A 57,671-nucleotide genomic window follows, 5' to 3' on the forward strand; every position below is an offset into this window, starting at 1 on the left:
GCCTTGTCTTTGAATGCGGTGATAACCCCATCGCTCTCCTTTGACTTTTTACAATATTTACACCTGCTTCCCACACAATTATGGCAGATGTTGGGAAGTATTGCCTATCTCCTGGCCCCGGAACAGGGAGCCGATCCAATCCGCAATACCTTTTGTCGAATCTTTGGGGTCAGTATTGTTACCAATGCCCCTTAGCCTCTCTGAGAATCCTTTTATGATATAGTCCAGAGGTATTCTATGGACTCCTCCATTCATTGTATTGCATTTAATAAAAAGTAAAAGAAAAGATGACGAATAAAAAAGGAATAATAGGCCTGAGCATAGTCCTGGCCATTATCAGCATTTATTATCTCTCGTTCACATTTGTGTCCAGAAATATTAAAAGCAAAGCGCAAGCCTATGCAACGGCAGCAGATGGCACGGTAGACATTACCAAAAAACAACAGTATATAGACTCGCTTTGGCGCCAGGAGGTATATCTGGGGCAGACTTTGCAAGAAGTAATGGAACGCGAGCTTACCCTAGGTCTCGACCTTCAGGGTGGGATGCATGTAGTGCTTGAAGTATCACCGGTAGATATTCTAAAAGGACTTGCAGGAGGAAATGCTCGCTCAGCGGCTTTCCAGAAGGCCTTAAGCGATGCCAGCCAAGCTCAGAAAACAAGCACTAGTTCATTTGTTGATCTCTTTGTTAAAGCTTATAAGTCGGCTTCACCTAATACCAGCCTTGCCTCAGTATTTGCTACTAGTGCTAACCGGGAGAAAATAAATAGCAGTTCTTCGGAGTCAGAAGTAGTTAAAATGCTGAATGTGGAAGTCGATGGGGCTATTGACCGAGCCTTCCAGATTACCCAAGCCCGTATCGATAAATTTGGAGTTACTAACCCCAATATTCAGCGTTTGCCTAATACCAACCGCATTTTGGTAGAACTTCCTGGAGTAGAGAATCCGGAGCGTGTACGTCGTTTGCTTTCCGGGGCTGCTAAATTAGAATTTTGTGAAGTTTATCTCACCAACGAAATTATGCCGGCCTTAGAAGGCTTAGGTGCCTACCTGGAGCGTGAAGAAGCGAAAGAGAAATCTACAGCTCCTCAAACCAGCAGCCAAGCCGACACCAGCAAAAAATCTGATGCTACGGGTCTGGCAGCTCAGTTGGCTCAGAAAGCCGACTCTACACAGTCGGACAGCGCCCAAGCCGCTGCTCAAAGCAGTGCATTGACTAGCTTATTCGTACCCATGCCTCAAGGGTTGGGCGTATATCTGAAGGATACTGCCCGGGCCAACCGAATCTTAAAAAGTCCGGAAGTACGTTCCCTTTTCCCTGCTGACCTGGTATTTATGTGGGACAGAAAGGGTATGGACGCCAATGATGGTCAATTGATATTGCCCTTATATTTTATTAAAAAACAAGGTGGCCAACCAGCAATGGAAGGTGATGTGATTGTGGATGCCACTCATGATTACGATGATCGTGGACGTCCTGAGGTGACAATGCGAATGAATGGCGAAGGCGCTCGTAAGTGGAAGTCGCTGACAGGCCGCAGTGTAGGCCGTCCGGTGGCGATTATTATCGATGATCTGGTGTATACGGCTCCTACCGTTCAAGGGGAAATTCCAAATGGTAATTCAAGCATTACCGGGAACTTCACCATAGAAGAGACCAAGGATATGTCCAATGTCCTGAAGGCTGGTAAGCTTCCCGCTCCTACTAATATTGTGGAAGAAGCAGTAGTAGGTTCTACACTGGGGGCAGAGGCTATTCGCGATGGTGTAATTTCTTCACTGGTAGGTCTGGTGATTGTATTGGTGTTCATGTTTGCCTACTACTCTCGTGCAGGCTGGATCGCTGATATGGCACTTCTGATCAACTTATTCTTCTTATTAGGAGTAATGGCTTCTCTGGGAGCTGTACTAACCCTATCGGGTATTGCTGGTATTGTACTGACCATCGGTATGGCTGTCGATGCCAACGTACTGATTTATGAAGGTATTAAGGCCGAATTACAGGAAGGCAAACCCTTTAAGCAGGCGGTGAACGATGGTTTTAAGAATTCTATGTCGGCTATTCTTGACTCCAATGTTACGACTTTGCTGACTGGTATCATTCTTTATACCTTCGGTACGGGACTTGTCCTGGGTTTTGCAACTACCCTGGTAATTGGTCTGGTAACCTCTCTATTCACCGCAATTTTTATTACCAGACTTTTCCTGGAAGCTCAGATAGAAAAGGGAAAAACCTTCTCTTTCTATTCCGGACTTACTAAAAACTGGTTTAAGGATAATCATTTCGATTTTATCTCCCAACGCCGTCGCTTCTATATGATATCTTCGATTATCATCGCTATCGGGATTGGGTCGTTTATCTTCAAAGGTTTTGGTCTAGGCATCGATTTCAAAGGCGGACGCTCTTATGTGGTTCGATTCGAAAAATCTGTAGAGACGGACAAGCTTCGTGAGGCACTTAGTGAGAGCCTGGAGGGTACCCCGGAGGTAAAAACCTTTGGAGGTAATGATCAGGTTAAAATCACAACTGCTTATTTGATCGACGACGTGTCGCCTGATGCCGATCAGAAAGCCGAAGCCAAAGTGATGGAAGGAGCTTCGAAAATGACTGGTAATAAGGCTGAAATCGTAAGTTATAACAAGGTTGGACCTACCATGGCCTACGATACCATGATTTCGGCCATTTATGCGATTCTACTGGCACTAGCTGCCAACTTTGCCTATATCTTTATTCGATTCAAAAGACTGGCCTTTAGTTATGGTGCGCTGCTATCTCTTTTCCATGATGTGATTATTATTCTGGCTATTTATTCATTATTCAATGGAATACTTCCTTTCTCATTAGACATTGACCAAGCGTTTATCGGGGCAATCCTGACGATGATCGGTTATTCTATGAATGATACGGTCGTGATTTATGACCGCATCAGGGACTATATGAGCCATGATCGTGCCAAAAGTGAAAGCTTGCCTACCGTTATTAACAATGCCTTGAACAGTACCCTGAGCCGGACCGCTGTGACGGGTATTTCGGTAATTCTGGTACTTCTGGTGTTGATTATATTCGGAGGAGAAGTCATTCGTGGATTTACTTTCTGTATGTTGCTAGGAGTTGTAGTGGGTACTTATTCTTCACTTTTCGTGGCCGCACCAGTAGTAGTTGATTTACTTCAGCGTGAGAGAAACAAGGAGTTGACTCCAGCTACAGTTGAGGCTAGCGCCAAAAACGCAAAGGTCTAGTTTATTATTTATCAAGAGAGGGAAGGCGTTTACGCTTTCCCTTTTTTTGATTCTTACTGAAAATCAGTAGCTAATCGAAAATTATACTTTATTCAATATAGAAACAGACTATAACTAAACGAGAAAATATGGCAAGTCAACTCTGGTTTAAAAAACCCATTGAAAAATTATTACAAGAGTCCACAGGGGAGGAGAACCAACTCAAACGTTCTCTTTCATCCCTGAGCCTGGTAGCACTGGGTATTGGTGCCATCATCGGGGCGGGTCTTTTTTCCCTTACTGGTATTGCCGCTGCCGAGCACTCCGGGCCAGCGGTAACGATCTCCTTTATTGTGGCGGCCGTAGGCTGTGGTTTTGCCGGACTTTGTTATGCTGAATTCGCTTCTATGATTCCTATTGCTGGAAGTGCCTATACCTATTCTTATGCGACAATGGGAGAATTTGTAGCCTGGATTATAGGTTGGGATTTGGTATTGGAATACGCACTGGGCGCTGCAACCGTCTCCGTTAGCTGGTCACGGTACTTATTGGAATTTTTAAGTAAGTTTGATATTCATCTTCCCACTCAGCTGGTTTCATCACCCTTTGAGGTGTTAACCCTCAGTGATGGAACTATTATCGACAATGGTATTATTAACCTGCCTGCTATCCTTATTGTATGGATGCTTTCATTACTGTTGATTCGTGGTACCGAGGGGTCTGCTTATCTGAACAACTTTCTGGTAATATTGAAAGTGGCGGTTGTGCTGATATTTATTGGCCTGGGCTGGAGTCATATCAATCCTGAAAACTATGTGCCTTATATTCCTGAGAATACTGGGAATTACGAAAATTTCGGCTGGAGTGGTATTGCTACTGGTGCTGCCGTAGTATTCTTTGCCTTTATAGGCTTTGACGCGGTTTCTACCGCTGCCCAAGAGGCTAAAAACCCTCAAAAGGGCATGCCTATTGGTATATTAGGTTCGTTAATCGTTTGCACCATCTTGTATGTTCTTTTTGCCCATGTAATGACGGGGTTGGTTAACTACAAGGAATTTGCCAACGATGCCAAACCTGCTGCCACCGCATTTGCTGCTACAGGATATGATAGCCTGCAAACAGGGCTGATTGTCGCAATTTTAGCCGGTTATACCTCCGTGATGCTGGTGATGCTTCTTGGACAAAGTAGAGTGTTTTACTCGATGTCTAAGGATGGCTTGCTTCCGAAATTCTTTAGTGAAATACATCCTAAGTTCAGCACTCCCTGGAAAACCAATATCTTCTTTATGCTGTTTGTAAGCATCTTCGCTGGTTTTGTTCCTGTGAGTGACCTGGGGCATATGGTGAGCATAGGAACTCTGTTTGCTTTTAGCCTAGTCTGCGTAGGGGTATGGATGCTTCGGGTGAAACGCCCTGATCTGCCCAGGTCTTTCCGCACACCCTTGGTTCCTTTTGTTCCGCTAATGGGCATTATTGTCTGTGTCTATCTCATGTATTCCCTTCCCATTGAAAGCTGGTACCGTCTGGCAATCTGGTTGGCTCTGGGCTTAGCCATCTATTTCTTTTATGGTAAAAAGAATAGTAAGTTAGGCAAAGAGCAATAGAAGATAATTATAATATTACAATGAAAATGGCCTCCCTACACCAGGGAGGCCATTTTCATTGTAAATCCTTCAGAAATGTGATGGATAAACTACTACCCTCATAGGGTAGAAAGTACTTTCTGGATTTGTGCTAGAGTCTTCGGAGTACGTGCTCGGAGACTGTCTGACCTATGGAAAGCGAAGAGGTAGCGGCCGGAGAAGGGGCATTGCAGACATTGATAGAGCCCTTATTTTCCAAAATGGAAAAATCGTCAAGCAAGCCACCATCGTAGTCACAGGCCTGTGCACGTACTCCCGCGCCTCCCGGAATCAGATCATCCTGCTCTATAGAAGGGATCAGGGCCTGAAGGGCTTTGGTAAAGGCGGCTTTGGAAAAAGAGCGGTAATACTCACCCATGCCCGTGCGCCAATATTTCAGGGCTACCTTCCGAAAGCCAGGCCAGGCTAAGGATTCCATAAGTTCGCCTACATTGATATCGGTACGGGTATATCCTTCCCGCTTAAATGCAAAGACGGCGTTAGGGCCTGCTTCTATACCTCCTTCTATCATTCGGGTGAAGTGAACGCCTAAAAAGGGGAAGTTAGGATCGGGAACCGGGTAAATTAAGTTTTTGACCAGATAATGTTTTTCCGGTTTAATCTTATAGTATTCTCCACGGAAAGGAATGATTCTGACCTTAACTTGCTCAGGTTGGGTAAGCTGTGCGACTTTGTCCGAATAAAGCCCGGCGCAATTGACGATCAGTTTAGTCTGGATTACTTCAGCTCCCGATATAATTACCTCTGAGCTGCGGCCCTGACTTTTGATGTCTACAACCTTTTGGTTAAAGCGAATCTCTCCGCCAATGTTTTGAAAGCAAAGGGCATATTTTTCTGCTACCGTTTTATAGTCTATAATCCCGGTATAGGGTACCCAGATTCCTTCCAAACCATTCACATAGGGCTCTCTTTCTTTAATTTCTGAGGCGCCTATCATACGGTTTTCGGTAAGCCCATTTTCCAGTCCCCTTTCGAAAAGATTTTTAAGAAGTGGGATTTCTTCAGGACGAGTAGCCACCACAATCTTACCGCAGAGGTCATAAGGGATTTCCTCTTTATTACAAAAGTCTAAGAGCATTTTGTATCCCCTGATGCAGTTGCTGGCCTTGAGGCTTCCTGGTTTATAGTAGAGACCCGAGTGAATCACCCCGCTGTTATGGCCTGTCTGATGCCGGGCTACGCCCCCTTCCTTTTCCAGAAGGAGTATTTTTAAGGCTGGTTTTTGCTCTTTAAGTCGAAGTGCAGTAGCGAGTCCTACTATTCCGCCGCCAATAATGGTGATGTCGTACATATGCTTTTTTATGCAGTTGAGGGATCGATCCCTCGGCTAATGATTTGGGTTATATACTTGAGATCAGGCAGGAAATGATATTTTCCCCATGGTGACCCGGGGGACACCTTCTCTGAATCCAAAATGTTCTCCGTCTCCAGCCACCGCTTCGTTGGCCAGAACAGCGAATAATGCCGCTTCTTTGGCATCTCCGGTAACGCCTAGTACTTCCAGATTGAGCACGGGGTAGTTGGGCAGCTGTGCTTGTATAGCTGCCATAAGTACTGGATTATGAACGCCGCCTCCACTTCCATAGATGGTATAGGGTTGGGTTGGGTCGATGGCCTTTTTTATGGCATCTACAATCGTATCAGCACTGAACTGGGTAAGGGTAGCGATTATATCATTTCGGGACAGGGTAGTAAGCCTGGCCTGCTGGATAGCTGATTCTACAAAATCAAAATTAAAAACCTCAGGCCCGGTTGTTTTTGGAAAGGGTTTATCAAAAAAGGGTGCCTTCTTTATAATGTTCAATAGAGTCGCATTAATGACTCCCTTTGAGGCGGCGGCACCATTGTCATCGTAAGGTAGTCGGAATAGTCGACGCATATAAGCATCTATCAGGGTGTTGCCCGGTCCGGTGTCGGTCGTAAATATCCCTTCTGCTTCCAGGCTGCCGGGAAGTACGGTAAAGTTTGCGATCCCCCCCATATTCAGAAGAATCCTGTTATGACCCTTTTCTGCAAATAAATAATAATCTCCATAAACGGCCAATGGTGCTCCCTCGCCCCCCACAGCGATATGCTTTTGCCTAAAGTCGCTAAGGGTAATGATCCCTGTGGTCACTGCCAAATGATCCCCATCGCCAATCTGTAAGGTTGCATTGGCATAGCCTTCAATTTGATGTTGCTTTTTAGGTGCGTGGTAAACGGTTTGACCATGGCTGGCTATCAGGTCGATTTGATGAGGTTGTAGTCCCCATTCCGACAGGCATTGGTTGATCATCTGACCATGTAACACACCAATATAGGGATGTAGTAGACAGAGTTCCTGTTGGTCAATTTGTCTTTTGGCAAAAATCTTCCGGATCGAATCCTTAATGATATCGTCATAAGGAACCGTATGGAAATGGGTGACTTTCAAAGTGGTTTGAGCACCGCTACCACTCACCTGGCAGCATACCACATCGAGCCCATCCAGAGAGGTCCCAGACATGAGTCCAATGATGGTACGTTCCGCCTTATTGGCGATTTGGTATAGTTTTTCTATCTGATTTTTCACTGGATAGTAGGATAGGATGTCAAAAACGGCCCACAAATATGAGATCTGTGAGCCGCTGAATTAACTTTTCTTGGACTGAGTGGCAGCAGGGGTATTAGGTTGCTGCCTGTTTCCATTTCTTTGCCGGTTCGACCTGCTTTTTCTTCTTTTCTTCTTTTTTTGTTCGTCGCTGTATTTCTTATCGAGATTTTCCAAGTCACTATTAAGTTTCAATCCCCCTTTCTCTTGTATGCGGGTGACTTCCGGGGTTAAAATTTCCAGTGACTCCGGGATAATATTCTTTTTGTTAAGCTCAATAATCTCCAGAACCTTCTCTATGGCCACCGGATACCAGTTGGTCTCCTTGTCGAACCCGAACCACATTATTTTTTTGAAGATATCCGTTTTTTGTAGTGTTGCTACACCCTTTTTGGTTTTCAAGGGAGCGTCAATACTAGGAATGTCCTTCAGAGCATCGATATAGGTCTCCAGCTCGTAGTTTAAGCAACACTTAAGTCTGCCACATTGCCCCGACAATTTAGCGGGATTTAGAGATAGATTTTGATAGCGGGCCGCAGCCGTAGAGATATTCTTGAAGTCGGTAAGCCAGGTGGAGCAGCATAGCTCCCTTCCACAGGAACCTAGCCCACCCAAGCGAGAGGCCTCCTGTCTTAAGCTAATCTGTCGCATCTCGATACGCACCTTAAACTCAGAAGCCAGGAGCTTAATCAGTTCACGGAAATCTACCCGTTCTTCCGAAGAGTAATAAAAGGTGGTTTTGGAATTATCAGACTGGAACTCCACGTCTGATAATTTCATATTTAACTTCAGCTCCCGGATTATCTCTCTGGTGCGGTACAGGGTAGGCATCTCCCGGGCCATGGCCTGGGTATGTTTGTCCAAATCTTTTTCTGTTGCCAACCGGTATATGACATGTAAATCGTCATTGATGGCGACATTCTTACGTTTCATTTGTAACCGTACCAGCTCTCCCTGCAGAGAAACAGTGCCCACATGCTGGCCTGAGGCCATTTCGCAGACTACATAATCACCCGTTATAAACGTTAGCTGATTTATATTTCTGAAATATTCCTTTCGACCTCCTTTAAATTTTACCTCTACTACATCAAAACGCTGACTGGCTGGGATGTCCATATGGCTCAACCAGTCGTAAACATTCATTTTATTACATCCACCTGTTCCACAGGTTCCATTACTTCCACATCCGGAAACGGCGCCACCATTGGTCCCGCAGCCTCCAGATGAACATGATCCACATCCCATATCTTGTTCCTCTTCATCAATCGTTATAACGAATTAAATCCATTCCGATGTCGCGACGAAAATATTTGCCTTCAAATTGCACCGTCTGAGCGGCATGTTGCGATTTACGAACGGCATTTTCCAGGGAGTTGGCAACGCCCGTTAAGGCCATGACACGCCCCCCATTGGTCACGACTTCAGTATTGGCATTAAAGGTGGTACCAGCATGATACAGATACACATCTTCTATTTTCTGGCTACCAGTTATTACCTTTCCTTTTTCGTAGTCGCCGGGGTAGCCGCCTGCCACTACAACTGTTGTCACAGCCACTTGCGGAGAGATCACTAATTCGTATTCATTCAGGATTCCCTTGGCCGTAGCTGCCATCAACATCGCGAAGTCCGACTGAATCCGGGGTAAAACCACCTCCGTTTCCGGGTCGCCCATTCGCACGTTATATTCTATAACGAAAGGTTCGCCTTTTACATTCATCAGCCCTATAAAAATAAAGCCTACGTATTTTATTCCATCGGCCTTCAGTCCCGATAAGGTGGGCTTAACAACCTTTTCTTCTACTTTTTTTAAGAAGTTGGCATCAGCAAACAGTACTGGAGAAACTGCTCCCATACCCCCCGTATTGAGGCCGGTATCGTTTTCTCCAATGCGCTTATAGTCCTTGGCTTCTGGTAATATTTTATAGTTTTCACCATCGGTCAGTACAAAAACGGATAATTCTATGCCTTTGAGAAACTGCTCGATCACCACTTTATTTCCCGCTCCACCAAACTTGCCGTCCAGGAGCATTTCTTTTAAAGCCTGGTTGGCATCTTCCTGCTTCTCGGCTATAATTACCCCTTTTCCGGCGGCAAGGCCGTCCGCCTTCAGTACTACGGGTAAGCTGTGCTGCGCAATATATGCCAGGCCTTCCTCATATTGGTCGGCAGTGAAAGTCCGCGAAGCTGCGGTAGGAATTCCATGTTTTTCCATGAAATTTTTAGAAAAATCCTTACTTCCTTCCAGCTGTGCTCCTGCCTGGTTAGGGCCAATCAATTTGATATGCTGCAATTCTGAATCCGCTTCAAAAAAATCGACAACACCATTGACCAGAGGTTCCTCAGGGCCTACGATCACCAGTTCGACCTTATGTTCCAGCACGGCATTGCGCAAGGAGGCAAAATCGTTATAAGAAAAGGGTAGGTTGGTAGCCACGGCAGCAGTACCTGCATTGCCGGGAGCTACAAATAACTGGTCGCATAATGGACTCTGACTAATTTTCCAGGCAAATGCGTGTTCCCTTCCTCCCGATCCTAATATAAGTATATTCATTGTTTGTAATCAGCTTGGATAGCTTGTCTTCTGTTTTAAAAATTCTAATGATTAATTGCCCAATTCGGACAAGAATTTAATACGCATGAGTCTTAATTCTTCTTCACTCACCTCTTCGTCAGAAAATTCATCAGCTGCCGCAGCAATATTGTCTGACTCGGCGGTCATGAAATAGTCGAAAATGTCGTGTTGGCGGTCCTTATCTATAACTTGATTGATATAGTAATCCAGATTTAATTTTGTTCCGGAATAGCAAATATGCTCAATTTCCTCGATTACATCGGCAAGAGCAAGGTCTTTTGCGTCCGCTATTTCGTCTAGACTTACTTTACGGTCGACCTGCTGGATAATGTATATTTTGATCTTCGACTTATTGACCGTGGATTTAATGACCACGTCTTGTGCCGTCTCTATTTCATTTTCCTCAACATAATTTTTGATCAGCTCGATAAACTGCTTTCCAAATTTTTGGACTTTACCCATTCCTACCCCGTTGATCTGGGCCATCTCCTGCTGGGTAGTGGGATAGGTCGTAGCCATTTCTTCCATGGAAGGGTCCTGGAAGATGACAAAGGGAGGTAGATTTTTCTCCTTAGCTACTTTCTTTCTTAATGCCTTTAAAAGGCCTAATAAGGCCTCGTCATAAGCATGAGCGCTTCCATTGGCCCCTTCTTTTTCTTCTTCGTCGGTTTTGATTTCCTCGTGTTCGAAGTCGTGATCCTTTTGAATGGTAATGGGGTAGGGGTCGCTAAGGTATTTCTTCCCTTTGTCGCTTAGTCGAATTACTCCATAATTTTCAATATCTTTTTCCAGATAATTAAAAATAACGAGTTGGCGGATGGCCGATACCCAAAACTCTCTGGAGTCCTGAAGCTCTGACCCTTTGCCAAATACATCCAGTTTGTCATGTTCGTAACTCCTGATATACTGATTCTCCTTCCCAGTTAGTAAGTCGGCCAAATGTTCTCCATCAAAGCGTTGCTCGGTCTTTTCTACGGCCTTCAGCACGAGCATGGCTTCTTGTTGGATTTTTGTTTTTTCTGTCGATTTCAGACAGTTGTCACAAAAACCACAATCGTTCTCGAAATACTCGCCGAAATAGCTTAGCAACTGACGACGTCGACAAACACCCAGTGTAGAGTAGGCCACCATCTCGTTCAATAGATGGCGGGCATTGTCCCGCTCCGTTACCGTTTTATCTTTATTGAATTTTTCCAGCTTTAATATATCATCATAGCTATAGAACATCAGGCAATTTCCTTCTAGACCGTCGCGACCAGCCCTTCCGGTTTCCTGGTAATAACCTTCAAGCGACTTGGGGACATCGTAATGGATTACAAAACGCACGTCGGGCTTATCGATACCCATACCGAAAGCAATGGTAGCGACAATTACCTCACAGTCTTCATTGAGGAAGGCGTCCTGGTTAGCCATCCGGGTATTGCTGTCTAGGCCTGCATGGTAGGGCCGGGCACGCACATCGTTCACCTTTAGCAGCTCGGCGACCTCTTCTACCGTTTTACGGCTCAAGCAATAGATTATACCAGATTTGCCTTTGTTATTACGTACATACCGAATCAATTGTTTCTTTACATCCTTCTTAGGTCTGATCTCGTAGTAGAGATTTTTGCGGTTAAAAGATGATTTGAAAGTCTCCGCTTCTTCCATCTGCAGATTCTTGCGGATGTCCTGTTGCACCTTGGGTGTTGCAGTGGCTGTGAGGGCGATAATGGGAAGCTTACCTATATTTTCGATAATCCCATATATACGTCGATATTCGGGACGGAAATCGTGGCCCCACTCCGAAATACAGTGTGCCTCATCTATGGCCACAAAAGAAATCTTGGTTTTTTTGAGAAAGTCAAGGTTGTCTTCTTTTGTCAGCGACTCGGGGGCGATATAAAGTAATTTTAAGCTTCCGTTCAGGGCATCAGTTTTCACCCGATTCATCTCCGATTTCGAAAGTGTCGAGTTCAGAAACTGGGCGTTGATTCCAAAGGCCGTGAGCTGATCTACCTGATTTTTCATCAGGGCTATAAGTGGGGAAATAACGATGGCCATTCCATCACTTACGAGGGCTGGTAACTGATAACACAAGGACTTGCCGGCTCCAGTGGGCATAATCACAAAGGTATTTTTTCCGAGCAGGATATTCTGGATGATCACCTCCTGGTCCCCTCGGAATTGGCTGTACCCGAATATTTCTTTCAGCCGCTCCTTCAATGTGTCTAAAACGATTTTATCAACCTTATTTACCATACTACGTTAACGAAAGGGTTATCCCAAAGTTCTTTATCTTTGTGTTTAAATTAAATACTAAAAACCAAATCTCTACCAAACGCTATTCCAAAATTGAAATTAATAAAAAATATTCAGTCGATAGCAAAAGAAGTGATAGTACAAGAGGCACAAGCCCTACAAAATTTGGCTACTCTGATTGATAACGAATTCGAAAACTGCGTACAAACTATCCTGGATGCGGGAGGAAGAGTTGTCGTTTCAGGGATTGGGAAAAGCGCCATAGTAGGGCAGAAGATAGTTGCTACCCTTAATTCAACCGGTACTCCCGCCTTATTTATGCACGCGGCCGACGCTATTCATGGCGACCTGGGCATGATTCAGGCCAACGATGTCGTCATTGTCATTTCTAAAAGTGGGAATACTCCGGAAATAAAAGTTTTGATCCCACTTTTGAAACGTACTGCTGTCAAGATCATCGCGATGGTCAGCAATAAGGACTCCTATTTGGGGCAGCATGCCCATGCCATTTTGCATGCCCATGCTCCTCTGGAGGCCGATCCATTAAACCTCGCTCCAACGACTAGTACTACGGTTACCATGGCCTTAGGCGATGCCTTAGCCATTTGCCTGCTGCAGGCCAGGGGGTTTACTCACGACGATTTTGCGAAATTTCATCCGGGAGGATCTTTGGGGAAACGTCTTTATCTGAAAGTGAGCGATATCTGTGCGCATAATCTTATTCCCACGGTAGGCGAAACGGCCAGTTTAGAAGCGGTCATTCTCGAGATCACTTCCAAAAGATTAGGCGCCACCGCTGTGGTCTGTGCTGAAGGGAAGTTGGTCGGAATTATAACTGATGGTGATTTGAGGCGGATGCTCCGGCAGCATGGTATTAGCAATTTGTTGTCGCTGACTGCATCCGACATTATGACCCGGAATCCTATATCAGCACTCCCCGACGACTATGCCGTGGATGTACTGGAACGGATGCAAGCCAAGAGTATTACCCAGGTGGTGGTAGCTCAGCAGGGTGAAATTATAGGCTTTGTCCATCTGCACGACCTTCTGAAAGAGGGTTTAATCTAATGCCCAGGAGAGGTACATAAAAAAGGAGCAGGACCACTTGAATGATCCTGCTCCTTTTTATGAGTTGGCCCGTAGTAGGTCTATCGCAGACGGCTAGATTGTTGTACGATCTTCTCGTCGCGACGAATAAATCGATTGGCGAATACGTTAGAGAGCATTGAAGCCACCAAGCCGTAGAAGCCCATGTCGTACTGACCCGGAAGTGTTTCGTCAAATAATTTGGCAGTGGAATAATAAGTGAAGTAAATAACCAATCCGATAATGATGGTCATCAAAATTGAGTTTACCGCACATAATGCCGATTGCAAAACCCTGTTTTTATACTGAAAAATGGCATATCCTGCCACGGCGGCCACCAATATAGCCAGAATTAGCAAATAGTATACAGGTTGAATGTTGGTGCGTACGGCGTCCATCTGATGGGTAAGCTTCATAGCCGTAAGAGTGGCTTGTTGTTCTCCATCTGTTGAGACCTTAAACCAAATCGGGAAAGACAGAAAAACACCCATGCCAATCATAACAAGGGCAAGGAAGATGGTCTGGATTCGCTGTAACATAGTTTTATTAAATTGGATGTTAATATAGAAAACTGTTTTTTACTGAATAGTTGATACCAGATCGCCGTAAAGATCAAATTCTTCAGCAGAAGTAATTTTTACCTGAGCATAATCTCCTAAGCGCACGTACTGACTGGCCGGGATAAGCACTTCATTGTCTACTTCGGGAGAGTCAAACTCTGTACGACCAATAAAATGAGCTCCTTCCTTACGATCGAAGAGTACTTTGAGGGTTTGTCCCACTTTTTGTTGGTTAAGTTCCCAGGAAATGCCTTGTTGGAGTTCCATAATGGCATCGGCACGTTCCTGTTTTACCTCTGCTTCAATATCGTCCGCAAGGGAATAAGAATGGGTCTGGTCTTCGTGTGAGTACTGAAATGCACCCAGTCTGTCGAAACGCATTTTTTCTACGAACTCATAGGTTTCGTCGAATGCCGCCTCGGTCTCTCCTGGGTGACCTACAATTAAAGTGGTTCTCAGGGCAATACCCGGAACCTTGTCCCGAATACTGTGGATAAGGTCCTCTGTCTTTTCCCGTGTAATACCGCGTCGCATGGTTTTCAATATCTCCGTGGAGCCTGATTGCAAGGGCATGTCCAGATATTTACAAATATTGCTGCGCTCGTTCATCACATCCAGGATATCCATAGGGAAACCTGCGGGGTAGGCATATTGCAGCCTGATCCATTCAATTCCTTCTACGTCGGACAGCCTGGCCATTAGTTCCGAGAGATTACGTTTCTTGTATATATCTAGGCCATAATAGGTCAGATCCTGAGCTATTAGGATCAGTTCCTTCGTGCCCCGACGGGCCAGGGATTGGGTTTCTTTTACCAGGTCATCTATAGAGCGTGACACATGACCACCTCTCATAATGGGAATTGCACAGAAGCTACAGGGACGGTCACAGCCTTCGGCGATCTTCAGATAGGCATAATGCGCTGGAGTGGTTAAAAGGCGCTCTCCCACCAATTCATGCTTATAATCTGCCTTTAGGGTTTTGAGTAAGCGAGGAAGTTCGTTGGTTCCAAACCAAGCGTCTACGGTAGGTATCTCCAGGGCTAATTCATCCTTATAACGATGCGAAAGGCAGCCTGTTACATATACTTTATCGACCATGCCTGCTGCCTTGGCATCGGCATAGCGTAATATCGTATTAACAGATTCTTCTTTGGCGTTATCGATAAAACCACAGGTGTTGATCACCACGATCTGAGCGTCGTCCTTCTTGGACTCATGGTCAACGTTAAATCCATTGCCCTTAAGCTGAGTGAATAAGACTTCGGAATCCACCAGATTTTTAGAGCAACCCAGGGTTACTATATTGACCTTATTCTTTACTATTCCTTTTGTTTTCATGGTAGGTTAGCCCTTAGCAAGTCGCTATTAGCTAGTTAAATATGATTTTCTAATCATAGGGACATGCATGCAAGTCCACGTTTTGAAATGGGGTGCAAAGATCGGGAAAAATTGATTAACAAAGGCTATAATCTTTCGTGAAATCGGCTTTCCGGTAGGGATTCTAGCAGCACTTACAGGCATATGTTGGTATCCTGTCCAATAAATGCAGGGTTCTTCTACGAAAATGGATCTCCTAAGGATGGTCTGAACTGAAATATATCTGTTTTAATGGCTATTGCCCCAGGCAGGCCTAAGTAGGCGCTCGCCGGCCTTATCCCAAGTGAAATAAAGGGGAGCAGCATGCGATTAGACGAGGGTGGAGCCAAAAGCTTTGGATATCCTCAGTAAATCTAAGGATGAGGTCATCAGTAAGATGTTTACCATATCCAGGTCTGACTAATTAACTACTTAAATGGGTCTCTGGGGGGAATTAGTAGTGAAGCGATTAGGAAACCACGGAAAACACTGGATGCGGGCTCCCGGAGCATAAAACAAAGTAAGCTCAGGCATTCCATGGGCTTACTTGCTTTTGATTGTCGAGGATTTCAGACCTTTAGGTAATTTCTTAGCCAATTTTTTTGAAAAGAGAATCGACAAACTCAGCTCTGTCGAACACCTGAAGATCGTCCATCTTTTCACCTACTCCTATGTATTTGACAGGTATTTTAAATTCGTCAGATATGCCAATTACTACGCCCCCTTTGGCGGTGCCGTCCAGCTTGGTAACGGCCAGGGCCGTAATCTCGGTTACCTTTGTGAATTCTCGTGCCTGGATAACGGCATTTTGGCCGGTAGAGCCATCGAGAACTAAAAGCACTTCGTGGGGAGCGTCTGGGATAATTTTCTGCATGACCCGTTTAATCTTAGAAAGTTCATTCATCAGATTAACCTTGGTGTGCAGTCTCCCGGCTGTGTCGATGATTACCACATCCGCACCCGTTTCCTTGCCTTTTTTAAGGGCATCATAGGCCACTGCCGACGGGTCAGTATTCATGCCATGATCGATCACCGGTACATTTACACGGGTGCCCCAGAGTTTAAGCTGGTCCACAGCTGCTGCTCTGAATGTATCAGCTGCCCCGAGAACCACCTTATGTCCCCGTTGGTGAAACTGATGGGCAAGCTTACCGATGGTGGTAGTTTTCCCTACTCCATTTACACCCACCACCATGATAATATAAGGTTTGGGTAGGTGCTCGGTTTCAAAACTGTCGACAAGATCCACCGACTTATTTTCGGTCAGTAGCTCTGCTATTTCTTCACGAAGTATCCGGTCCAACTCTGCCGTAGTGGCATATTTGTCTTTGGCTACCCTTTCCTCAATACGCTTTATAATTTTGAGCGTTGTTTCAACACCAACGTCCGAACTTACCAGAATGTCTTCCAGCTCATCCAGTACCGCTTCGTCAATGGTTGTTTTTCCGACAATGGCCTTAGATAGCTTACCAAAAAAACTATCTTTGGTTTTCTCTAAGCCCTTGTCTAATGTTTCTTTTTTTTCTTTTGAAAAAAAACCGAATATGCTCATAATCAAGTAAAATAATGGTAATGGGAAAGGTGTCAGGACATCGTTGGGCCAAAAGCCCAATTGGACTTCACCTTATGCTTGCCAAAATTATAACAAAAAAAGTCCCAATAAGGGACTTTTTCAAAATCAAAAGCAAAAACTTTTAAAATAAGGTTGGCTAAAACCCTAGTTTTTTAAAGCTCCTTGTACGCCTTCCAGGGGTACGATCTCTTCTTTGAAGGTATAAGCTCCAGTTTTTGGAGATTTAACGGCCTTAATCACTTTGGCAAATGATTTACCGCCTTCTTTTTTCAGGGTAGCAACTACTTTCTTTGCCATAACTGTATATTTTTAATATGTTTAGTTAATTCGATTATCCGTTATTTTTCCGTGCTCTACACCGTTGGGATAGAAACATCTTAACGGCTAACACTTCTAACGTATTATTTAATCTCTTTGTGTAAGGTGTATTTTCTCAGGAATGAGTTGAATTTCTTCAATTCCATTCTTCCTGGAGTGTTCTTACGATTCTTAGTCGTGATGTAACGAGACATTCCTGGTACACCCGTTTCTTTTTGTTCAGTACATTCTAATATAACTTGAACTCTGTTACCTTTCTTAGCCATTGCTTTTCTTCGTTTTTACAAATAGGACTGCAAAGGTAATAACTTTCGGATTATAAGCAAATTATGGATTTAAATATTATGGGAAAATTTGTCAGAAAATTATAAATGAATAAAATTTATTGGTTTCGTATCGTCGAAATATTAATATAACTGCTTGTATATAAAAGGTTTGTGAGAGTAGGGCTCCGATATCTGCTGCTTAAAATTTGCCTTGAGGCAAGGAAATGTAAGACAAACTTGCTTTCTTCGTACATTGAATCACGACTATTGAGCATAGCTGGCGAAAATCTTTAAATTTTTATTTCTAATGACATTCAAAAAAAGTACCTCTTTGGCTATTATCGCCTTGTTAGCCTCGGTGTGGATCGGTTGTTCTTCAAAAGAAGACCGCGAAAAGTATGACGCTTATTATGGTAAAGGGAAGCAGGCCCGTGAAGAGGCAGCCCTGGTAGCCATAAAAAATCAGGAAAAAATAGCGGTTCCCGCAGCCGCACCGGTGTCTACGGCACCCGCTGCTGATACTACTGCAGCGGCAGCAGATAGCGAGGAGTCTGCAACAACTACAAATCCTGCTGCAGCCACTGAAGTAGGAGCCGCATCGACAGCAGAAGCAGCTCCAAAGAAGAAAGCGGTGCCCGCAGAGGTTTCGGCCTTGCTTAGCAAACATGCCTGCCTTGCCTGCCACCAGCCTTACGAGAAGGTTATTGGTCCGGCCTATGCTGATGTTGCAAAAAAGAAATACTCGGCTGAGAAGATTGTGGAACTTGTTCATAGTCCTAAGCCTGAAAACTGGCCTGGATACCCTCCCATGGCGCCTATGGCCCATGTACCGAAGGGGGATATTGTCATTATTGCCAATTGGATTAACTCACTGTAATCCCCCGATTAGAGTGAAAGAAATACGGGTCGTCCATCCAATGGTCGACCCGTATTTGTATCTTTGTGTTTGTATTTGTGAAGATTATGATAGAAAAAGCACCCCAACCCATCGAACTTACTGACGATATTATTCAATCATACGAAGCGGTTATAGGCCTTGAAGTACACTGCCAGCTGCAGACTAACTCCAAGTTATTTACCCAGGACCTGAACCAGTTTGGTACGGACCCGAATACCAATGTAGGGCCCATAACCATCGCATTGCCAGGTACACTACCCAAGGTGAATAAAACGGCTGTAGAATACGCCATACGCTTAGGTCTGGCTTGCGGTAGCTCTATTAATCAATATTCAATTTTTGACCGTAAGAATTATTTTTATCCCGACCTGCCAAAAGGATACCAGATTTCTCAGGACAAACATCCCATATGCCTGCAAGGAGGAGTGGCCATTACTGCCAAAGGAGCCGATGGTAAGGTTGCTGATCGCTTTATTCGCTTTCACCATATTCATTTGGAAGAGGACGCCGGTAAGTCGGTACATGAAGGTAGTGATGAAAATACCTTTCTAGATTACAATCGTGCGGGTACTCCACTGGTAGAAATGGTATCGGAGCCAGATTTGCGTTCAGCGGAGGAAACCGGGGCGTTCGTAACTGAAATCAGGAGGATAGTCCGATATTTGGGGATTAGCGACGGAAATATGGAGGAGGGATCCCTACGGGCCGATGTGAATGTGTCAGTGCGTAAGAAGGGGGAACAGGCCCTAGGGACGAAGGTCGAGATCAAAAATATGAACTCGATTCGCAATATGATGAAGGCGATTCATTTTGAAACGCAAAGGCAGATAGAGGCCCTGGAATCGGGCCAGGCTCTTATTCAGGAGACCCGAATGTTTAATGTCGAAACGGGCGAGACTTATGGTATGAGGGTTAAGGAGACTATGAACGATTACCGTTACTTCCCTGATCCTGATCTTACGCCATTGGTGGTCTCAGACGCTTGGTTGGCAGAAATAAAACAAGCTATGCCGGCCCTCCCTCATGAACTTAGGGAAAAGTTTGTAACTCAATACGGTATACCCGCTTACGATGCAGCGGTCCTTACCGATAGCAAGGAGCTGGCCGCCTATTTTGAGGAAGTCTGCACACAAACAACCGCCTATAAAACAGTGTCCAATTGGCTGATGGGGCCTGTCAAGTCATTCTTGAATGAACATGAAGGGGATATCGCTCAGTTTCCCTTGTCTGCAACTAAATTAGCCGAATTGATTGCCCTCAGTGAGGCCGATTTGGTTAGTCACTCTACCGCTGCTCAAAAAATTTACCCTTTACTTCTTGATGACCCTACCTTGGATCCCAAAGAAATTGCACAGTCCAATAACTGGCTGCAGAATAGCAATACGGGAGAGCTGGAAACGTTGATTAAAGAAGTAATGGAAGCCATGCCTGACAAGGTAAGTGCCTACCGCAAGGGGAAAAAGGGACTTATGGGGCTATTTGTAGGGGAAGTAATGAAGAAATCTAAAGGGTCGGCTGATCCTAAAAAGGTGAATCAATTGCTATCTGAAATGCTTTAGGTCGATTGTGGCTGTAATCTGAAAAATTAAAATTAGATGAAGAGAATTAAATTATTACTTGTAATAACCCAGCTGCTAGCGTTTGGGTTAATTCACGCCCAGGAAACGATAAAGCCCAAGCCCTTTACTGTATCTGGAAATGTGGCGGGGGGCGCCGCAGGAGATAAGGTAATATTAGGCCAATCGCTCGCAACAGGGGGTATGGCTAAAATTGATTCAACTGTTCTGAATGCCCAGGGGCAGTTTAATCTTACGGCTCAGGAATCTGATGGTGGTAGTTTTTATACGCTGGGCTTTGCCAACGGACAAAAGGCTGTATTATTAGTTGAAGGGGGAGAGGAGTTCAAAGTTGAGGTAACGGAGGCTGGCGCTAACGTTACTGGTTCTCAGAATATGGCTTATTATGCTAAAATAGATTCACTTATGCAGGGATTTTCGGCTAAAGTCGCCCAATGGAATGAAGCATATGCGAAGGCCGAGGAAAAGAAGGATACTAAGAAAATTGCGGAAATTCAGAAGGCCTATACTCAGGCCGATGCCGAGCGTATTGCTGTCATTCGTAAACTGGTACCAGAAATGGGTACTTCATTAGTAGCGTTATTTGCAGCAAACAATTTCCTAAATCCTGATACCGATTTGGAAATACTCAGTAAACTAGCCAATGACTACGAACAGATAAAACCAACACCCACATTGGCTCAGGGGTTTATTGGTCAAATTAAGCGGATGAAAGGGCTTTCTATTGGAGAAGTTGCCCCGGATTTCACGCTGGCCAGCCCGGACGGGGAGGAAGTTGCTCTTTCATCACTGAGAGGACAATATGTGCTAATTGATTTTTGGGCCTCCTGGTGTGGCCCCTGTCGTCAGGAAAATCCGAATGTGGTGAGAATGTATAAAAAGTTCAAACCCAAAGGCTTCGATATTTATGGGGTCTCTCTCGATAAAGAAGCTTCGGCATGGAAAAAGGCTATCGAGAAGGATAATCTGACCTGGGTACATGGTTCCGACCTCAAGTTCTGGAACTCGACTGTGGCGCAGACCTATGGGGTAAGTGCGATCCCGGCCACATTTTTGCTGGATAAAGAAGGTAAAATAATTGCCAAAAATCTAAGGGGGGCTGCTCTGGAAGCAAAACTTACTGAACTTATGGGCAACTAAGCTAGTAGTTGATATTGGCAGAAAAAAGCCTGGATTCTACACAAGGATCCAGGCTTTTTTAGTTGACTTAGTATGAATTTTATTGCTCAATAACGCTTGTCGAATCCAATGGAGACTCCTTAGGCCCCTTGTCCTTCTTGCCAAAGATAGACAGGTGGACATAACGTTTGGGTTCTTCCCGGAGGTTAGTCATTAATTTATTAAGGCTCACTATAGTCAAGTTCAGGTTGTTATAAAGGGTCTCATCGGTGATCAACTTTCCGGCGGTTCCCTTTCCTGCTTGGACACCCCCTAAGATTTTCTGTAAGTTGGCAATACTTTGGTTCGCCGAATTAAGGGTTTCTCCAATGCGTAATGCATTTAGCGAGTCGGCAAGGGTATTTGTTTTAGTCAGTAATGGTTTCAGTTGCTTTTCTGTTTCTATCAGAGAGTTCGATAGCTGGTTCAGGTTATGGAGCGTGCCAGCCAGGGCCTGACGATTGTCGCCCAGTAAGCCGTTGAGATTGGCTGCGGTCTGGTCATAATTTTTTAAGACTTGGTTGAGTATTTGCCCAGTTTCTTTGAAGCCGGTCACAACAATATTTAGATTGCGAACCAGGGAATCCGCATGGGTTACTACGGGGAGAGCCTTTTCCTGAAGCAGGGAAGATATACCTGCTTCAGTGCTTCCAATAAGGGTATCTTTGTCGGTTAGCACGTTAGGTAAATTGCCCATGGATAGACGAATAACCTTACCTCCCAGCAGCCCTCCGTCGGCCAAAAGAGCTGCACTGCCATCTTTTAAGGCTATTCCTTTGCGGATATCCAGGGTGACCAGTAAGTGGTTATTTCGTTCGGGAAGTAACCTGATGGCCTGAACACGGCCAACGTTGAGGCCATTCAGCAGCACAGGATTAGACACTGTTAGCCCATCAATATTGTCATAGATAACATAATATTTATGAGTCTTGGAAAATATGTCCGACCCTTTGAGAAGATGAAAACCGAAATATAACATTCCGATTGCCACCAGGCCCATTATTCCTACTTTGGTTTCTTTACTGATTTTCATGGACTATGTTGACAGCGCCTTATGAGTCGAGCAACGATTATGATTAACAATGAATGTATGGGACCTTAACGGTCCATTTCTTTTTTGTAATTCTTGAATGCCTGGAAAATCACTTCTGCCACCTCGTTCTGGCCATCTCTGGATCTCAGATACTGCTCTTCTTTCGAGGAAGATAAAAACCCCGTCTCGATTAATACGCTTGGCATAGACGCACGCCATAATACTAGAAACCCTGCTTGTTTTACACCTCTGCTGTCTCGGTCGGCTAAGGTTTTAAAATTACGTTCTACATGATCTGCAAAGCGTACACTGCTGGAAATGAATGCACTCTGATAATTGGCAAGCATAATATGGGCTAAGGGCGAATTAGGATCGAAGCCTTTATATTTTTCCTTGTAATTGGTTTCCTTCAAAATTACAGAATTTTCTCGTTTTGCAACTTCCAAGTTACCTTCAGTTTTATGAAGTCCCATTACATAGGTCTCAGTTCCCTGTACCGAGCTCGCTCTTGGCGTGGCATTACAATGCACGGATATGAATAGGTCGGCTCGATTTCTGTTCGCAAAGGCTGAGCGTTCGGTTAGCTCCACGAAGACATCTGTAGAGCGGGTATAGAGTACCTTTACGTCGGGAAATTCTTTTTTAATACGTTTGCCCAGGTCTAAGACCACATTAAGGGCTACATCTTTTTCCTGTGTTGTACGGCCACGGGTACCAGGATCTTTTCCTCCATGGCCCGCATCAAGAACTACCGTTTTTACTTTGGTTACTGCAGCCGATGACTTCAGGCTGTCGGTTTCTGGCTTGTCCTGGATACTAAAGGCAAGGCTGGCAACCAGAAAACATGAAGCAATGATGAATTTAAGAACTTTTAACATTATTTTTCAGTTACGGCGTTATTTGTCTGGGGAATCTCTGTTAATTTTGAGACTACATTGCAAAAATACGTTATTTGTTAGAACTGAAAAAAAAGGCGATTATTATATCGCTTACACTGGTGTCCTTTCTTTTTTTTGGCATAGTAGGATGTGCCAGAAAGAATACCCCTGAGCGTGGGAATGTCAAGGCTTCCTCAGGTTTGCCTGTCGATAGCCTGTCTATGGCTGTGGACAGCGCCGCTATGCCCAAAATGCTTTCCGATTCTATCCTGCTTGCTTCTGACTCATTAGCTATCGATAGTGTGCTGGTCAATGGTAAGATGGTGGCACGCTCCGATTCTGCCTCCGCCGATTCCCTAAGTAATCCTGATGATTTACAATATGTAGTTAAGTATACAGCCCGGGACTCTACTATCATGGAGGTGGACAAAAAGGAGGTCCATATGTACGGAGAAGCTGAAGTCACTTATGGAACCATTAATCTAAAAGCGGATTATATTCGGCTCAATTGGATTACCAACGAAGTGTATGCGATTGGTAGCGAGGATACTACTACTACAAAAATGATTGGGGAACCCATTTTTCAGGATGGTGCTACAACCTATAATACCAAGGAGATTCGGTATAATTTCAAATCTAAGAAGGCTATTATCAAAGGAATTGTCACACAGGAAGGAGATGGTAATATCCGGGGAGAACGCGTCAAGAAGGATGAGGAAGGTAATTTCTATATCCATAAGGCCATGTATACCACCTGTAATCTGACGCATCCTCACTTTTATATCAATGCGCCTAAGATCAAGCTCGTTCACCAGAAACAAGTGATTTCTGGGCCATTTAATATGGTAATCAGCGATGTACCCCTTCCAATTGCTCTCCCCTTTGGATTTTTTCCTTTTCCTAAGAAAAAAGAAATTGGTACATCGGGCATCATCTTTCCAACTTATGGTGAAGAGCCTAATGGACGAGGGTTTTATTTGCGGAATGGAGGGTACTATTTTGCGATTAATGAATATGTAAACGCTCAAGTAACCGGACAAATATATTCCACAGGAAGCTGGGGTGTGGGCTTGGCATCCACCTATTCCAAACGTTACCGATACAATGGAAGCTTCTCTTTTAACTTTAATAAGAACCGTTCGGGAGATGAGGTTGATCAGATTTTGAATAAGAGTGTTTCAAATGATTTCAGCATCCTTTGGTCCCATACCCCTAAGCCAAGGGGGAATTCTACCTTCTCAGCCAATGTGAACGTGAGTAGCAATCGCTATAACCAGTTTCAGGAATATAATGTAGAGAAGTATACGTCCAATGTTGCCAGTTCTTCGGTTCAGTATAATCGGACATTTGGGCAGTATATGCGGGCGGCAGCTAGTTTGCGGGTAAATCAGAACTTTGGTCAAGTGAATCCTACCACGCAGATCAAAGAAAATGGCAAGACCAATATCAATAGTAGCTTTAGTTTTGGGGTCAATCAGATCGCCCCATTTGCCTTGAAAAACGCCCGCGGACGTTGGTTCGAATCATTCCGCTTAGGTATGGACTTTAGTGGCGACTATGCCGTTAGCAATGTTTTGAGTGCCATTGATACGACCTATACTAGCCTTGGATTCAGACTGACCGAGGCGATAGACACGGCAAGGATAGGAAAGCAGGAAATATTGGACTTTACGGTGGGCAATCTGCCAGATATGCTCCAAGATGCTCAGTTTACCGGGCGTTATAGTCTACCCATCTCCTTACCCAATTTTAAGGTACTCCGTTTTATCAACCTGACCCCGTCTATGTCCTTAAATGGGGAGGTGTTTACCAAGCAATATCGTTATACCGAGGTAGAGCCAGGCCTGATCAGGATGGATACCCTAAACAAGGCAGGGACTCAGTATTCATATAACTTCGGGGCTGGAATCAATACCCGGTTCTATGGTACCTTTTTTGTTAAAGGCAAACGGTTAGAGGCCATCAGACATACCGTAATACCTTCCTTATCTTTTACCTATACTCCCGACTTTACAGGAGAAGCCTTTGGTTTTTACCAACGGATTGACGTTGTAGACTCAGAGGGGGTGTTAAGAAAATTATCTCTATCTAAATTTAATGGTATAGGGTCGGGCGTAAGTAATGGACGAGCCTCCAGTGTAGTCTCTTTTAGCCTGAACAACTCCTTCGAAATGAAGCTCAGGTCTAAAAGCGACACAGCAGCCACTCAATTTGAAAAGGTTTCCTTACTGGATAACCTCAGTTTGGGCGGTAATTATAACCTGCTGGCCGATTCTTTGAACCTGTCCAATATTACCCTTAATGCCAATGCCAGGATAGGAAAGAACTTGAATCTGAATTTCAACATGAACTTGGATCCTTATACCTATGTGGCCGACAGTTATTATACTCAGGGGAGGAAGATTAATAAGTTTGCTATCACCCAGGGCGACGGTTTGGCCAATCTCCAGAATCTGGCATTTACACTTGGGACCAATTTTTCACCCAAACAGTCGCAATCGTCCAAACCCAAACCGGGAGAGAACAGCACTGCAACAGCGGAGCAACGGGAATTTATTCAGCAAAATCCAGACATCTATGTAGATTATACCATTCCCTGGAACATCAGTCTGAATTATAACTTTAACTTGTCCAAGCCGGGTTTAGCGGCTACTACCATCGTACAAGCGGTGAATGTGACCGGCGATTTGAGCCTTACCAAGAATTTCAAGATTAGCGGAAGCACGGGTTTCGACTTCGTTGCTTTTAAACCGACCATAACCCAGCTTACCCTCTATCGCGATCTTCATTGCTGGGACATGAGTTTTAGTTGGACGCCTTTCGCCGGAAGTCGGACACGGATGAGTAATTATAGCTTTACATTAAAGGTCAAGTCTAGTATCTTGCAGGATCTTAAGGTTTCCCGACGTCGTTCTTTCTACGATCAGGCCGCGTACTAATAGGGATGGCCCGCCCAAGCAGGTTGCCTATTGAGAGGGGAAACTGGATAGACTCCGCCGCTAGGAATAGGGTGACAAATGTACCGGGATTGGCAATTTATGGCATGAGGGTACCAGGCAAGTGGAGGATTAAGATCGGTAACCAACTAAAAAAAGCCCGACAGTTTGCCGGGCTTTTTACTGAAATGAGGGCTTCCTTATTTCTTGGGAACTACTTCACCATTGAGCATAAGGCTAATGGAACCACCTTCTGTATTACTATATACCGTCACAGGCTTATTGAATGGGCCTGCTGCAGCGGCATTATAGGTGGCCTTAACACTTCCAGTTTTTCCAGGAAGTACGGGCTCTTTAGACCAAACAGGTGTTGTACAACCACAGGATACAGTAACATTAGAGATGACAACTGGATCGGAACCCGTGTTGGTGAACGTGAATTCGTGTGTAACGGGTGTGCCTTGAGGGACTTTCCCGAATTTGTGTGTTTCTTCTTTAAATTTTAAAACGCCTTTCTGAGCAAAACTTACGGTCGAAAGACCTATCAGTAAAACGAATGCTGAAAAAAATAATTTCATGATTGCAGTATTACATTTAAATGGTTGACATGATTTCCTAGGACAAGGATAATATTAATTAAGGGAAACTAATAAATATTAACCAATATTAACACAAGTGCGGAAAGATATTGCCAAGATAGTAAAGATTATTATTTTCCTCCATAATTTTGGCTCTAACGCAAAAAAATGTAATTTAACTACATAAAAACCCTGTATCGCTTGCTTATGCTTTTAAATGACCAATTGACCGGCACCATTGATTTAAAGAAGGAAACCATCCTGAAGGATTATCGCCTTGCCTGCGAGAGCCGTCAGGTGAGTTTGTTGGGGAGGAAGGATACCATGGGAGGTCGCTCAAAATTTGGGATTTTTGGAGATGGTAAAGAACTGGCGCAGTTGGCATTGGCTCATGTGTATCAGATGGGCGACTTTAGGTCGGGCTACTATCGCGATCAGACTATTGAAGCGGCAGTGGGGAATCTCACATGGAGATCTTTTTTCGCTCAAATGTATGCTCATGCCGATTTGGAACATGAGCCGAGTACGGCTGGACGCTCCATGAACGGGCATTTTTCTACCCGCTGGCTGGACGAACAGGGAGACTGGTTAAATCAGACAGAACTTTATAATTCAGTTTGTGATATTTCTTCTACGGCAGGGCAGATGCCTAGAGCAGTAGGCTTAGCTTATACTTCTAAGCTGTATCGTAAAATGCCTTCCTTACAGGATTTGGAAAAATTTTCTAGGAAGGGTAATGAAATCGTATTTGCCACAATAGGGGATGCATCCACCTCTCAGGGAATGTTTTGGGAGACCTTGAATGCGGCCGGTGTGTTGCAAGTACCTTTGTTAACTTCAGTATGGGACGATGGTTATGGTATTTCGGTGCCCGTAGCCTATCAGACTACCAAGGGTAGCATATCGAAGGCCATGGCCGGCATGCAGCAGACCGAGGAAGAGCTAGGTGTACATATCCTTACCGTCCGAGGCTGGGATTATGTAGCCCTTCTGGAAACCTACCAGACAGCGGCAAATATTTGTCGTAATCAGCATATACCGGTATTGGTACATGTTACGGAGCTCACCCAGCCGCAAGGGCATTCAACATCCGGATCTCATGAGCGATATAAGTCAAAGTCAAGACTGAAATGGGAGCGGGAGCACGATTGTAATATCCACTTCCGTAACTGGATTATTGAAAATGGCTATGGGGATGAGGAGGAATTAGTTGAAATTGAGATCGAATCTAAAGAAAAGGCCCTGCAGGAGCGAAATTTAGCCTGGCAATCCTATCGCCAAGAGCAGGATGCGCTCTACCTTTCCTCTGTTCAAGCGATGCAGGAATATATGAAGGCTAGTCCCAATGCCGAGGAGGTCAGCAATGTTATTCATGATTTATCGAAAACTTATTTGCCCACCCGTAAGGATGTGGCGGGAAGTCTCCGTAAAGTATTAAGGATCGATCGTGCCGAAAAAAGCCTGGCGAAAAGCCAGCTCCTGGAACGACTCCGGACGTTGCTGGATTTGGGTGCAGACAAATACAATACCCATCTCTATAGCCAGACGGAGTTCAGCCCTATGCAAGTGGTTGTGGAAGCTGCTCGCTATGATGATGATGCCCGTATGGTAGATGGACGAGAGGTGATTCGCGCCTATTTTGATGGCTTGTTCCAAAGAGATCAAAGAGTTTTTGCCCTCGGTGAAGATGTAGGTCAAATCGGGGATGTGAATCAGGGCTTTGCTGGGCTACAAGAAAAATATGGTGAAGATAGAATCACCGATACCGGTATCCGCGAGACCACTATTGTGGGCCAGGGAATAGGAATGGCAATGCGGGGGCTTCGGCCGATTGTGGAGATACAATATTTTGATTATATTTATTATGCCTTACCGACCTTGACTGACGATTTGGCAAGTTTGCGTTATCGTACGGCAGGAGGGCAAAAAGCACCGCTTATCGTGCGGACCAGAGGTCACCGTTTAGAAGGTATCTGGCACTCGGGGTCGCCAATGGGCACCATGATCAGCAGCCTGCGGGGTATGCATGTACTGGTTCCCAGAAACTTTACCCAGGCGGCAGGTTTTTATAATACTTTGATGAAAGGAGATGACCCTGCTCTGGTAATTGAACCTTTAAACTCTTATCGTCAGAAGGAAAAGTTGCCCTCTAATCTGGATACTATTTGCTTGCCTCTGGGGGTGCCAGAGATACTAAAAGAAGGGAATGATCTGACTATTGTTACCTATGGCTCCATGTGCCGGATTGTGATGGAAGCGGCTACTCAACTCAGTCATATGGGTATTGAAGTGGAGGTGCTGGATGTTCAAACTCTTTTGCCTTTTGATATCAATGGGCTGATCGTTACATCCATCAAAAAGACCAATCGGGTGATATTTGCCGACGAAGATATGCCGGGAAGTGCATCGGCATATATGATGCAGCAGGTACTGGAAAAACAAAATGCATACAGGTGGTTGGATTCTGCTCCTCAGACTATATCGGCTAAGGATCATCGTCCGCCTTATGGATCTGACGGAGATTATTTTACCAAACCAAATATGGACGATGTGATTGAAAAGGCCTATGCCTTGATGCACGAAGCCCGACCAGCTGATTACCCATCGATGTTCGAGTAAGTCCTTTTAACCTATTATCATGTACCGCAGGTACGGAAAACGAGCAATGGACCTCTGCCTTTCCTTATTGGCAATGGTTTTGCTTTGGCCCTTAGCCTGTTGTCTGGGACTATTGGTATTCTTATACTTTCGGGAAAATCCAATCTTCCGGCAGAGAAGACCGGGTAAAGATGGAATCCTTTTTACTATTTATAAGTTTCGCTCAATGCCTTCTCTGCGAGACTCCGGCGGTAAGCTATTTCCTGACAGCCAACGCATTACTCCATTCGGAAACTGGTTACGGGCAAGTTCCCTGGATGAGATGCCACAGGTATGGAATGTATTCACAGGAAATATGAGTTTGGTGGGGCCGAGGCCTCTTTTACCCGAATACCTTCCTTTATATAATATTAGCCAAGGGCAACGACATCGGGTCCGGCCCGGCATCACTGGTTGGGCTCAGGTCAATGGCCGAAACGCCATCTCCTGGAAGTCAAAATTGAACTTCGATACGGAGTATGTAGTGCTTTATTCCTTCCCGTTCGATTGTAAAATATTAGCAATTACACTTCGGCAAATGATTGGGAAGAGGCAGGTGGAGTATTCGATTGTTGAAAAGTTTAACGGTAATTAATCGAACCTAACGATGCTGATCTATGGAAGTGGAGGACATGCCAAGGTATTGATTAGTAGTTTGCAGGCTCTGAATATGAATGTTTCAGGAGTCTTCGACGACGACCCTCATGTTGTGCCCCAGCAGAATATTCCATTTCTTGGCTCATATCATCCAGGTATCTTTCCCACAAGGCTGGTGATTTTGGGTATGGGGGATATTGGCACACGCCTTCGGTTGGCAGCGGGTATAAGGCATGCCTATGGCCAAATCGTCCATCCCTCTGCCTTGGTAGATGTCAGCGTGCCTTTGGGGCTTGGTAGCGTAATATTACAGGGGGCGATCGTTCAGGTAGGAAGTATAATTGGGCCTCAGGTTATAATTAACACCCGGGCCTCAGTGGACCACGATTGTCGTATTGGCGCTTTCGTTCATATAGCTCCGGGTGCTATAATTTGCGGCGGGGTTTCGGTAGGGGCCAATACCCTGGTTGGTGCCGGGTCCATTCTGGTGCCTGGAATCAGGATTGGGGAGAATTGCTTCATCGCTGCAGGCTCGGTCATTACTCAGGATTTTCCTGATGGATGCTTCATCCGAGGTAATCCAGCCAAGCGTATAGGGACTTATCAACATGCCATCTAGCCGTATTTCCGTATGAAAAAGCCATTTACTCCTTTTCCTAAAATATGGCTTTCTCCACCACACCTCAGTGGTAGTGAAATAACTTTTGTTGAAGAGGCCCTGGACGGTAACTGGGTTTCACCGGCAGGTCCTCATTTAGACTCCTTCGAGCAAGATTTAGCAATCTATCTCAATATTCCCCATGCGGTTGCCTTGGCTTCTGGCACCGCAGCACTGCACCTGGCCTTGGCTATTCTGGGGATAAAGCGAGGTGATTTTGTATGTTGCCAATCCTTGACTTTTGTAGCCTCTGCCAATCCAATCTTGTATCAAGGAGGCATCCCCGTCTTTGTTGATAGTGAAACGGAAAGCTGGAATATATGCCCCGATGCATTGGAAGCGGCATTTAAAAAATATGCACGACGAGGTAAAATACCTAAGGCAGTCATCGTTGTCCATTTGTTTGGGATGCCAGCAAATTTGGGAGCCCTGCTACCGCTCTGCCAGCATTACGGCGTGGCACTTATCGAGGATGCTGCCGAGGCCCTAGGTAGCATCTATTTCGGACAATCGCTGGGTACGGCCGGGGATATGGGAATAATATCATTTAACGGGAATAAAATCATTACTACATCTGCAGGAGGGGCATTACTCACTAAAGATAAATTCAACGCCGAGAAGGCCCGGTTTTTATCTACGCAAGCCAAGGAAGAATCTCCCTATTATCAACATAGGGAAGTGGGATACAACTATAGAATGAGCAATATTTGTGCAGGAATAGGTCGGAGTCAGCTTTTGGTCTTATCTGAGCGAGTTCGTGCCCGCCGGGCAATTTTCCATTTTTATCAAACACACCTAGCATCATTCACGGAAATATCATTTCAGCCTGAGGCCAGCGCAAGTAGATCTAACCGCTGGCTAACCGCCTTACTGCTGGACCCTGTGTTGGGAAAGAAAAATTGGCCCGAGCAAATACGCGCCCGAATGGAGGGGCAGGGGATAGAAACACGCAGGGTGTGGAAGCCCATGCATTTGCAGCCTCTTTTCCGGGATGCCCCTTATATAGGGGGTACAGTGAGCCAGGGGCTATTTGAGCGGGGCCTCTGCCTTCCCTCAGGATCGGCACTTACTGAAGACCAGCTTCTCCGGATTGTTGATGAATTAAGACTGGTATTATCATAAAAAAGGGCGGGCTCCAAAGAAGCCTGCCCTAGGGTATGAACCTTAATTTAAGGTTTTTAAAGTATCTCTAATTCAAATTGTAAAGGAGTGTAGCCCGGAATAGATGGAAGGCTCCCCGCGGTACCATAGCCTAGTGATGATGGAAATACGACAATGGCTTTCTCCCCTTTGCGCATGCGGCGTACGGCCCTGTCAAAGCCAGCAATAGCTCCAGACGTGCCCGTGGTCAGTGAGAAGGTACCTTCGTCAAACTTCTTATCGTTTAAGAATTTGCCAGTGTATTTGACACTTACCGATTTGCCCACTCCCAAAGTATCTCCTACTACCTGATTGGTACGGATAATTACGAGATTAGCTGGGGTTCTTTCAGATACCTGGAATTGTTTTTTCTCTAAGAAATCGTCGATTTGCTGAACTTCTGTACGGTTTTTGATGAGTTCTAATTCCATACGAACAGGTGAATAAGCAGGAATGTTACTCTGGCTAGAGGAGCCAAAAGCATAGTAATATGGTAAGAAAAAGGTTGTTTTCTCTCCTTGACGCATTTTATAAATGCCTAGATCCAGACCATAAAACTGAGTTAAGTTAGCGCCAACCGTAAAGGTATAAGTAGAGTCGGTATCTGTAGATAATACCTTTTGACCCGTCAGTAGGTAAACCGCTACCTTCACCGTAGCGGCATCGCCACTTTTTATTTGTTGACCACTTGGGTTAGGAGTCCGGTTTATATAGTAGTATCCCGCAGAATCTTTGACGGCGGCACTCTTCATGCTGTCGGCATTTATGGCAGCCTCAATTGCGGCGATGTTTTCAATAGCCATCTCCTCATCCTTGTTATCATCTTTCATACAACTTGTCATTCCCATTACTACCAAGAAGGGTAATATTTGGACTAATAGTCTGCTTTTCATCGAAATAGAATTAATTAAATATCATTAAAAATTAAGCTTGTACTTACTACGACGCAGATACCGCCAGAATAGTTGTAAAGAAGGTTATAAAACTTTCTTTTTTTGCATTGCCTCAAAATATTTGCAGAAATGTGTAAGCGCACAGCGGCTGCACTGGGGAGTTCTGGCCAGGCAGACATAACGCCCATGTAATATGAGCCAGTGGTGCGCTTTAGGGATAAGATCCTGTGGTATAAACTTAATCAGCTCTTTCTCTACGGTCAGTGGTGTGGAGGCTGTTTTGGGAACCAGGCCCAACCGGTGTGATACCCTAAACACATGCGTATCGACGGCCATAGTAGGCTGGTTAAATATAACGGAGGCAATTACATTTGCCGTTTTGCGCCCCACTCCGGGAAGTTTCTGAAGCTCGTCGACCTGGGCTGGGATTTCCCCCTGAAATTCTTCGATCAGTTTACGACCAAGACCTACCAGGTGTTTGCTTTTGTTGTTGGGGTAGGAGATAGAACGGATGTAGGTAAAGACCTCGTCAACGGTCGATAGGGCCAAGGCTTGGGCGTCGGGGTAGCGTTCGAAAAGGGCAGGGGTGACCATATTTACACGCTTGTCGGTGCATTGGGCCGACAACACTACGGCCACCAGGAGCTGGAAGGGATTTTGATAATGTAGTTCGGTCTCTGGTTCAGGGAAATGTTGGGTGAAGTATTCGATCAGGTTCCGATATCGTTCTTTCTTAAGCATAGATCGTGGTATTGGTGACAAAGGCGGCTGGCAGCCCGGTCTGCAAGTTGCAGAATATTTCCAGCAACTTAAAATTTGCCTTATCTCAAAATAGGGCTCCGCCTGAAGGGCTCGGTCTGAAGGGCTCGGTCTGAAGGGCTCCGCCTGTTTCCCCAGACCGGGAGTGGCACTTCCATAGGGCCGGAGAGATTTTAAACTAGATTCATGGTAACAAAAAAATACCAGCCAATTGCTTGACTGGTATTTTTTTGTTACCTCTGTGGGCCTAGCAGGGCAAGGCACGCAATTTCGTAGACATGGAGGCAGAGTAATTCAAAATACCCGCCACGGCCTTCTCCGAAGGTACCCGGACTATTTTATTCATCTGGGTTTTAATTTCCAGACTATCCAGGTAAAAGTTCATCAGATCGTCGTTGAGCGCCATGGCTGCAACAATTTGATCGTTCTCTTTTTCGGTTGTTTCGGCATAGAGATACCTTACAACATCATCGTAAGTAAAAGTTTTTGTCATATTGTGGGGCACGTTGGTTAAATTGCTTACGCAGGTTTATTAACGCGTAACGCATTCTACCCAATGCCGTATTGATACTCACACCCGTTGCATCGGCAATTTCCTGGAAGCTCATGTCCTCATAATGGCGCATGATCAACACCTGCTTTTGCACTTCGGGCAGCTTCTGGATCATCTCCCTAAGCTGTTCATGTGTTTCCTGCCGAATCTGAATCGACTCTACGGAATCCTCCGAAAAGTCTAACGTATTAAATACGCTGCTTCCATCTTCGAACACTACATTGGGGTAGCGTTTGTCACGTCTGAAATAATCAATGGCGAGGTTGTGTGCAATCCGTATGATCCAAGGTAAAAATTTTCCTTCATCATTATACCTACCCGATTTTATGGTATCTACAGCCTTAATAAATGTGTCTTGTAATAAGTCTTCGGCTACGTATTGATCCTTTACTATCAGGTATATAGTGGTGTATATTCTCGACTTATGGCGCTGAACAAGCTTCTCAAAAGCCTTTTCATTACCACGGATGTACAAAGTTACCAACTCACTGTCGCTAACGAATACTTTCTCCATTTTTCTATTCGATTTAGTTAACGTAGAGTAGTTGGTCTATATTGTATCTCCTTTCTTGTTTGGTGAGTAAATAATTGAAATAGTACTAATTTTGGCTTATGACGATTCAAAGAAATAAATTTGCTAAGCTAATTGCAAATCTTTGTTAGGCTTTTTTTATTGAATGCCTTACTTTAACAGTTGTTAACAGGGGCGAACAGTCTAAACTTTTTTGTGTATATTTTTAAATTATTAGTCGGGTGCACGTACCCGAAATAGGATATAACATATAATATACGAAATTTTTCTATCATTTGGATGCCTTGCCTCGAATGTTTTTTTATTCACTGTCTGGCATTCCCTTTTATAATCTCCCATTTAGCATGCGCTACCGGCATTTATTTTTTGATTTAGATCATACACTCTGGGATTTCGAAAGGAATTCCGCAGAGTCACTAGACGAAATTTATCAGAATTGGTCACTCCATCAATTGGGAATTGACTCCTGCGATCGCTTTATAAGTTCTTTTCTGAAAATAAATTCTGAGCTTTGGCAGGCATTCGACGCAGGGCAACTGGAACATACAGACATTCGTAAAAACCGTTTTCGTTTGGTGTTCGAAACCCTTGGGGTCGCCTGCCCTGATAATCATCTTGATATTGGAGAGTCCTATCTGAGCAGCTTGCCCACCAAAAAATATTTGTTAGAAGGAGCCCTTGATGTGCTAGAACATGTAAGGGCAATGGGATACCAAACGCACGTGATCACCAATGGCTTTCAGGACGTTCAGGGAAGGAAGATAAAGAGCGCCGGCATTCACCCCTATTTTGGCCATGTGATTACCTTCGATACGGCCAACGCAAAGAAGCCAGATCCCAGAATATTTCAATATGCATTGGAGTTGACTCAAGCAGACGCTCATTCCAGCCTGATGATTGGTGATAATTGGGTAGCTGATATAGAAGGTGCCCGAAGCGTAGGAATGGATACGGTTTATTATAATCCGGCTGGATTAACTTTTAATGAGCGTCCTACCTATGATATCCGCCATTTGCATGAGCTCCTTAACATTCTTTAGCTTAAGATTGAATAGCTCCATCAGGCATTATCTTCAAAGTATTGTACCCTTTTTTCTTTTAAAAATTGCTTGATGATATCTACATGAACACATTGGCCAACGTTTAGAAAAGGGTAGTTGGATACCCGCTTGCGCTGGCCCTCGGAGGTGACTTCCCGGTTGATCTGGTCGAAGCCCAGATGCAAATGCCGGGTGGAGCTTTGCATGCCATAAATAAGACCGTGTGTGTCGAAAAGCGGCCCCCCACTCTGGCCTTTTAGGCCGGGGGTGCTCATCTCAATAGCCGTAACTTCATTGCCTTCGCCTATGCGCCGGGTTATTATGCCGTCGATGGGAAAGCTTGGAGAATTTTGCCGCCCTTCACTAGTCCATTCAATATCATTTCGCATGCGGTTGTAACGATAATTGGTAAATTCGGGAAAGGGATAGCCTAACCGGCAAAGATATTTTCCTGGCTTCAAAAGACTGGCGTCTTTTAGGAAAGTGGCATGGCCCTTGTAGAGCAACTGGTCGAAGTTTTTGAATTGGATCAATGCCAGATCCTGGCTTGGATGGAGTGATACCGACAGGTTCTTATAGTTTTTTACACATTGTATGAAATGAAAGATGATGCGGATTACACTTTCATCGGTGATTTTATATCGACCTTCCAATAACTCCCGCTGATGCTTCTGACCTGGATCATTGGCGAATTTCCTTAAGTCGGCATTGAAACGCAGATAATTTTCGTAAATGGCATTCGCATGAAGAATTTGGTTGGCCACATGCCGGCAGGTAATGGCAAAGCCATCATCGTTGACAAAAAATAAGGTGGCTGTGCCTGGGACGATATCGGTGCCCTTGTAGTATCGTGCAATAAAATGAATGGGCCGGGTGAATCTTTCTACGTTCTCAATGGCTTCAACAAACATGTTTTTTGTCCTGTTTATTGGGGAAGAATAGGAATTACGGCCTCGGTCTGATCCCAACTCAGTACCATATTTACCCCTTCCGGCCTGGGTTCAAAGTAAATGTCGAACATCTCCTGGACCTCGCCCCGGACTCTTATAGGCACATTAACTTTCAGGAAATCTTTTCCATCATTATACTCAGTACCCCATTGACCCGATTCTGCATTGAGAATAATCTGCCAGTCGCCCTGTCCTGGAACACTCCATAATGAATATTCTCCTGCCGGTAAAGGTTTACCTCCAAAGAGAACTTTCTGCCCAACTTTGAAAACAGTCGCTTCATTGGCTCCAGTCCGCCACACTTTTCCGTAGGGAACCAGGGCCTTGTCCTGCTCACGTCCGAATACAAATCTACCCTTTTTTGCCGGTCTGCTGAAGTTTACTTGAAGGTCCAGACCGTTTTGCTGATATGCCGCCTGGGACGCGGGACTAAAGGATTTGGTGTAACTTTTGAAACCAAAATAGGCAATAAGAATAAGAACAAGAATGGAACTTAGAATGAGTATAACTTTTTTCATGCTTAGGGGCAAACGACTCTGTAGAAAGTATAGGTTAACGAAAAACGTAGATAATGATATTTATCCTTGGTAGAAGGATCGCCCTGAAGAAGCTTCACCGTATTGGTAGGATCCCCGCCCAGGTTGTCCAAATAGTCTGTAAAGGTCTTGCGGGTCCCAAATTCTATGCCCACTCCCCATGGACGGCGAATTTGATACTTAACGCCCACACCGAATGGTAATATCAAACCATTGGTTTTATAATCGCTGGTACTAATATTGGGCTTAAAGCTGAGTATACCGATTCCTCCAAAAACATAGGGAGTCCAGTTGAGGGCGAAACGCTTGTCGACGAAGTCTAGAAAATTATATTCAGCCACTGTGCTAGCTTCCAGAATACGGGTTCTGAATTCCATATTACGCTGCTGCTGCCAGGGACTTTTGCTTTTGCTGTCCTTGGCGCCTATCAATCCTCCTCCTATCTCCGCCCGTAGGGTCAGGGCTCCATTGACATTATAGCGAAAGAACAAACTTCCGGCAGGCTTAATATTTTTGGGCTGAAACTGCGGTGCTATATCTCCATTATAGCTATATCCGCCCAGTCCTACTCCCAATTCGATACGCTGCCCGTGAGCCTTAGGCGAAGTAAGTACCAATACTATCCCCATAAGAAGGATAAAAATGGTGGGGTTTTTAACGGTATCGGGGAGCTTGTTAACTTTCAAAAGATTGGAATTATTTCAATGGAGGACATTTTATTTGAGAAGGAATGATATAATGCAAATGAATCATTCCGGTCATATAGGCATCGTTGAGCGATGGGCTATTCCCCCGAGGTGTCCCAGGAGCCGCAAAGTTCCGGGCTTTCATTTCCTGAAGAGGATCGTTAGTTGTGACGTTGTAATTGGTCTGCACGAAATTTTGAAGTCCTGGTAGTCTATCTTTACCTTTTCTTACAGAAGTTGTTTCTGCATAACGGGAGGCTAGGGCCTGGCCTACAGGGTCTTGAAGAACAGATGGGTCGGCATAATTGCCGGCTACATCGTCCAGGTAATCTGTAAAGGTAAAGCGGTAGCCCAGCTCTGCCGAGATGTCGAAACGGGAATTTATTTTATACCTTACTCCAAACCCAACTGGGATGGTCAACTGAACCAGTGAATAAGGCTTGGCATAGCCGCTGTTGCCCTGTCCTTCGGTTCCCAAGGGCTGAAGTTTTACCCAATTTCTATCACCGGTACTGAAGTCTTCATACAAGGCTTTCGGGTTATGAGCTACGAGGGCCAATCCTCCAAATACATAGGTGCCGAAAGGACTCCTGCGCTCGTAAGTTCGATCATCGGGAGTAATCTTAAAAATTCCCTGAAGAGAAAATTCCTTTAAGTCGTTTCTGAACTGAAGATTTCGTGCGAAAAGTATATTGGACTGGTATTTGGGTTTGCTGTTCATCTGATAGTCGTCGCCGGCTATCCGGGCCCAGGTGAAGCTAGCCCTGGCAGCAAGCCGGGGGGTAAAGTGTCGGGTGTAATTTCCCCCTAAACTAAACCGCATCTGATTAAAGGTAGAAGCCACAGGGCGTCGGTAGGAGGCCAAATCTCCATAATAACTTGATGTCCCAAGGCCAAATCCTACGGATGAATAAGGGATAAATATACTTTTATATTGTGCATGCGCCTCACCACAGATACCTGCTAAAGCCAACAGAAACAATCCAGTTAGCCTTTTTTTCGGTGCTCTGATACTTAATTTTCCAAACATCATTCTATTAATTTTTTGCAAAAGTAAAACAGTTGTTGGTTTTCCCTTCTCTTTTCATTTACCAATCAACGTTTTTATTTTTGATTTATTTGTCGCCCCCTACCAATTTTAATTTTCGGATACCAAATATTCCTTTTGTTTTATACTAATCCTTGATAGTTTTAAACAATACTGGGTGATTCTGTTTTTCTTGATTTTTGAAAGCAGTATTCTTGTTATTATTGTATTTCCTAATCCTCGTGAAATGATTCAAACCAAAGCCCTGAAGTTTGCCTATTCTGGCACTAAACATTTTACATTTCCTGATCTTTATTGCGCCGATGAGGAAACTTTGCTGATTCTGGGAGAGTCGGGAAGGGGTAAGACCACTTTTTTGCATCTGATGGCCCTGCTGCTCCAGCCCAAATCTGGAAATATTGTCCTGGATGGAGAACATATAGAAGCTTTATCACAAGCTTCCCGAGGGGCACTTCGGGCTGAGAAAATTGGCGTGGTATATCAAAAAGCGCATTTTGTACGTGCGCTGAATGTCATAGACAATTTACTACTAGCGAATTATCTGGGCAATAGAGCCCAAAATAGATCCCGGGCCCTGTATCTTGCCGAGTCTTTGGGTTTTTCTGATCACCTCTCTAAGAAAACATCGCAGTTAAGTCAGGGCGAACAGCAGCGGGTGAGCATCGCCAGAGCGTTAATGAACGAACCTCGGGTTATACTGGCCGATGAACCCACTTCCAGCCTTGATGATGCCAATTGTCGTAAAGTGATGCGCCTACTCACGAGTCAGGCTAAGGACATCGGCGCAAGCTTATTGGTGGTAACCCATGATCAGCGCCTTAAGGATGAGTTCCCCAATCAGATATTTTTGTAACATCCACTACACCTTCCCGCTTATGGGTTGCCCATGAATATATTTAAAATTAGTATTGCCAACCTTAAGGATAAAAAGCTGAATAGCTTCTTAAGTGCCATGCTCCTGACGCTGGGCATAGGAATGATCTCCATGTTATTACTGCTGGACAAGCAACTCGATGCCCAGTTTAAAAGGAATATCAAAGGGATAGACATGGTGGTAGGAGCCAAGGGAAGTCCATTGCAACTGATTCTTTCCGGAATCTATCAGATCGATGCCCCCACAGGGAATGTTCCCCTTTCAGAAGTTACCAGGCTCTCGAAAAATCCTATGGTAAAATCGGTGATACCCATGTCCATGGGTGATAGCTATAATGGGTTTCGTATTGTTGGTACCACTCACCAATATGTAGCGCATTTTGAGGCGGTGCTCGAGACGGGAGAAGTTTTTTCGGCTGGGCAGACGGTAACCCTAGGAGCCAAAGTGGCACGGGAAACGGGACTTAAAGTAGGGGATACTTTCGAGAGTTCCCATGGCCTCGACGGGGCGGGTGAGGCGCATGGAAGTCACCCTTACAAAGTAGCAGGAATTTATGCTGCCAATGGATCGGTAGTCGACCAGTTGATTCTGACCAGTTTGGAGAGCATATGGCAGGTGCATGACCACGAAGCGACCGCGCCAGGATTACAGGCCATGAAAGAGCTTGAAGATGAAACGGCTCCGCATGAGGGACACGATCACGACGATCATCAGGATGAAAAGGAGGTGACGATGGCATTGGTGAAATTCAGAAATCCTATGGGTTTGATGATGATTCCGAGGCAGATCAACGAAAATACGACCATGCAGGCCGCCCTTCCGAGCATCGAAATCAACCGCTTATTTTCCTTGATGGGAATGGGTATTGATACGCTGAAAGCTCTGGCGTTACTCATTATTGTGATAGCGGGCTTAAGTGTTTTTATATCACTGTTCAACGCGCTTAAGGAGCGGAAATACGAAATGGCACTCATGTTATCGATGGGGGCTACGCGAGGCCGCCTCTTTATTATGCTACTTCTTGAAGGACTCCTACTGGCCATAACTGGCTTCGCGGCAGGACTATTGATGAGCAGATTGGGACTCTGGTTTTTTGCCAAATCGGCCGCCCGTGACTATCATTATGACCTAGCCCAGTATCGGGTTCTGACAGAAGAATGGTACCTATTGATTGGGGCCTTGGCCGTGGGTTTCCTGGCTGCATTGGTGCCCTCATTAGGCATTTATCGAATCAATATTTCACGTACTCTGGCCGAAGAATGATATTCTGTTTAAATTTGCCTGATAATCAGGCTGATTTCCTAGCCCGTACTCATAACAATAGACCCATGAAAATTATTCGCAATTTATTTATTATAGCCTTTGCGGCAACTTTATTTGCTTATACCCCTGCCAATAATCCCGTAAAATTGACTTGGGAGATGCTAAGGGATGTTAATTTTAAGAAGAAATGGTATGCCGAGGAATCTATTTATATGCTTCACCCCACTTTTGGTCCCAGCGTACAGAAACTAAAAAACCAGAAAGTCTTGATAACCGGTTATATACTACCAATCGACCTCGATGCTAACCTTTATGTGCTTTCTGCCTTTCCTTATAGTGCCTGCTTTTTTTGTGGAGGAGCCGGGCCTGAAACGGTCATGACCTTGAATTTTAAGAAAAAAGCCCGAAAATTTAAAACTGATGAGCGGCTTACCTTTACTGGAATATTGAAATTGAATGCCGATGATATCTACCAGATGAATTATATTCTCGACGAGGCCGAATTAGTCGATTAATCAACCAACTCCCAATAAGCGCCAAATTCCGGAGATAAAGAAGAGAACGAGTCCCACGGGCGTAAGAACTTTCCATCCCAGGTACATCAGTTGGTCTACACGAAGGCGTGGTAGGGTCCATCGCGCCCACATCTGAATCAGGACGCTGATCAATGCTTTGCCAAAAAGCCAGAAGGCCCCCGTAAAGTAGCCATACCAAGTGCCTGGCTGCCCACTGGTCCAGTCGGCTAGCTTTACCGGGCCTAGGTTTGGGAAAGGGGTATTCCAGCTTCCTAAAAATAGAATAGCGCCCAATAGTGAAACCAGGAGCATCATTCCGTATTCCGAAAGCATGAAGAATGCCCAGCGCATTCCGGAATATTCGGTATGAAAACCGGCCACCAATTCGGATTCCCCTTCCGGAAGGTCGAAGGGTGCTCTATTGCATTCGGCAAGGGAGGCTATAAAGAATACGACATAAGCAAGCAGTAAAAAGGGGTTTCGAAGGACATTCCAGCTCAGGATGCCGCCTATATTGGTAATGTCGATACCCAGCGGTTTAATGCCAAATAAATAATTGGCTTCGAAACTATATATCCCTTGCTGATAGCTAATAGCTTGCAGATCCAAACTTTGAGAAAGCATGACCACACAGAGAATACTTAGCCCAAGGGGTATTTCGTAACTGATGATCTGAGCAACGGCACGCATGGCACCATATAACGCAAATTTATTGTTGGAACCCCAGCCCGCCATGAGCAGGCCAATTACGTCGACCGAAACGATCGTAAGCAAAAAGAAGACCCCCACTGTTGCCCCAGATCCGGCCAGGTCGGGGGCGAGAGGAACTACTGCAAAGCCTGTAAAAACAGATATGAATATAACAATAGGAGCCAGCATAAACAAGCGCCTGTCGGCTGCCCGAGGTATAATGTCCTCCTTCTGCAGGAGCTTGCCTAAATCGGCGAAAAGCTGTAAAAGCCCCCATTTTCCTACTTCCATGGGGCCTAGCCGATCTTGGATAAAGGCGGAAACCTTCCGCTCAAGATAAACGCCTACTACCACAAAACCTGGAACTGCAAGGAGGAAGATGAGTAGAGTAACTGGCATTTAAGTCTGATTATTATTGATCTGGCATGGGTGGCAAAACCCTTAAACATATGGACAAAAGTACTTAAAAAACTTACTCCTCTTCGTCCTTTTCTCCTTTATATCGTGCTTCCTGTAAGATTTTATTTGCATCGGATTGGGCCATGAGTTCAGATAAGGTAATTTCTGGATGCTCGCTGACGTACTTATTTACGATGCGCCAGCCTATCCATCGTCCTATTCCACCCGGTATTTCTGGGCCCATTTCGGCCACAATGGGTCTCTCACCTATATACTTTTCCTTCACTAAAGTATTCTTTTCATAGAGCAATTTATTATTGATCATAAATGCCCAGATATCCTGCTGACTGTTATAGGCCCGGCGCAAATTATCTGCCGAATAACCTATAATGATGCTATCAGGGCAGCTGGGCATAATTTGTTTTACAAATTCGAAGCTCTTTCCGATTCCAATCATATCGTCCAATAAGGATTGTTCCCGAGGATTCTGCTTATTGTAGCTTTCGGCAATGTAATAAAGAATAGCCGGCACAATATTTTCTTTATGATATCTACGTAGCTGATAGTCGAAAACGTTGGGGCGGAAGGTAGCTTGAGGCCCCCCGAAGTAGTCGAGACCAATGACGACCAGGGAATCTGAGACATATAAGTCATTGCCCAAGAAACCGGTTTTTATAAAAATAACTCGTGGAGACTTAAAGGAAGGAAACTGATTATGAATGGCCCCAAAGGCCTGGGCTAGTGGTTCCAGAATTTCGTTCTTTCGGTTACCAATGATAGAATCAACCTGAAGAGAGAAAGCTTGAAAGTCTGGATTTTGGGTAATCTGGAAAAGTTGTCCGGATAGGGCCGGCTTGTCACCTTCAAAGTCGCTGAAATAGTAACGAATCATTTCTGGGTGATTTTCCAAAATATTTTCTACATCTTTAACCGAAGTGGCCGACATGAGGATATGGTCCAGATCTTCCACCTCAATTTCTAGGCTGGTTTTTTTTACACCTTTATCCTGTTGTTGGCTTCCGCAGCTAGTAATAAGGCCCACCAGGGTACAAATAATAAAGTATTGAAACTTATTCATGAATAATAATTTGACATTATGTCTGATAGCTCTTCAAAATTAGGAAAAAAAAGTGTGAGTATTCTGGGTTGTGGTTGGCTGGGCATACCCCTAGCACAACGACTGCTAACGTCAGAAAGTGTATCAGTGGTGAAGGGGTCTACCACTTCCACTAACAAGCTTACCTTATTGAGGGGCTTAGGGATTATTCCTTTTCAACTGGGGCTGACTCCAGAGCTGGAGGGAAAGGAAGAAGAGATATCTTCTTTTTTCGACTGCGACGTACTCCTAATCTCCATTCCGCCGGGTTTACGGCGCAATCCGGTGGGTTACCACCTCCAGCAAATCGAGGCCGTCATTTCCCGGATTAAGCAGTCTCCGATATCTCAGGTATTATACATCAGCTCTACTGGGGTATACCCCGACACCAACCGTGTAATGGTTGAAAGTGATGTAATATTGCCCGAGCAAGCGGCCAGTCCAGAAATGGTAGCGGCCGAAAATGCGCTGATGTCGCTCCGAGGCGACCGCCAGGTAGGGATTTTGCGCTTCGGAGGGCTATTGGGTTACGACCGCATCCCCGGAAAGTATGTACGCGGTAAGAAAGGCCTGACCACCTACCACACGCCTGTAAACTACATCCATCAGGACGATGCAGTGGGCATCGCCCAGGCACTCGTAGAACGCGGCATCGACAATAGTACATATAATGCAGTGGCTCCAATTCATAGCTTGAGAGGGAAGGTGTATGAAAGCAGCTGCGCCCAATTTGGGTGGGAAGTGCCCACTTTTTCCGAGCCTCCATCACCCGAGCCTTTCAAAATTATATCTGCCGAAAAGCTTGTTGCAGAACTCTCATACGACTTTCAGTATCCAGACCCCTTGTCCTTCTACTACGAGCTAGAAAAAGAGTAAGATGCCTTTTGGGCATCTTACTCTTTATATGCGCCTGGGAATGTCTAACGATTGGCATTAATTGTTGATTATTTGAGGGGTTTAATTCTAATATAAATATGCTTAACCAAGTAATACGGTGATAGGTTTACCTTATAGAAGCTTAACCATGGCGCTATATTCCCTTAGGGCCAAATCGTCGGGGTCAAGTTCTGTGATCAAATAGTCAATTTCCGACAGCGTTTTGATTCTGAGTCGCTCTACGGAACCTAGTTTTTCGGATATGGTGAGTACTGCTACTTTACTACAAGCATTCATCATGGCTTTTTTTACTTGTACCGATTCATAGTCCGAGTCTGTAAGGCCTCCTTCACTGTCAATGGCATTGGTTCCCAAAATACATAAATCGGCCTTGATTTCGGATAGTTGCCTAATGGTGTCTCCACCTCCGCAGAACCGTGTGCTTCGTGAAATTTTACCTCCTACAAAAAGTACTTCATAATGGCTGTGATTCAGTAATTCTGTTGCGGCCGAAAAGCTGACCGTTATAAATGTAAGGTGCAGGTCTTTAGGAAGTCGTTTGAGTAGCTCCCGGATGGTGGTGCCTCCTCCTACCATGATATACATACCCGCATGAAGGAGCTTGACTGCTTTATGGGCGATAGAAACTTTTTCGTGGTAGGCGTATACCTCTTCCCGGTCTGTTTCGGTATAGAGTGTTTTAGAGAGGGCACCGCCATGAACCTTTAATACCTTCCCTAGTAGGGCTAACTCCTTCAAGTCTCGCCGTATGGTGTCTTCCGAAACCTTTAATCGCACACTCAGATCTGCACTTAGTACTTTATTGTGCAAATTTATCTGCTTAATGATATATTCCTGGCGCTCCTTTTTAAGCATGTGTCCAAAAGTTAATTATTTGCCGTTTTGTGCTGGTTTGTTACATAATTTTTGGAAAATTAGCTATAATTTAAAATTAATGAGCACAATTGTTGCATTTTTATTCATATATCTGCACATTTGATGCATGAATTTGCCGATTTCGGGCCGCCTGATTCATTCTATATACTTTTTCAACTACATTCTATGATCAAACAATTAATCAAACAATTGCTAAGATCCTATGGACAGTCAGCGACAATATTGATGCTGATGCTATGGGCGGCGACAAGTTATGCTCAGAAGGGGGCATATGTCGTTAAAGGACAGGTTAAGGACGTTAACGGTGCTGTGCCTGGAGCGACCATCATGGTAGAAGGCACCACGACGGGGACGATCTCGGACGTGGAAGGTAACTATAGTTTAAATTTGAGTCTATCTGCCGGAAAATATGTGATCAGTTATACCTCACTAGGATATGCAACCGTAAAGGAGACTATTGAGTTGGGAGCACAGACAGAAATAACGGTAGATGTAGAACTGAAGGGAGACGTTATGAAGCTGGATGAGCTCATTGTTACGGGTTCTACCGTGAAGGAGTCCCGACGTCAGCTGGGGAATGCTATCACCTCAATAAAATCGGATGCCTTAGAAAAAACAGGATCTAGCAATCTTTTATCCTCCTTGCAGGGCAAAATTCCTGGAGCACAAATCACCCAGAATTCTGGCGATCCCGCCGGAGGTATCTCCATTCGTTTGCGAGGGGTAAAGTCTATTCAGGGAAGTTCCGACCCCCTCTACGTCATCGATGGGGTGATTGTTAGTAATAATACGGTAAACGTATCCCAGACTGCGGCAGGTGGGCAGATAGGGTCGACAGCACAAGCCGGTACGAATCGTCTGGCCGATATTAACCCAAACGATATAGAGAGTATTAACGTCGTAAATGGGGCAGCAGCAGCTGCCCAGTATGGATCACGGGCTGCCAACGGTGTGGTGATCATTACCACCAAAAGAGGGAAATCAGGTGCTCCCCGGATCAATTTTTCGACGAGCTTTACTGTAAATGAGCTGCGTAAAAAAGTGCCTATCACGACCTATGGTAAACAGTTTGGCTTCGCAGGTCTGCGTTTGCACACCATTTTCAATGTTACTGATGCTGTAGCGCAGGCCAATAACGCCACTACAATTGGTGTGAACCGGAATGGAGAGGCGAATACCAACCTGGCTTCCAATTTGGTTGATGTGACTCGCTATGATTATCAGGATGAAATATTCAGAACGGGTATGGGGACCGATAATAGCCTTTCAGTGAGTGGGGGTAATGAAAAAACACAGTACCTTCTATCGGTTAATTATTCTAAAAATCAAGGGATTGTCGTCGGTACCGATTTCCAACGATATGGTCTCCGTGCACGGGTCGATCAGCGTATCACCGATTGGATGAAGGTTTCGGCCGGAGTTAGCTATACCAATAGTTTTTCCAACGAAAAGGCGAATGGAAATGTATTTTATAGCCCCATCAATTCAGTAAATATCACTAATAATATTTATGATATTACCAGAAGAGATGCCAATGGTGACCTGATGTCAGTAGAGCCAACAAGGGTTAATCCACTCACCACAGTGGAAGAAATGGAGTTTACTGCCTCGGTCAACCGTACGATCAACGACATACAGCTTAATTTAACACCTGCAAAAGGACTTACAGTAGATGCGATTCTAGGTATTGATGCCTATTCACAGTTGGGCAAAAACTACATTCCGCCTTACCCATATCAGGCCGCATCGGGCTTGCCCCTGGAGCGCTACCCTTACGGATTTGCCTCTACGGTGACCAATACCTCTACCTTTTATAATGCAGATGTTAATATTGGTTACGAAAAACAGCTTAGCGAAGCTTTGAAAATGAATTTGATGGCGGGAACCAGCTATCAGTTTAGCAGTTCCAATCTACTCCGTGGAAGCGGAGAGACGTTAGCCCCATTTATAGAAACATTAAATGGCGGATCTACCGTAACGGCAGGATATGGACTCGATCGGTATAATTTGAGTGGGCAATTTGCTCAGGCAACCTTTGGCTATAAAAACCTGGCATTTATCACAGGGGCGATTCGTCGCGATCGTAGTTCAAAATTTTCACCTTCAGAAACCAATCAGGTCTATCCAAAATTATCGGCCAGCCTTATCCTATCCGACTTAACAGGCTGGCAAGCATCGGGGCTCGGGAAAGTGGTGAATACCCTGAAACTTAGGGCTTCAATAGGCCAGGCTGGTAATCTTACCGGTATTGGATCCTACGATCGTTTCTGGCAGTTCAATCCCATCAATTATCTGGGGAAGAACACCATTGTCCCCAGTGCTCAGTTGGCGAATCCCTCCGTTCGTCCCGAGCGCATGAAGGAACAGGAATACGGTATTGACGCTTCATTTTTGAACGATAAAATCAGCCTGACCCTAACGGCCTATCAACAAAAGATCTCCGATCTAGTAGTCAATAAAGTAGTGGCTGCTTCTGCCGGAGGGACGAGTATTGTAAATAATACTGGACAGATGTCTAATAAGGGGATTGAGATTGGGGTGAATGTCACTCCTGTGCGAACCCAAGATCTAACCTGGGATTTCTCGGTGATGTTCAACCGAAATCGGAATAAGATAGAAAGTTTGGGAACACCCATGGTTACTGTCAATAACGTAGCCGGGGCTCCCATATCATTAATCGAAGGCAAGGCGGCGTCCTTATTTTATGGCGTGCCCTACGCTCGGGATGCCAACGGAAACCAGATATTAAACAGCCAGGGCTTCCCTCAGCGGGAGCAAGGAACGCAAGTAGGTGCTGGGTATACGGTTGGTCGTACCACTGAGGGGCAGCCTACTGGCGGATTTGTCAATGGAGTGATCGGAAATCCTAATCCAGATTGGACTGGATCTTTCTTCAATCAAATCAATTATAAGAAGTTTGGCTTCCGTTTCTTACTAGATGCAGTACAGGGTGTGGATGTCTTCAATGCCGATTTCCGTACCCGTCAGGGTGTGGGCATAGGAGAGATAGCCGAGGCTGAGATGAAAGGGGAAGTAAAGCGGGGCTTTATTTTTGCCAATTATCTTATTGAAGAGTGGCGCATCGACAATGGCTCCTATCTGAAGCTACGGGAGGTAGCACTTACCTATCAGTTGCCCAAAATTAAAGGTATTAATGCTGCCAATCTATCGCTGATAGGACGCAATCTTCATTCCTGGGATAAATACCGGGGTTATGATCCGGAGACCAACGCTGGTGGGAATAGCGATCTAATGCGGGGAGTAGATTTCGGTAATGTACCTATTCCAAGAAGCTATCAACTGCAACTTACTCTTTCTTTCTAATTGAACACGTAAGGAACCAAATTTATGAAAAAATACATCATATACAGTTTAGGATTGGCCATAAGCCTCAGCTCGATCTCATGTACTGAGGAGTATCTCAATCCGAGTACAGCCAGTGAGCAGCAGGTTGTCAACGACCAGAATGGCCTGCTCGCCATGGTCAATGGCCTGCAGCAACAATTTACGATTTCTCGGGCCGGGGGTATGTACAATCTCATCTCGGCCAATGGGCTAACAACCAAGGAGCTGGTTAACCTGAATGTTGGAAATACCGATGAGGCAAACCTGCAGACGGGAACTACCGCTGTGCAGGGGAACAATTCCCTCGTAACCAATCTATGGAATAAATGTCATTTGGTGAAATCGAATGCAGACATTATTCTGAAGAACATTGCCGCCGCCAAAGATCCTTCCATTAATGCACAAATACTGGCCAACACGCATTTTTATCGTTCGCTGGCCCTAGGAACCCTCGCCACCTTTTGGGAGCAAAGCCCTATTGCAGTAGGCGAAAACGCAACTTTCTCACCCAGGGCCGAGGTGCTAAAAGCGGCTTTGGCCGGGATTGAACTAGGCCTGGCAGCGGCGACTATTAATGCCAGCAGCACGGTGGGAGGAATCGATATTAAGAATTCACTTCTGGCGCTGAAGGCTCGCTACAACCTGATGTTAGGTAATTACGATGCCGCATACGCCGCGGCCGATATGGTAGACCTAACCAAAAAATCGGCCTTTAATTTCGATAATATCTCGAGAAATCCGCTCTATGAAACCAGCTTTAGCAATCGGAATGTTTGTGAACCCAACCCCAACTTTGGTCTTCCGGCAAACCTCGCTCCAGTAGCCTCCGATGGCCGTCGTGCATTTTTCTACAACTTTACTGCGGGTGCTAATCTGGGTTTGGCGAGCTTCTTTACTGCCAACAGTGCATCGATACCCGTATACGTCCCGGGAGAAATGATGTTGATTAAAGCAGAAAGTAAGGCGCGTCTCGATCAGCTTTCAGAATCAGTTACCGAACTCAATAAGGTGCTAACCAAACAAAGCGATGTTTGGGGGTTAGGTGCTAATCTGCCAGCCTATTCCGGCGCCGTAACCAAGGAGGCGATTCTCTTGGAAATATACCGCCAGCGGGCCGTAGAATTGTTCCTGTCAGGGCAGCGCATTGAAGACAGTCGTCGCTTTGGCCGTCCCGCCGCCGAGCGAAGCCGGGAGTTCTATCCTTATCCTCTGACTGAAAGAAATAATAACAGCAGCATCCCCGCCGATCCTGCAAATTAAAGACTACACTTCGTTATAAGCTCATCCCTGATCCAGACCTTGATGGTTTCGTTTCAGGGATTTTTTGTCATTTACCCAGCTTGACGAAGCTTAAATATTTTAATATTTAAAGTTAAAATTTAAAAGAAAATAGAAAAATTACTGCCATAATCAAGAATAAATTCTAATGAAGTAGTTTAGAGTGATCGAGCCCAAGGGCCTGGAATTTTATTTTCTTTTATTCCGATAATAAAATGAAAAAACTCACTGTAGCTACCTTAATTTACATAGGTTTACCTACCTTATTTTTTCTGTTATTTTGGTTAAAGCCATTTTTAGCCGCTATATCCATAGGGGCAATGATTTTGGCTTTTTCAGGAGCTATTCTGGCTCTGCCTGCCACCGATACGGAGTCAGATATCCCCTGGAAGGAGATAGGTCTTACTTCTTTTATGCTAGCACTAGGAATATGCCTGGCTTCCGAATTTGGAGCTTTTTCCTATCAGAGCTACGATTATATGATTCATAATTATAAGTTTAATCTGCTAGCCACCTCCAGTTTACCCCTCTACGACGCTCAGAAAGGAATATTTATGTGCTATTATTTAGGCAACTATATTGTCCCGTCCTTGCTGGGAAAGCTAACCTCCTTAGAAATGATACGCTTTTATTTCTTTCTATGGTGCCTGGTGGGAATAGGGCTCACGTTTTGCTGGGTTCAGATAAGCTTGCTCAATCTTTCCCAGATCAAGCGCCTTGCTGTTTGTTTGAGTTTGGTAGCAGGGGCCTATGTATGTATCTTACTTCCTACTTTAGCTTACGTCTTTCCAGACTTGAATTTCATTAGAAATAACGGGCTGATACTACCAGGACAGTTTATTCTCAATCAGGTTCCCGTTTTCACCAGAAGCCTGTCCGAATCCCCTCAACACACGCTGCCTGCGGTATTAGGTGCCGCTTTCGTTTTGGCTATTTTTGGTCGTATAGAATATTATAGAAGTGCTATGTTCTTTTATTTTAGTACCTTATTCCTAACTCCTTTTACGGCAATAGGATTGTCAGGTTTTATGATTTTTGGTTTCTTTCAGTTCTTGCACCGCAGGGGGCTCAAGTTTTTTAGAACGACTTTATTATATGCCATACCTCTAGCCATAGCCTTCTTACCCGTTGTCTTCTTTCTGGCAAGTTCTAAGGCCACCGATATGGCGAGCAACAAGGCTATCTGGCAAGCCGATCGGGCTTGGTTTTTATTTTACTTTCTCTATCAATTCTCCTTTTATGGAATCTGGTTTTTATTTTTTGGTAAGAAACTCCTCCATTTTAATCGGCAGGCAATAGCTATAGGTTTATGCACGGTGATAGGTTTGGGTTTGTTTCAGGTGGGTTTTTATAATGACCTTAATATTCGGTCGGCTTTGGTAGCGCAACTAATTTTAAGCTTAAGCCTGGGGTATACTTTGGTAGCCCATTGGAGATTGATGTTCCGGAATATTAGATTTACGATTGGTGTATTCTTTTTTGCACTTAATTTGCTAGGTCCATTGAAATTCTATTATGAGCACTTGTTTTTACTTTCGGGGAAACAACGCAATAGCATTGAGTCGCCCCGGGTAAATAAGCTTCCAACCAATTATTACGATATGTTAGAGTCGGCATACCGGGCCAATGGCAAAGAAGTCGTCAAACAATATTCACTCTCGGAGTCGAGTTTCTTTCGGGAGTTTTTGCTAAGGAATTAAAGTCAGGCAGAAGGAAGTTAATCCTACCGGGGGCTGGTTAATTTAAAATCCTGCCGGCCTCATATGTTTCAATAGGGGGGTAAAATTGATTCAATACTATATCTATAAGGGATAGGTGCTTTTCTGGGCCAGTTTTAATCAGTTAATTGGTCAAAAAAAGTATAAATCCATGAAGCAATTATTACTGAGTATTTCCCTCCTATCTGTGATGGGATGTTCTGCCCAGACCGAAAAGGAGGCAACTCCCGAGCGTCCCAATATTATCTATATTCTTGCCGACGACCTGGGCTATGGAGACCTGGGTTCCTATGGTCAGAAGGTGATCAAAACCCCTAATCTAGATCAGATGGCGGCCGACGGGATGCTGTTTACTCAGCATTATTCCGGGAGTTCGGTATGTGCTCCTTCACGGGCCTCTTTAATGACGGGCCGCCATACTGGGAAAGGGTATGTACGGGGGAATTATGAAACTGGCCCCTTAGGGTTTGGTGCATGTCTGGAGCTTCGTGACGAAGATCTTACCGTAGGCGAAGTTCTAAAGAAAGCGTCTTATAGAACGGCCATTATTGGAAAATGGGGTATGGGGATGGATGGCACAACCGGTGAGCCTCGTAAGCAGGGTTTCGACTATAGCTATGGCTACCTCAACCAGGGTCATGCGCACAATCAGTTTCCTTCCTATCTTTTTCAAAATGGCAAAAAAATTATCATCCCTGAGAATGCCAACGGGGTGATGGGTTCTTTTTCAAATGACTTATTTACGAAGGAAGCTTTGAGTTATATCCAAAAGCAGGATAAAGAGCCATTTTTTCTCTATCTAGCCTATACTACTCCTCATGCGGAAATGGTTTTGCCCGCCTCTGAGCAGCTGGAGGAATATAAGAAGGTGGTTAAGGATAAACCATTCAAGAATACTGCCAGCAAAGAGGATGGAAATAAATGGGCCTACCGCTCTACAGACAATCCTGGTGCCGCCTATGCCGCTCAAGTCTCCCATTTGGATGCCTGTGTAGGTAAAATTATGGCGGAACTGAAGGCCACTGGGCAGGATCAGAATACCATGATCATCTTTAGTTCGGACAATGGTCCTCATAAGGAGGGTGGTGCCAATCCTGCTTATTTCAACAGTTCAGGAGGTCTTAAGGGTATGAAAAGAGATTTGTATGAGGGTGGAATTAAAGTTCCCTTGATCGTAAAGTGGCCACAGCACATCAAGGCGGGCACTCGCTCCGACTTGGTATCCGCATTTTGGGACTTCTTACCCACTGTGGCGGATCTGGCTGGTCAGAAATTGAAGGAAGGGAGTACCGATGGGATTTCCTTCTTGCCGACCCTACTGGGTAAGCAGCAGAAGGAACACGCCTATTTGTATTGGGAGTTTCATGAAAACCCAGCCACCAATCAGGCGATCAGAAAAGGAAAGTGGAAGGCGGTTCGGCTCGATCCTAAGGGGGCAACAGAGCTTTATGACCTATCTCAAGACCCCGGCGAAGAGCAAAATATTGCTGCGGCAAATCCTGATATCGTAGCAGAAATGGAGGCATTATTTTTAGAAGCCCGCACCCCTAGTGAATATTGGAAATTAAGATCCGTAAATTAGCGGTCAAAAAACGACTAATTGGGAAAAATAAAAATCATAGTTTGGGTTTTTACAACCATTTTATGGATGCATAAAATGGCTTTGGGGCAGTCGATGGATATGTCGAATCTGCTATTGTCAGAAGAGAACTGGCTGCCCCGGAGATCCATCAACTGCCTTTTTCAGGATTCTAAAGGGCTTTTGTGGGTGGGTACGGTTTCGGGCCTTTACCGTTACGACGGTTACGAAGTATTGCACTTTACTACACAGCCGAATAATGAACATGCCATTTTTACGAATACGGTAACGGGAATTTCCGAACTCCAAAATGGGAATTTGCTAATTGCAACCGAAAGTGGACTAAGCTTATTTGACAGAAAAACACATTATTTTGAAACCCTGTCTGATAATATTGAGGCTTTTAATGCCTTGGGAAAAGATATTCAGGGAAATACCTGGTTAGGTATCCGAAACCCGCACTTTATATATAAGCTTAATGCCGGAGCTGAGAATGGGAAAGGACTTCGACCCTTTTTTAAAAATTCAACGGCCATATATCAGCAAGTTGGTAACATCGAGGCCCTTTGCCCATTGTCCACTAATCTGCTGTTAATAGGGACCGCCAAGGGGCTGTTTATGTTATCCACTACTGACGGCAGCGTGACTCCTACGCCGGTGACCGACCCCGTTAAAATCATAGAAAAATCGAAGGAAGGTGAAATCATGGTAGGCACACTGGGAGCGGGCCTTTATGAAGTGACATACCAGAACAGCCATCTAAAAGTGGTAAACCAATATCATTTTGGAAACCCTCATGATGCAGGATATGATAATATAAGCTCGGTAAGTTTTGGAAAAAACGGAGAATGTAATGTTTCTACATTCAAAAAACTCTACCTATCCAACAGGAATAAGGGTAAGCGGATTTTTAGCCCTTTTACCAGCGAGTCTTCATTATTAGAAGATAATAATATTCTAACTTCTTATATCGACAACTCGGGCATTATATGGTTGGGCACCTTGAAAGGGCTACTTAAGATCAGGCCTAAAGCCATAAAAGTAAAAAGACTCCCACTCGATGCCCCCGGATATAATCCTATTAATCACTCGGTAACGTATTTGCACAAAGACTTTAATAACCAGATCTGGGTCAAGACCAGGAACGATGGGATATTTGTATACAGTCCTGAAAAACAAGTATTTACAAAGACTAACTACCCCGGAAATATCAATACTGTTTACCAGTCCTCGGGTGGTGATACTTATTATTCTTGTCCCGACGGATTGTATCAGAAGATTGATGGATCCTTTCGGCGAATCTATGCTGCCCAAGAGCAGATTACTTATGCTTTGGAAATTGAAAAAGGGGAGTGGCTGCTAGGTTGTCAGAAAAATGGACTTGAGCACTACTCCAGCAATCAGTCTCAATTATATACAGAGTTGGTTAGGAAGGCCAATGCGCGTTTCAATAAGGATTCTAACATTTTTGTGATGCTGAAAGATCATTCTCAAAATGTATGGATAGGGTCTCGGGGCGATGGGTTAATGCGTCTGAATCTTTCGACGGGTGAGCTGAAGAAGTATTCAGGAATTAACCTGAAGGAAGGAACAATTTCACGGCGGATACTAAGTATTTACGAAGATAGCAAGGGGAGAATCTGGATTGGGTCGCGTACAGGAGGGCTTTATCGTTATTTACCTGAAACCGACAGTTTCAAGCAGTATACCGTGGAACATGGCCTGCCTTCTAATGTGATATGCGGCTTGGTAGAGGATAAGAATAATGAGTTAATTATTAGTACAAATAATGGCCTGGCCTTATACATTCCCAACGAGCCTATTCCCTTTCAAAGCTTCGGAATTGAAGATGGTATCGACTTTACGGATTTCTCTTTCAATGCCGTCTCGAAAGGTCTGAATGGCGAAGTCTACTTCGGCAACACCAATGGATTGTACCGGGTAGACCCGATTCCAAAGATTAAACGGGGAAAAATCGATTTCTTTTGGAACTCCATCAATGTTTTAGGCGGGGATAGTGCTACAACCTATCGGATCACAGATCGAGAGAAAATTGTTCTGCAAGCGCGTGAAAACAGCTTTCAGGTCAATTTCTCCTTTACCGATCTAAGCAATCCCGGAAAAAATAGATTTGCCTATCGTTTGCATGGACATAACGACGACGAATGGATTTATCATAATAATAATGTGCAGTCTATTCAGCTTCATTCGATACCACCCGGGAATTATGTACTTGAGCTTAAAATGGCTAATAGTTATGGCCAGTGGAACGATGAAGTAGCCCAGCTAGCCATCATAATAAATCCACCATTCTGGCAGTCTAAGATAGCATTGGGGCTTTACGGTTTGCTTTTACTCCTGCTTTTATACGGTCTTTATCTAGCCTTCCGCCGCTGGCGTGAACTGAAGGTGAAATTGGCCGAAGAGAAAGCCTATGGAGTAATTAAAGACCAGCAGATGGTCTATTTTTCCGATCTTTCGCATGAGCTTAAAAATCGACTGACGATGATTTTGGGTCCGCTTGAGAATGCACTTTCAGGGAAAAAGGTAAATCAGGCGGTTCTGAACAATCTTTATGAGCAAGCCCAAAGGCTCAAGCGGATTACCGATCAGATTATGAATATTAGAAAGAGTGAGGGGGGGGAATTTATCTTGAAAGTGTCGGAAGGGAATTTATCGGAAAAATTAATATCTATCTGTAGGGATACGGAGCCTCTGGCACTAATTCGGGACATACGCCTCGATTACTTCTTTAGTGATGACTTAAGTGAAGGGTGGTTCGATGAGGAATTGCTGGAGATTATGCTCCTTAATCTGCTTAATAATGCTATCAAATATAATTCGGCAGGCGGGACCGTTCAGGTGCGTGGGAGCCGGGTGGTGCTCGACAAATCCGATCTGCCCGCCACGGCACCTCTGGAAGGAGCCTACCTGAAATGTGTTGTAGAAGATACCGGCCTGGGGATACCGGAGAACGAAGTGCAACATCTTTTCGAAAGATTTTATAGGGCCAGCAATACATCCGACTTAAAAGATGGAACGGGAATAGGTCTGGAGCTGGTGACACGCCTTATTCAAAAGCATAAAGGCTTTATTGATATCAAAAGTGAGTTGAATAAGGGAACGAACATTACATTTTTTATTCCTTTTGAGAAGCAACATTTTACCATCAATGAAATGAAGCTCACGGTGAACAGTCTGCCTATTCTGGAAATTCCTGCCGAGCATCCTGTCAAAAAAGGGGAAAAGCACTCCCACATCCTCATTGCCGATGACGATCCAGAGATTCTCAACCTGTTATGGGAGACCCTTGGCGAGGAATTTATCATAGATAAGGCCTATAACGGAGAGGAAGCCCTGGCGCTGATTTCCAAAAAGGACTATCAGCTTATTATTTCAGACCTCTCTATGCCCAAGTTAGATGGATTGGCCTTACTTAGAAATGTGAAAGAAAACCCTCAGTGGAATCATATACCCTTTATCATACTGACGGGTAAGAACTCGGAATTTCATAAGTTGGTATGTATTCAGAGCGGAGCCGATGACTTTATAGACAAGCCTTTCAGCCCTAACCTAATCAAATGGAGGGCCCGGAATCTTATTGAAAACCGCTCGATTCTGGCTACCAAATTTGCCCGGAATATTACGGTAAATCCGGAACAGGATGACGCCATCAGTCCGGAAGATGCTTTTTTACAAAAGGTTATCGGAAGTATCGAGGAGCATCTGGGTGATCAGAAGTTGAGTGTAGAGTTTCTGGCTGATGAATGCAATATGAGCCGTGCCACTTTCTATAGAAGAATAGAAAATTTGCTTGGTGAGTCTCCATCCGAATTTATAAAAACCTACCGGCTCAAGAAAGCAACCTTGCTGCTCAAGAATACGGATTTATATATTTCTGAGGTTGCCTATCAGACCGGTTTTAAAAACCCCAAGTATTTTACCAAATGTTTCCAGAAAGAGTTTGGTGTAACACCAACAGAGTATCTTAATAATTTAAAAAACGAAGAATCTCATTCCTGATCTACTAGGAAAAGTTATACTTTTAGCCTATCCTAGTCCTGATCGGCAGTAGGAAACCGGGACCTTATCTGGTTTCCTATTTTTTAAATACATTCTTCCAATATCGGCCTAAAAGGGCGATTTGCTGCTTATAATAATTCATTTTTATCATTGCTGAATCAATTTTCACCCCTCTTTGAGATGCTTTTGCTAAAGGAGCCTATCATCTTTGTATTATTAATTCATTAAAAAATAGTACTATGATGAAAAGGATACAAATCATGAGCGGTTTGTTCTTCATCTTGTTGCTGATCGTGTCGGGCGCACAGGCCCAGACCACTATCAACGGTAAGGTTTTAGATCAGAACCAAGAGGCGCTAATCGGGGTGTCGGTGACTGTAAAAGGCACCACCGTGGGTACCATTACAGACGTGGAGGGTAAGTTCAGCCTGAATGCTTCACCGACCGACGTGTTGGTTTTTTCTTATATCGGTTATGTGAGTCAGTCGGTGCCGGTGAACAATCAATCCGTCATAAACGTCAGCCTTGCTGAGGACCGTGCATTGCTAGAAGAAGTGGTGGTGGTTGGATATGGGGTAACCCAGAAAAGGGATCTGACCGGATCAGTAGGCTCCGTAGATGCCAAGCAG

Annotated in this window: 47 protein-coding genes (2 of these 47 cut by a window edge); 23 read left to right on the plus strand and 24 right to left on the minus strand. The window is 44.6% G+C overall.

Going from position 1 to position 57,671, the window contains the following annotated elements; translation table 11 throughout:
• The 3 genes from X939_RS0120000 to X939_RS0120010 form a co-directional block, all read left to right on the plus strand.
• Positions 1-195, plus strand: partial view of a hypothetical protein gene (locus X939_RS0120000; protein WP_025765058.1) — the end only. The gene continues 198 nt to the left of window position 1, outside the view; the window shows 195 of its 393 coding nt (coding positions 199-393); the start codon falls outside the window, past its left edge; its stop codon occupies positions 193-195.
• Between the two features lie 92 nt (positions 196-287).
• A complete protein-coding gene (secDF, locus tag X939_RS0120005; protein ID WP_025765059.1) occupies positions 288-3,242 on the plus strand; it encodes a protein translocase subunit SecDF in 2,955 nt (984 codons plus the stop codon).
• Positions 3,243-3,370: 128 nt separating this feature from the next.
• On the plus strand, positions 3,371-4,825 hold the full coding sequence (locus X939_RS0120010) for an amino acid permease (RefSeq protein ID WP_025765060.1): 1,455 nt from the start codon (positions 3,371-3,373) through the stop codon (positions 4,823-4,825).
• A 130-nt stretch (positions 4,826-4,955) separates the two neighbouring features.
• On the opposite strand, the gene lhgD is transcribed toward X939_RS0120010, so the two are convergent.
• From lhgD to recQ, 5 genes are all read right to left on the minus strand, one after another.
• Entirely contained in the window at positions 4,956-6,155 is a 1,200-nt protein-coding gene (lhgD, locus tag X939_RS0120015; protein WP_025765061.1) for an L-2-hydroxyglutarate dehydrogenase, read from the minus strand.
• Between the two features lie 63 nt (positions 6,156-6,218).
• Positions 6,219-7,415, minus strand: coding sequence for an anhydro-N-acetylmuramic acid kinase (locus X939_RS0120020; RefSeq protein WP_025765062.1), 1,197 nt, complete (start codon positions 7,413-7,415; stop codon positions 6,219-6,221).
• Between the two features lie 60 nt (positions 7,416-7,475).
• On the minus strand, positions 7,476-8,678 hold the full coding sequence (locus X939_RS0120025) for a PSP1 domain-containing protein (protein ID WP_025765063.1): 1,203 nt from the start codon (positions 8,676-8,678) through the stop codon (positions 7,476-7,478).
• A gap of 16 nt (positions 8,679-8,694) precedes the next feature.
• Positions 8,695-9,984 carry a phosphoribosylamine--glycine ligase gene (gene purD, locus X939_RS0120030; RefSeq protein WP_025765064.1) on the minus strand — a complete coding sequence of 430 codons (1,290 nt, stop codon included), beginning with the start codon at positions 9,982-9,984 and terminating at the stop codon, positions 8,695-8,697.
• Between the two features lie 51 nt (positions 9,985-10,035).
• Positions 10,036-12,243 (minus strand): DNA helicase RecQ, encoded by a 2,208-nt coding sequence (gene recQ / locus X939_RS0120035; RefSeq protein WP_025765065.1) that lies wholly within the window; start codon positions 12,241-12,243, stop codon positions 10,036-10,038.
• A 93-nt stretch (positions 12,244-12,336) separates the two neighbouring features.
• On the opposite strand from recQ, the gene X939_RS0120040 reads away from it, so the two are divergent.
• The gene (locus X939_RS0120040) at positions 12,337-13,311 is read left to right on the plus strand and encodes a KpsF/GutQ family sugar-phosphate isomerase (protein WP_025765066.1); all 975 of its coding nucleotides are present in this window, start codon (positions 12,337-12,339) and stop codon (positions 13,309-13,311) included.
• Positions 13,312-13,391: 80 nt separating this feature from the next.
• Here X939_RS0120040 and X939_RS0120045 read toward each other — a convergent pair whose 3' ends face one another.
• The 5 genes from X939_RS0120045 to rpmG form a co-directional block, all read right to left on the minus strand.
• Positions 13,392-13,868: a DUF4293 domain-containing protein gene (locus X939_RS0120045; RefSeq protein ID WP_025765067.1), complete on the minus strand. Its 477-nt coding sequence runs from the start codon at positions 13,866-13,868 to the stop codon at positions 13,392-13,394.
• Positions 13,869-13,907: 39 nt separating this feature from the next.
• Positions 13,908-15,227: a 30S ribosomal protein S12 methylthiotransferase RimO gene (rimO, locus tag X939_RS0120050; RefSeq protein WP_025765068.1), complete on the minus strand. Its 1,320-nt coding sequence runs from the start codon at positions 15,225-15,227 to the stop codon at positions 13,908-13,910.
• 607 nt (positions 15,228-15,834) lie between these two features.
• Positions 15,835-16,797, minus strand: a complete 963-nt coding sequence (gene ftsY, locus X939_RS0120055; RefSeq protein ID WP_025765069.1) for a signal recognition particle-docking protein FtsY — start codon at positions 16,795-16,797, stop codon at positions 15,835-15,837.
• A 165-nt stretch (positions 16,798-16,962) separates the two neighbouring features.
• Entirely contained in the window at positions 16,963-17,115 is a 153-nt protein-coding gene (locus X939_RS23480; RefSeq protein ID WP_084299585.1) for a DUF4295 domain-containing protein, read from the minus strand.
• A 104-nt stretch (positions 17,116-17,219) separates the two neighbouring features.
• Complete coding sequence (gene rpmG / locus X939_RS0120065; protein WP_025765070.1) at positions 17,220-17,402, minus strand: 50S ribosomal protein L33; 183 nt, start codon at positions 17,400-17,402, stop codon at positions 17,220-17,222.
• A 307-nt stretch (positions 17,403-17,709) separates the two neighbouring features.
• Here rpmG and X939_RS0120070 point away from each other — a divergent pair, with 307 nt between their 5' ends.
• The 3 genes from X939_RS0120070 to X939_RS0120080 all read left to right on the plus strand — a co-directional run bounded on the left by X939_RS0120070 (position 17,710) and on the right by X939_RS0120080 (position 21,017).
• Positions 17,710-18,279 (plus strand): c-type cytochrome, encoded by a 570-nt coding sequence (locus X939_RS0120070; RefSeq protein WP_025765071.1) that lies wholly within the window; start codon positions 17,710-17,712, stop codon positions 18,277-18,279.
• 86 nt (positions 18,280-18,365) lie between these two features.
• Positions 18,366-19,859, plus strand: coding sequence for an Asp-tRNA(Asn)/Glu-tRNA(Gln) amidotransferase subunit GatB (gatB, locus tag X939_RS0120075; protein ID WP_025765072.1), 1,494 nt, complete (start codon positions 18,366-18,368; stop codon positions 19,857-19,859).
• 36 nt (positions 19,860-19,895) lie between these two features.
• Positions 19,896-21,017, plus strand: coding sequence for a TlpA disulfide reductase family protein (locus X939_RS0120080; protein WP_025765073.1), 1,122 nt, complete (start codon positions 19,896-19,898; stop codon positions 21,015-21,017).
• A gap of 79 nt (positions 21,018-21,096) precedes the next feature.
• Here the strand turns inward: X939_RS0120080 and X939_RS0120085 are convergent, their stop codons facing one another.
• Together X939_RS0120085 and X939_RS0120090 are read right to left on the minus strand one after the other, a co-directional pair.
• The gene (locus tag X939_RS0120085; RefSeq protein WP_025765074.1) at positions 21,097-22,068 is read right to left on the minus strand and encodes an MlaD family protein; all 972 of its coding nucleotides are present in this window, start codon (positions 22,066-22,068) and stop codon (positions 21,097-21,099) included.
• A 65-nt stretch (positions 22,069-22,133) separates the two neighbouring features.
• Positions 22,134-22,946 carry an N-acetylmuramoyl-L-alanine amidase family protein gene (locus X939_RS0120090; RefSeq protein WP_025765075.1) on the minus strand — a complete coding sequence of 271 codons (813 nt, stop codon included), beginning with the start codon at positions 22,944-22,946 and terminating at the stop codon, positions 22,134-22,136.
• Positions 22,947-23,020: 74 nt separating this feature from the next.
• On the opposite strand from X939_RS0120090, the gene X939_RS0120095 reads away from it, so the two are divergent.
• A complete protein-coding gene (locus tag X939_RS0120095) occupies positions 23,021-25,885 on the plus strand; it encodes a putative LPS assembly protein LptD (protein WP_025765076.1) in 2,865 nt (954 codons plus the stop codon).
• Between the two features lie 197 nt (positions 25,886-26,082).
• Here X939_RS0120095 and X939_RS22715 read toward each other — a convergent pair whose 3' ends face one another.
• Positions 26,083-26,460, minus strand: coding sequence for a DUF1573 domain-containing protein (locus tag X939_RS22715; RefSeq protein ID WP_044200160.1), 378 nt, complete (start codon positions 26,458-26,460; stop codon positions 26,083-26,085).
• A 207-nt stretch (positions 26,461-26,667) separates the two neighbouring features.
• Here X939_RS22715 and X939_RS0120105 point away from each other — a divergent pair, with 207 nt between their 5' ends.
• Genes X939_RS0120105 through X939_RS0120120 form a run of 4 tightly spaced genes read left to right on the plus strand, consistent with a single transcriptional unit; the run spans position 26,668 to position 31,474 of the window.
• The gene (locus X939_RS0120105) at positions 26,668-29,079 is read left to right on the plus strand and encodes an alpha-ketoacid dehydrogenase subunit alpha/beta (RefSeq protein ID WP_025765077.1); all 2,412 of its coding nucleotides are present in this window, start codon (positions 26,668-26,670) and stop codon (positions 29,077-29,079) included.
• Positions 29,080-29,098: 19 nt separating this feature from the next.
• Positions 29,099-29,692, plus strand: coding sequence for a sugar transferase (locus X939_RS0120110; RefSeq protein WP_025765078.1), 594 nt, complete (start codon positions 29,099-29,101; stop codon positions 29,690-29,692).
• Positions 29,693-29,704: 12 nt separating this feature from the next.
• Positions 29,705-30,313 (plus strand): NeuD/PglB/VioB family sugar acetyltransferase, encoded by a 609-nt coding sequence (locus X939_RS0120115; RefSeq protein WP_025765079.1) that lies wholly within the window; start codon positions 29,705-29,707, stop codon positions 30,311-30,313.
• A gap of 12 nt (positions 30,314-30,325) precedes the next feature.
• Positions 30,326-31,474: an aminotransferase class I/II-fold pyridoxal phosphate-dependent enzyme gene (locus X939_RS0120120; RefSeq protein WP_025765080.1), complete on the plus strand. Its 1,149-nt coding sequence runs from the start codon at positions 30,326-30,328 to the stop codon at positions 31,472-31,474.
• A gap of 56 nt (positions 31,475-31,530) precedes the next feature.
• Here the strand turns inward: X939_RS0120120 and X939_RS0120125 are convergent, their stop codons facing one another.
• The 4 genes from X939_RS0120125 to X939_RS0120140 form a co-directional block, all read right to left on the minus strand.
• Positions 31,531-32,385 carry an FKBP-type peptidyl-prolyl cis-trans isomerase gene (locus X939_RS0120125; protein WP_025765081.1) on the minus strand — a complete coding sequence of 285 codons (855 nt, stop codon included), beginning with the start codon at positions 32,383-32,385 and terminating at the stop codon, positions 31,531-31,533.
• Between the two features lie 84 nt (positions 32,386-32,469).
• A complete protein-coding gene (gene nth / locus X939_RS0120130; RefSeq protein WP_025765082.1) occupies positions 32,470-33,126 on the minus strand; it encodes an endonuclease III in 657 nt (218 codons plus the stop codon).
• A gap of 265 nt (positions 33,127-33,391) precedes the next feature.
• Positions 33,392-33,637, minus strand: a complete 246-nt coding sequence (locus X939_RS0120135; protein WP_025765083.1) for a hypothetical protein — start codon at positions 33,635-33,637, stop codon at positions 33,392-33,394.
• Positions 33,612-34,211, minus strand: coding sequence for an RNA polymerase sigma factor (locus X939_RS0120140; RefSeq protein WP_025765084.1), 600 nt, complete (start codon positions 34,209-34,211; stop codon positions 33,612-33,614). Before X939_RS0120140 ends, X939_RS0120135 begins: the two co-directional genes overlap by 26 nt.
• A 362-nt stretch (positions 34,212-34,573) precedes the next feature.
• Here X939_RS0120140 and X939_RS0120145 point away from each other — a divergent pair, with 362 nt between their 5' ends.
• On the plus strand, positions 34,574-35,269 hold the full coding sequence (locus tag X939_RS0120145; protein ID WP_025765085.1) for a YjjG family noncanonical pyrimidine nucleotidase: 696 nt from the start codon (positions 34,574-34,576) through the stop codon (positions 35,267-35,269).
• 20 nt (positions 35,270-35,289) lie between these two features.
• On the opposite strand, the gene X939_RS0120150 is transcribed toward X939_RS0120145, so the two are convergent.
• The 4 genes from X939_RS0120150 to X939_RS0120165 are packed head-to-tail and all read right to left on the minus strand — an operon-like array spanning position 35,290 to position 38,474.
• On the minus strand, positions 35,290-36,180 hold the full coding sequence (locus X939_RS0120150) for a S1 family peptidase (RefSeq protein ID WP_025765086.1): 891 nt from the start codon (positions 36,178-36,180) through the stop codon (positions 35,290-35,292).
• Between the two features lie 14 nt (positions 36,181-36,194).
• A complete protein-coding gene (locus X939_RS0120155; RefSeq protein ID WP_025765087.1) occupies positions 36,195-36,737 on the minus strand; it encodes a DUF2911 domain-containing protein in 543 nt (180 codons plus the stop codon).
• Between the two features lie 2 nt (positions 36,738-36,739).
• On the minus strand, positions 36,740-37,441 hold the full coding sequence (gene porG / locus X939_RS0120160; RefSeq protein WP_025765088.1) for a type IX secretion system protein PorG: 702 nt from the start codon (positions 37,439-37,441) through the stop codon (positions 36,740-36,742).
• Positions 37,442-37,451: 10 nt separating this feature from the next.
• Complete coding sequence (locus tag X939_RS0120165; RefSeq protein WP_229236120.1) at positions 37,452-38,474, minus strand: DUF6089 family protein; 1,023 nt, start codon at positions 38,472-38,474, stop codon at positions 37,452-37,454.
• A 241-nt stretch (positions 38,475-38,715) separates the two neighbouring features.
• Between X939_RS0120165 and X939_RS0120170 the strand changes: the two genes are divergently transcribed.
• From X939_RS0120170 to X939_RS0120180, 3 genes are all read left to right on the plus strand, one after another.
• Positions 38,716-39,342 carry an ABC transporter ATP-binding protein gene (locus X939_RS0120170; protein WP_025765090.1) on the plus strand — a complete coding sequence of 209 codons (627 nt, stop codon included), beginning with the start codon at positions 38,716-38,718 and terminating at the stop codon, positions 39,340-39,342.
• Positions 39,343-39,375: 33 nt separating this feature from the next.
• A complete protein-coding gene (locus tag X939_RS0120175; protein WP_025765091.1) occupies positions 39,376-40,626 on the plus strand; it encodes an ABC transporter permease in 1,251 nt (416 codons plus the stop codon).
• Positions 40,627-40,691: 65 nt separating this feature from the next.
• Positions 40,692-41,141 carry a hypothetical protein gene (locus tag X939_RS0120180; protein WP_025765092.1) on the plus strand — a complete coding sequence of 150 codons (450 nt, stop codon included), beginning with the start codon at positions 40,692-40,694 and terminating at the stop codon, positions 41,139-41,141.
• Here X939_RS0120180 and X939_RS0120185 read toward each other — a convergent pair whose 3' ends face one another.
• Both X939_RS0120185 and X939_RS0120190 read right to left on the minus strand, forming a co-directional pair.
• Positions 41,142-42,230, minus strand: a complete 1,089-nt coding sequence (locus X939_RS0120185) for a complex I subunit 1/NuoH family protein (RefSeq protein ID WP_025765093.1) — start codon at positions 42,228-42,230, stop codon at positions 41,142-41,144. It abuts the gene before it with no gap.
• A gap of 73 nt (positions 42,231-42,303) precedes the next feature.
• Positions 42,304-43,308, minus strand: coding sequence for a gliding motility protein GldB-related protein (locus tag X939_RS0120190; protein WP_025765094.1), 1,005 nt, complete (start codon positions 43,306-43,308; stop codon positions 42,304-42,306).
• A gap of 18 nt (positions 43,309-43,326) precedes the next feature.
• Here X939_RS0120190 and X939_RS0120195 point away from each other — a divergent pair, with 18 nt between their 5' ends.
• A complete protein-coding gene (locus tag X939_RS0120195) occupies positions 43,327-44,202 on the plus strand; it encodes a Rossmann-fold NAD(P)-binding domain-containing protein (protein WP_025765095.1) in 876 nt (291 codons plus the stop codon).
• 132 nt (positions 44,203-44,334) lie between these two features.
• Here the strand turns inward: X939_RS0120195 and X939_RS0120200 are convergent, their stop codons facing one another.
• Positions 44,335-45,078, minus strand: coding sequence for a DeoR/GlpR family DNA-binding transcription regulator (locus X939_RS0120200; RefSeq protein ID WP_025765096.1), 744 nt, complete (start codon positions 45,076-45,078; stop codon positions 44,335-44,337).
• 186 nt (positions 45,079-45,264) lie between these two features.
• Here X939_RS0120200 and X939_RS0120205 point away from each other — a divergent pair, with 186 nt between their 5' ends.
• The 6 genes from X939_RS0120205 to X939_RS0120230 form a co-directional block, all read left to right on the plus strand.
• Positions 45,265-48,423, plus strand: coding sequence for a SusC/RagA family TonB-linked outer membrane protein (locus X939_RS0120205; protein WP_084299587.1), 3,159 nt, complete (start codon positions 45,265-45,267; stop codon positions 48,421-48,423).
• Positions 48,424-48,447: 24 nt separating this feature from the next.
• Positions 48,448-49,704: a RagB/SusD family nutrient uptake outer membrane protein gene (locus tag X939_RS0120210; protein ID WP_025765098.1), complete on the plus strand. Its 1,257-nt coding sequence runs from the start codon at positions 48,448-48,450 to the stop codon at positions 49,702-49,704.
• A 233-nt stretch (positions 49,705-49,937) separates the two neighbouring features.
• Positions 49,938-51,422 (plus strand): hypothetical protein, encoded by a 1,485-nt coding sequence (locus X939_RS0120215; RefSeq protein ID WP_025765099.1) that lies wholly within the window; start codon positions 49,938-49,940, stop codon positions 51,420-51,422.
• Between the two features lie 169 nt (positions 51,423-51,591).
• Complete coding sequence (locus X939_RS0120220; RefSeq protein ID WP_025765100.1) at positions 51,592-53,022, plus strand: arylsulfatase; 1,431 nt, start codon at positions 51,592-51,594, stop codon at positions 53,020-53,022.
• Positions 53,023-53,088: 66 nt separating this feature from the next.
• Positions 53,089-57,042, plus strand: coding sequence for a hybrid sensor histidine kinase/response regulator transcription factor (locus tag X939_RS0120225; protein ID WP_025765101.1), 3,954 nt, complete (start codon positions 53,089-53,091; stop codon positions 57,040-57,042).
• Positions 57,043-57,281: 239 nt separating this feature from the next.
• Positions 57,282-57,671 carry the beginning of a SusC/RagA family TonB-linked outer membrane protein gene (locus X939_RS0120230; RefSeq protein WP_025765102.1) on the plus strand. The gene runs 2,628 nt beyond the window's last position, so the window shows 390 of its 3,018 coding nt (coding positions 1-390); it begins with the start codon at positions 57,282-57,284; its stop codon lies off the right edge, out of view.

The organism is Dyadobacter tibetensis Y620-1, assembly GCF_000566685.1.
GTDB lineage: Bacteria > Bacteroidota > Bacteroidia > Cytophagales > Spirosomataceae > Dyadobacter > Dyadobacter tibetensis.

What these genes read in the sequence shown, in the direction of transcription:
- X939_RS0120225 (WP_025765101.1), top strand. Translation starts at nt 53,089, where the DNA reads ATGCATAAAATGGCTTTGGGGCAGTCGATGGATATGTCGAATCTGCTA.
- X939_RS0120115 (WP_025765079.1), top strand. Translation starts at nt 29,705, where the DNA reads ATGCTGATCTATGGAAGTGGAGGACATGCCAAGGTATTGATTAGTAGT.
- X939_RS0120025 (WP_025765063.1), bottom strand. Translation starts at nt 8,678, where the DNA reads ATGGGATGTGGATCATGTTCATCTGGAGGCTGCGGGACCAATGGTGGC.
- X939_RS0120135 (WP_025765083.1), bottom strand. Translation starts at nt 33,637, where the DNA reads ATGACAAAAACTTTTACTTACGATGATGTTGTAAGGTATCTCTATGCC.
- X939_RS0120200 (WP_025765096.1), bottom strand. Translation starts at nt 45,078, where the DNA reads ATGCTTAAAAAGGAGCGCCAGGAATATATCATTAAGCAGATAAATTTG.
- X939_RS0120170 (WP_025765090.1), top strand. Translation starts at nt 38,716, where the DNA reads ATGATTCAAACCAAAGCCCTGAAGTTTGCCTATTCTGGCACTAAACAT.
- X939_RS0120175 (WP_025765091.1), top strand. Translation starts at nt 39,376, where the DNA reads ATGAATATATTTAAAATTAGTATTGCCAACCTTAAGGATAAAAAGCTG.
- secDF (WP_025765059.1), top strand. Translation starts at nt 288, where the DNA reads ATGACGAATAAAAAAGGAATAATAGGCCTGAGCATAGTCCTGGCCATT.
- X939_RS0120010 (WP_025765060.1), top strand. Translation starts at nt 3,371, where the DNA reads ATGGCAAGTCAACTCTGGTTTAAAAAACCCATTGAAAAATTATTACAA.
- X939_RS0120195 (WP_025765095.1), top strand. Translation starts at nt 43,327, where the DNA reads ATGTCTGATAGCTCTTCAAAATTAGGAAAAAAAAGTGTGAGTATTCTG.
- X939_RS22715 (WP_044200160.1), bottom strand. Translation starts at nt 26,460, where the DNA reads ATGAAATTATTTTTTTCAGCATTCGTTTTACTGATAGGTCTTTCGACC.
- X939_RS0120215 (WP_025765099.1), top strand. Translation starts at nt 49,938, where the DNA reads ATGAAAAAACTCACTGTAGCTACCTTAATTTACATAGGTTTACCTACC.
- X939_RS23480 (WP_084299585.1), bottom strand. Translation starts at nt 17,115, where the DNA reads ATGGCAAAGAAAGTAGTTGCTACCCTGAAAAAAGAAGGCGGTAAATCA.
- X939_RS0120105 (WP_025765077.1), top strand. Translation starts at nt 26,668, where the DNA reads ATGCTTTTAAATGACCAATTGACCGGCACCATTGATTTAAAGAAGGAA.
- X939_RS0120080 (WP_025765073.1), top strand. Translation starts at nt 19,896, where the DNA reads ATGAAGAGAATTAAATTATTACTTGTAATAACCCAGCTGCTAGCGTTT.
- purD (WP_025765064.1), bottom strand. Translation starts at nt 9,984, where the DNA reads ATGAATATACTTATATTAGGATCGGGAGGAAGGGAACACGCATTTGCC.
- X939_RS0120150 (WP_025765086.1), bottom strand. Translation starts at nt 36,180, where the DNA reads ATGTTTGTTGAAGCCATTGAGAACGTAGAAAGATTCACCCGGCCCATT.
- X939_RS0120125 (WP_025765081.1), bottom strand. Translation starts at nt 32,385, where the DNA reads ATGAAAAGCAGACTATTAGTCCAAATATTACCCTTCTTGGTAGTAATG.
- ftsY (WP_025765069.1), bottom strand. Translation starts at nt 16,797, where the DNA reads ATGAGCATATTCGGTTTTTTTTCAAAAGAAAAAAAAGAAACATTAGAC.
- nth (WP_025765082.1), bottom strand. Translation starts at nt 33,126, where the DNA reads ATGCTTAAGAAAGAACGATATCGGAACCTGATCGAATACTTCACCCAA.
- X939_RS0120165 (WP_229236120.1), bottom strand. Translation starts at nt 38,474, where the DNA reads ATGATGTTTGGAAAATTAAGTATCAGAGCACCGAAAAAAAGGCTAACT.
- X939_RS0120220 (WP_025765100.1), top strand. Translation starts at nt 51,592, where the DNA reads ATGAAGCAATTATTACTGAGTATTTCCCTCCTATCTGTGATGGGATGT.
- X939_RS0120045 (WP_025765067.1), bottom strand. Translation starts at nt 13,868, where the DNA reads ATGTTACAGCGAATCCAGACCATCTTCCTTGCCCTTGTTATGATTGGC.
- X939_RS0120190 (WP_025765094.1), bottom strand. Translation starts at nt 43,308, where the DNA reads ATGAATAAGTTTCAATACTTTATTATTTGTACCCTGGTGGGCCTTATT.
- X939_RS0120110 (WP_025765078.1), top strand. Translation starts at nt 29,099, where the DNA reads ATGTACCGCAGGTACGGAAAACGAGCAATGGACCTCTGCCTTTCCTTA.
- X939_RS0120085 (WP_025765074.1), bottom strand. Translation starts at nt 22,068, where the DNA reads ATGAAAATCAGTAAAGAAACCAAAGTAGGAATAATGGGCCTGGTGGCA.
- rpmG (WP_025765070.1), bottom strand. Translation starts at nt 17,402, where the DNA reads ATGGCTAAGAAAGGTAACAGAGTTCAAGTTATATTAGAATGTACTGAA.
- X939_RS0120180 (WP_025765092.1), top strand. Translation starts at nt 40,692, where the DNA reads ATGAAAATTATTCGCAATTTATTTATTATAGCCTTTGCGGCAACTTTA.
- X939_RS0120070 (WP_025765071.1), top strand. Translation starts at nt 17,710, where the DNA reads ATGACATTCAAAAAAAGTACCTCTTTGGCTATTATCGCCTTGTTAGCC.
- gatB (WP_025765072.1), top strand. Translation starts at nt 18,366, where the DNA reads ATGATAGAAAAAGCACCCCAACCCATCGAACTTACTGACGATATTATT.
- X939_RS0120210 (WP_025765098.1), top strand. Translation starts at nt 48,448, where the DNA reads ATGAAAAAATACATCATATACAGTTTAGGATTGGCCATAAGCCTCAGC.
- X939_RS0120185 (WP_025765093.1), bottom strand. Translation starts at nt 42,230, where the DNA reads ATGCCAGTTACTCTACTCATCTTCCTCCTTGCAGTTCCAGGTTTTGTG.
- lhgD (WP_025765061.1), bottom strand. Translation starts at nt 6,155, where the DNA reads ATGTACGACATCACCATTATTGGCGGCGGAATAGTAGGACTCGCTACT.
- X939_RS0120140 (WP_025765084.1), bottom strand. Translation starts at nt 34,211, where the DNA reads ATGGAGAAAGTATTCGTTAGCGACAGTGAGTTGGTAACTTTGTACATC.
- X939_RS0120155 (WP_025765087.1), bottom strand. Translation starts at nt 36,737, where the DNA reads ATGAAAAAAGTTATACTCATTCTAAGTTCCATTCTTGTTCTTATTCTT.
- X939_RS0120205 (WP_084299587.1), top strand. Translation starts at nt 45,265, where the DNA reads ATGATCAAACAATTAATCAAACAATTGCTAAGATCCTATGGACAGTCA.
- recQ (WP_025765065.1), bottom strand. Translation starts at nt 12,243, where the DNA reads ATGGTAAATAAGGTTGATAAAATCGTTTTAGACACATTGAAGGAGCGG.
- rimO (WP_025765068.1), bottom strand. Translation starts at nt 15,227, where the DNA reads ATGAAAACAAAAGGAATAGTAAAGAATAAGGTCAATATAGTAACCCTG.
- X939_RS0120145 (WP_025765085.1), top strand. Translation starts at nt 34,574, where the DNA reads ATGCGCTACCGGCATTTATTTTTTGATTTAGATCATACACTCTGGGAT.
- X939_RS0120120 (WP_025765080.1), top strand. Translation starts at nt 30,326, where the DNA reads ATGAAAAAGCCATTTACTCCTTTTCCTAAAATATGGCTTTCTCCACCA.
- X939_RS0120090 (WP_025765075.1), bottom strand. Translation starts at nt 22,946, where the DNA reads ATGTTAAAAGTTCTTAAATTCATCATTGCTTCATGTTTTCTGGTTGCC.